The sequence below is a fragment of the Alicyclobacillus sp. CIJ1 genome, from assembly GCF_057538885.1.
This window is the reverse complement of the sequence record NZ_BAAJPH010000060.1, coordinates 1-55,685: the sequence shown is the minus strand read 5'-3', so window position 1 is coordinate 55,685 and position 55,685 is coordinate 1. Positions and strand designations below refer to the sequence as shown.

Sequence of the window (55,685 nt, the reverse complement as noted above, 5' to 3'; positions counted from 1 at the left end):
CCGTCAGCCCGGCTCCGATACGTTTTGCAGCCTCCTGCAGTGTCCGCCACACGGAAAACCGGTCGGCTTCTCCGCGCGCGGAGTAGCCTAGCCACAGGCGCGCTTGTCCGTATCCCGCCTCGGCTAGCGTGCCGACCGGCGCTTCCGCATCGACAACCAGCGCGCGCCGCGCGCGGGAGGAAATCCGCCGAGACGCCCGGACGCCGGCGCTTCCCAACTCCTCACCGACCGAAAATAAGATCTCGATGGGCGGATGCCGCCTGCCGTCCTGCACGACTCGCGCCACCCCCGCCATCACGGCGGCTACGCCCGCTTTGTCGTCCGCGCCGAGCGGCACGTCGTTCCCGCTCTCAATCCATCCGTCGGCTCGCCGCCGCACATCGGGTACCCCGGCCCAACGGGTGTCCAAATGCGCGCACACCAAAACCGGACTAAGCGTCGAATCGCCCGGCGCATGTGCCCAAAGATTGGCGGAAACGGTGTCACCGACGGCGACAGGCTCCCAGTCGACGGACAGGCCAAGGTCCTCCAGCCAAGCGGCGCAAAAGCGGGCCGCGCGTTGCTCGCCCCCCGACGGACTGTCGATGTGCAAAAGTTCCAGAAACAAAGCGAGGGCCGACTGCTCGTCGGCCGCACGCGATCCCGCCCTCACGCGGGTGCCTCCGTCATCACGACCTCGCAGGCAAACACCTCCGAGAAGTGGTTGCGGAGGCGATCTTCCCACGCTTTCATGTCCTGAGGCTCACCCAAGACCGCAGCCACGCTCGTCACACCCCGGTCGCGGATGCCACACGGGACGATGACGTCGAAGTCCTGGAGATGCGTGTTCACGTTCAGGGCGATGCCGTGATACGTGACAAATTCACCTGACGGGCGCTTTTTCACCCGCGCACCCACCGCGCAGATCTTATCATCGCCCACCCACACCCCAGGCAAATCATCGATGCGACGGCCCTCAATGCCGACTTCCGCGAGCGCGCGAATGACGACCTCTTCCAGGTTGCGCACAAATCGAGCCACGTCATTCCCCCATGGGGCTAGATGAAGCACCGGGTACAGCACCCACTGGCCCGGGCCATGGTAGGTGACGTCGCCGCCGCGATCGACCATGCGCACCTCAAACCCCCTGCGGGTGAGAACCTCGACGGGAAGGAGGATGTTGGCGTCGGACCCGTTGCGGCCGATGGTGATGGTGCGCGGGTGCTCGAGCGCGAACACGGTCTGCGTATCGTCTTCGAGGTTCAAGAGCTTGAGCGCCTGACTCACCTGCATGTCCAGTGCGTCGTCATACGGCACGACGCCTAGCGAACGCCAAACGAGCAACGTGGCCAACGAACTCACTCCCCACTCTCAGCGGGCTTCTCTGCTTGGCGCCAAGGCACCTGATCTTTCGCATGATACGAACTGCGAACCATGGGCCCGGACTCCACATGCTTGAAGCCGCGCTTCAATCCTTCTCCGCGCAAGCGCAGGAATTCGGTGGGTGTATAATAGCGCACCACCGGCAGGTGTTTGGCCGTCGGCTGGAGATACTGGCCGATGGTCAGGATGTCGACGTCGACCGCACGCAAATCGTCCATCGTCTCGTAAATCTCCTCAAACGTCTCGCCAAGCCCCACCATGATGCTTGACTTCGTGGGAATATCCGGCGCTATCTCCTTCGAACGCCGGAGCAACTCGAGCGTCCGATCGTACTTCGCTCGTGAGCGCACCGAGTCCGACAACCGGCGCACGGTCTCGATGTTGTGATTCAGCACATCGGGATGTGCGTCGAGCACGGTCGCGAGAGCGTCCCAGTTGCCGTCGAAGTCGGGGATGAGAACCTCCACGCTGCAGGTCGGGACTTTCCGCCGCACCGCCCGAATCGTCTCCGCAAAGACAGAAGCTCCCCCATCGGCGAGATCGTCGCGGGCCACGCTGGTGATGACCACGTGTTCCAGCCCCATTGCGACCACCGCATCCGCTACGCGCTCCGGTTCGCGCAAGTCGAGCTCATTGGGACGGCCGGTGTGCACCGCGCAGAAGCGGCACGCGCGCGTGCAGATGTCGCCGAGGATCATGAACGTGGCCGTGCGCATTTCCCAGCATTCGAACAGGTTCGGGCAATGCGCCTCTTCGCACACGGTGTGGAGCGACTGCGTGCGCATGATGGCTTTGAGCTGCTTATAATTGTCACCCGTTTTCGCGCGAATCTTGAGCCATTCCGGGCGAGCCGTCGTGGTGCCCGTGTCGATCACGCGAACGCTGGCCTCTGGCTTCCCCATCGATCATCATCCCTGTTCACAAGGTCAATTGCCGACATCTATTGTAACGCTCAACCGCTGCCGGAACCACCGTGCTCGTTCCGCTCGTACCGACCGCTCGCTCCGCCGTCCTTGAACACCAGGCGCACGTCCGAGATGGTCATGCCGCGATCCGCCTTCTTGCACATGTCGTACACCGTGAGCGCGGCGACGGATGCGGCCGTGAGCGCCTCCATCTCCACGCCGGTCTGGTGAGCAGTGCGAACCTCTGCGCGCACCCGAAATACCGCCTCCTCCGCTTGAAGCGCATGTTCCTCAATGCGGACGGATACATGATGCAGCGGCACCGGATGGCAGAGCGGAATGAGATCACTCGTGCGCTTTGCCGCCATGATGCCGGCGATCTCGGCTACCTTCATCACGTCGCCTTTGGCAACCGCGTGATGTACAATAGCATCGCGCGTCGCCCGTGACATGCGGATGTGCGCTTCAGCCACGGCCACGCGGGTCGTGATGGGTTTTTCACTGACGTCCACCATATGCGGCCGGCCGTCTGACGAAAAGTGGTGAAACACGTCCTGAGCATTCACGTCCATCGCTCCTTATTCGATTCGAACTGACTGGGGTGAATCCTACATGCGCGTCGACATTCGCCTATTCGCCAATGTAAAGGAGTTGGCCGGACAAGACAAACTTGAGCTGGACGTACCAGACGATGCGACAGTCTCCGATGTTCTGCGCGCCTTGAGGCAAGCCTATCCAGCGCTTCACGATGCGCTCGACCACGTGATGGTCGCTGTCAATTTGGAATTGGCCGATCCGTCGCGTCACGTCCGCCCGACCGACGAGATTGCGCTCATCCCGCCTGTCGGCGGTGGAGAAAGCGAGCATGCGTACGCGCGCCTCACGCGAGAACCCCTCGATGTGAAGAAAGCGGAGGCGCTGTTGTCCGATGCCCGGCACGGAGGTTGCGTGCTGTTCCTCGGGACCGTACGCGGGTGGACAGGCCCTCGGCAAACGGAGCGCATCGAGTACGAGGCGTACGAAGCGATGGTCCAGGTCCAGTTGGAGCAGTTAGTGAGCGAAATCGAACGGGAGTTTGCGGGCGTCAAGGCGCTCGTGTGGCATCGAATCGGCACGCTGTACCCAGAGGATGTCGCGGTCATCTGCGGTGCGGCGCACCCGCATCGCAAGTCGGCCTTTGAGGCCTGTCAGGCGCTCATCGACCGACTCAAAGCTCGGGTGGCCATCTGGAAGAAGGAGTTTTTCGCGGACGGATCGGCCGAATGGCGGCCGAATCCGTAGCGCATGAGCTTTACATAATAGCTGCGCTCCCGTCATAGAGATGAGCCAGAGGCTCAATGGACGAGGAGCGTGCTACGTGTGAACCGCAGCAAACTTTCCCGCCTCATCGCCGAACGGATTGCCGCTATTTCCGCGCTCTTCCTCCTTGCGGCTGGCTTTGTGATCTCGCTGGCATCCGCGGTTGGACAACCCTTCACCGACCGTTTGGCGGAATCGGAGGTCCAGGCACTTGCTTCCATCGAAGTGAACGCCCTCTTCGGAAACGACGGGCCTCCGGCCAACGAACATAGCAAGGCCACCCCGTTTCGCGCCGTGGCCGAGCGCCTGCAGTCGCTGTTCGTCAATCCAGTCGCTATCCTTCGTCACATGCTCCCCCAGGTCGCACCGAGCGACCCAGGCGGGGGACTGCAGACGTCCCTGCTCAACTCCATTGCGGCCATGGCCCAAAGCCGCCACACGCTCGTCATCGGCTGGCTCCCTTCGACGAATCCGACGACCTGCGTCCGGTGGATCCAGGACAATCCCGGCGTCAACGTCGTCAGCCCAACCTGGTTTCATCTCGCCGACGCATCGGGAAACCTGTCCGGAAGCGCGCTGCCGACGGTTGTGCAGTACGCGCAAGAGCGCCACATTCAAGTATGGGCGCTTGTGGACAATCAGTTTTCAGCAACCCTCACGCACGAAGTTTTGGCCAATCCTCGCGCGGTGACCAACCTGATTGACGAAATCGCCTACCAGGCGAGCGCCTATCACCTGAATGGCGTCAACCTCGACTTTGAGAACGTGGCCGCAGCTGACCGCAATCGCTTCACAGACTTTGTAGGCAAGCTCCACGCGCGACTGCACTCGCTTGGCATCGATCTGTCGCTCGATCTCACGCCGGACATTGTACAACTCGACGACTCCGAAGCCTTCTTTCACGCCGCGCTCGCGGACGAAGTGGATCAGGTGGTGCTCATGGCGTATGACGAGCACTGGGCCACCGACCCGGATCCAGGGCCTGTGGCCGACCTCCCGTGGGTCGAGCGCAGTGTCAACGATCTCTTGGACACCGGGGTGCCTGCCAACAAGCTGGTGCTTGGCATTCCACTTTACACGCGGTTCTGGTACGTGAACACGGACGGGAGCGTTCAGAGCGATGCGGTGAGCGCCGGAGCGGTGCAATCCATTCTGAATGAATACCGGCTGCCGCTTGGGACGTGGAACGATTCCCTCGGTCTGATGTTTACCCAATATCCCACGAAGACGGGTTACGCAGAAGTCTGGTATCCCACGTCTCAGACGTACGACGACTGGCTTCAACTCGTAAGCGACGACGGTCTGGCGGGCGTTGCCGTGTGGTCGCTGGCGTGGTCCGACGCCACCTCCTGGGCGTCCACCGTGCACGCACTCCACCTGAACGCATCACCTTGAAACGGGGATGATGACGTGGATCGGACATTGGTCTGGGTCGCTGTCGCGACTGGATTCGGTTACGCACTGGCGTATATGCAGGAACCGGCCGACGCCCTAGAAGCGGCGCGATCGTCCCTCGGGATGCTTGCGCAGTCGCTGCCGTGGATCATCGTCTCCATGTTTCTCGCCGGGCTCGTCAGCCAGTGGCTCGAACCCGAACTGGTGGCGCGATGGCTGGGGCGTGAAGCGGGAATCGTGGGGATTGTCTTCGGTGCCGCGCTGGGGATGCTCGGAACCGGATCCCGCTTTGCGGTGTATCCTCTTGCCGTGAGCCTGCTCGCTGCCGACGCCTCGCCAGGCGCAGTCGTAGCGTTTACCACATCGTGGCAACTGACCTCCCTCGCGCGCCTCCCCGCCGAGTTCCCCTTCTTTGGTATACCGTTTACGCTGGCCCGGTTTGTCATCTCACTCCTCATCTCGGTGGCGGGCGGCGTGCTCTTCGAATGGCTATGGAAGGCCTGGAGTCATTTCCGATGACCGCGTCACTGAACAGGGGAATCCACGCCACCTTCGACGTAGTGACCCTGTTGCCACACGACCTTTTCGATCGTGGCTTGGCCAACATCGGTTTTCGCGAGCAGGTAGAATCCATCGGGAAGCCTATACGACCCGACGTTCCACGCCGCAAACCACGTCTGGTTTTTCCGGATGGGCACGGACGCGATGCGCTGGAGATGCGCGTTCGACTTGAGCGTGTAGTCGCCGTGATACGCCGTGACGATGGCGGCGGGAGCGTAGTACAGATCCACCCGGTGGCCGTTCCAGCCGTGATCGTCCGACCAGATGTGCAGGGTGGACCCGTGGCTCAAGACTTCGAAGTGTGGGTTTCGCATTTGATAATGCGCCAGCTCGACGGTCGTAGGCGCGTCGGCGATAGAAGGCGGAAGCGACTGACCCACGAGCGCCGAAGGATGCACCTCAAATTCGCGCCCACACCCGGCGACGGCGCCTGTCAGCGAAAGGACTGCGAGAAGTGAGGCCGCGGACAACGCGCGACGAGATGGCATGCGAGACTCCCTCCGAGGACTGCAGGCTGATGAGGATAGTTTAGGCCCACTGCGCCTCGGGTATGCGCTCGCCCGTCCGAGCTTATTGCGATAAAGTGGAGCCATGGATCTGAAAATCGTTCGCAACCATAGGGGTCAAATCGTCGCATATGAACTCCAAGTCGACCAGGAAGCTTTCCTCATCCGCGTTCGAGCGGGACGGCCGAGGCAGAAGCGGATTGTGCTCCGCGCCGATGAACGCGGATTTTCCGTCAGCGCTCCACGTTGGGCTCCATGGAATCTTGTGGAGAAGGTCATCCGGCAGAACGTATCTTGGCTGCGAGAGACCCAGGCCAAGACCTTCACCGCGATGCCACAGCTCAAGGTGGGCGACGAGATCCGAATCCTCGGGCAGCCCTACGTGATCCGCACGTGGGCAAAGACGGGCTGCGACATCGATCACGACAACTACATCGTGTGGGTGCCTGAGTACGCGGACGACGTACACGCGCAAGTGTATGCGATGCTCCGCGCACTGGCCCTGAAGCATCTGCCGAGGCGAGCGATAATGTGGGCGGAGAACATGGCGCTTCGACCTTCGCGCATTGGGGTCAAGGCGCAGCGGAGCCGTTGGGGGAGTTGCACGAGCAAGGGGCACATCTACTTGAACTGGCGACTCATCCAGGCGCCTGAAGCCGTAGTAGACTACGTGGTTATCCACGAACTTGCACACCTGGCCCACATGAACCATGGCCCGGAGTTTTGGAAACTCGTAGAGCGCTTTATGCCAAACTGGCAGGCGCAGCGAACGTGGCTGCGCCTGCACGGTTCCGAATTGTTCCGATTGGATCCGGAGGCGAAAGCGTAGCCCCACGCTTCACGCCTGCCCGAGATACTTGGTTGCGAGTGCGACAAGCGCGCGGCATCCGACGACGAGGGCGTTTTCGTCGATATCAAAGCGTGGATGATGGTGCGGATACGCGTCTCGGTCGGAGCGGCGAATGCCCGTGAAGAAAAACGTACCGGGTGCCACCGTTTGATACGCCGAGAAATCTTCGCCGCCCATCGTCGGCTCGGCGTCCGTGACGAGATCGCCGAACTCCTCCTCGAGGGTGGCTCGTACAAAGGCCGTGAGTTCTGGATCGTTTACCACCGGTCGGTAGCCCCGCTCGTAACGAAACTCGTACGACGCGCCCTGCGCTTCCGCGATGCCCTTGATCAAGGCCTCCATCGCCTGTGCGGCCCAGGTGCGGCGTTCTTCGCGGAACGTCCGCACCGTACCGCAGAGCTCCACTTCGTTCGGAATGACGTTGTCCGCGGTCCCGCCGACGAACTTGGTCACGCTCAGCACAAACGGCTCAAACGGGTCCACTCGCCGGCTGGCGAGCTGCTGGAGACTCACGACGATTTGGGCACCGATGGCGATAGGGTCCACCGTGAGATGAGGCTGCGCCGCGTGTCCACCTTGCCCGATAATGCGGATGTGAAACGTATCCGGCGCAGCCATGAGCTCACCTGCGCGCACGCCAATGCGGCAGCTCTCCATACCTTGCCAAAGATGCTGACCGATCACGGCGTCGACGCCGTTCAACACACCGGCATCCACTAACTCCTGAGCGCCACCCGGCGTCAATTCCTCCGCGTGTTGAAAAATGAACCGGATCTCGCCGCGCAGTTGGTCGCGGTGTGCGGCGAGCACCTTGCATGCGCCGAGCAACATGGCAGTGTGTCCGTCGTGACCGCACGCGTGCATCACACCCGGATTCTTCGATGCAAAGGGAAGCCCGGTGTCTTCCTCGATGGGAAGCGCGTCGATGTCCGCGCGTAGCGCGAGGACACGGCCTGGGCGGCCGGTGACCAATCGAGCCACGACACTTGTCTCGGTGGGTCGGCTGATCTCGAACGCCCCCATCTTCGTCAGCTCTCGCTCGATGAACGCCGCTGTCTCCCGCTCTTGAAAACTGAGTTCCGGATGTTCGTGCAAATGTCGGCGCCACGCGACGAGATCGCCGCGAATGGCCTCCACTTCCCGGGCGAGATCCACCATCTCCGGTCCTCTCCTCTCTTAGCCGTGGAGCGTCATCATCCACGTGGTCAGGCCTTCCACGTCGACTTGTTCACCAATGTAAAACGGTCCGAATTCAGCGAAACGAGCGCTCGACTCGTCGAACCGCATCTCGTAGATCAGCTTCTTGAAATGGATGGGATCGTCCGCGTAGAGTGTCACACCCCATTCCCAGTCATCCAGGCCAACGGAACCAGAGATGATCTGTTTGACCTTTCCGGCAAACTGACGGCCAATTTGCCCATGTGCCATCAGATGCTTCCTGCGTTCGCCTTCATCGAGCATGTACCAATTGTCGGGATGCGTGCGGCGCTTGTTCATCGGGTAAAAGCACACGTACCGCATTTCGGGCACGGGAGGTTTCAATCTCAACTGGAGCGCTTCGTCTTGCTCGACGTCGACGCCCGGCTTGGCGAGGTATCCGCCGAGCTCGACCACCGACACATAGGAATACGCTCGGTCCGTGAAATCTGCCAAGCGCGTCGCCTCAAACCTCGCTTTGACATCGTTTAACTCGCCGATGGTGGGCCGCATGTACAAAAACAGCAGATCCGCTTTTGTGCCCGCAATGACGAACTGCCCAAAGCTGCCCAAACGCGCGCGCTGTGCCTCGAGCTCACCCTGGACAAACGCGCCGAAGTCGCGCAACACGGCGGCGGCCGTGTGCGGATCCGTCTTCTTCCACGCCTCGCGCCGGATGACGCGGAAGTCGTGGAGCACGTACCATCCCTCCAGCGTGTGCGGTGCCGGCATCGTGTCACCCTCCCTCTGCCGTAACATTACCACAACGGGCATGAGCGGCCAAAAATCTCGACCGCGGCGGACATGCAGGTCTCGCGTCGCGCATACGATGTTCTAGAGACCTGCTGAGCCAAGGGGTGAGCCGATGCGCAAGTGGAAAGGATGGATGGCATCCACGTCTTGGATACTCGGCGGTTACGGCATCTGGTCCTGTTTGGCGCTCGCGCGGGCCGGTGCCGCCGCGGACATTCCCCAGCTCGAAGCTGCCGGTGCAGCGGAATTGACCGCGGCTTTGGCCTTGATCCTGGCAGGATGCATCGCCGTCTGGACATTGTCGGGCGCCGCAGTTCTGCAGTTCGCCAATGTGCTTTGGACGGCATCGCTGGCTTGGTATTATCAGGACGACATGGCCTGGCTCTGGAGCGGAGCCTGCGCCCTTCTCGGTGTATTGGCCGTGGCAGGCGCAAAGAGAGGCAACAGGCGTTCGCGGCCAGCCGACTTGGTCTAACCGACGCGGTGTTCCATCCGAAGCCGATCCGCAATCATCGCAATGAATTCCGAATTCGTGGGTTTGGTCTTGGCGGCCGAAACCGTGTACCCAAACACGCGGCGAATGGCCTCCATATTGCCGCGGCCCCACGCGACCTCGATGGAGTGGCGAATCGCGCGCTCGACGCGCGAAGGCGTCGTCTTGAATCGCTGCGCAATCTTGGGATACAACACCTTCGTGATGGAACCGAGGATCTCGACGTCCTCATATACGAGGCCTATCGCCTCGCGCAGGTAGTGGTACCCCTTGATGTGCGCGGGTACGCCGATCTCGTGGATGATTTGTGTGATCTGCGCGTCAATGGAGCGACGCGAGGGAGGTGACGGCGCGGACATGGGCGTCGCAACGACCTGAGATGTCGCGGCCACCGGCGCGGGCGCCTCGAACATCACCTGGCGAATGCGCTCGGCCAGCACCGGCATGTCGAACGGCTTCAGGATAAAGTACGACACCCCGAGCTCCGCGGCGCGCCGGGTGACGCTCTCCTGACCAAATGCGGTGAGCATAATGACCTTCGGCGGATGATCCGTGACTTCCGAAAGGCGCTCCAGCGCCCCAAGCCCGTCCAACACGGGCATGATGATGTCGAGAATTAAGACATCCGGCCCCGTTTCGCGCACCAGATGGAGCACCTCCGTGCCGTTGTGCGCGATCCCGCAGACCTCCATATCCGGCTGTCCGGAAATGAATTCGCTCAACAACTCTGCGAATTCATGGTGATCATCGGCTAACAAGATCTTCATGCGTGTTGACACGGCCATACCCCCTCTGCAATCCTCCGGACATACCAATTCGACGTGAAGCCCGAGACTCCTGTCAAAACTATGTAAAAAATTTCGCCTTTATGTCACCTTTTTCGACAAAAAGCGACAAGGGCCACGCGCTCGGTGGCCCTTGTTGGTCACGCCGCTTGCGCTCGCTCGGCAGCAGTCGGCGCAAAGGTGAGTTCGTGCTGATGGGGATGAAGCATCCAGTACGCGTACACGCCATAACCGCGGACGGGATCGGACACGAACACGTGCGTAACGGCGCCCACCAGCCTCCCGTCCTGTACGATGGGGCTCCCGCTCATGCCCTGGACAATGCCGCCGGCGGCCTGAAGAAGCCTTGGATCGACGACGCGGATGATCATGCTCTTGGTCGACGGACTCATTTGTCGAGCCGTATGCTCGATGACCACCTGAAACGCCTCGATCTTCTCGCCGTGGAGCACCGTGTAAAGAACGGCCGGCCCTGGGTGCACCTGTCCCGGCAGTGCCACAGGAATGGGCCCAGGCAGTGGAGACGTGCGCGTCGCGAAGGAGGCGTCCATGCGCCCGAACACGCCGTACGGCGTGTTTTCGTCGATCTCGCCGACCTCCCGGTTCACCCCGCGGAACACGCCCTTTTTCTCGCCGGGCTGCCCGGCTTTGCCGGCCTGAATGCCCAAGATGGCGGCTGGATACACCGAGCCGTGCCCTTGAATCGGCTGACCCGTGTCCGCGTCGGTGACAAGGTGCCCCAACGCTGCGAACCGGCCGGTGGCCGGATCGTAAAAGGTCAGGGTCCCCACGCCGACGGCCTTGTCGCGCACATAGACTCCGAGTTCCGGCACACCGTGCACGTCCCGGATCTCGATTTCACGCAGCTTGTCGCCCCTCGCTACAAGTAGCCGAAATGGCGCGCGCTTGTCCCGAAGTGCCGCCTGCAGGTCCTTTGCCGTGTGCACGGGCACCCCGTCGACCGAAAGAATGACATCGCCCACCTCGATGTGATGCGCCTCGGCGAGGCTAATCCCTTGCGTCGCCCGCCGGTACCCAATCACCATAGGCCCCTCGGAAAGCAAGCGGATGCCCACCGCCTGTCCTCCCACGATGACCCGTTCGGCAGGCTCCACATGAACCCGTGTGCGCCATGGAATGAAGCCGAAGATGCGATCCGTCACGTCGAAATCTCCCGCATCCGCGGTCACTGTGACGGCTCCCGGTGGATCGACCGGCCGGACCCACGCGTGCATGGAGAAGGGATGAAACGACTGGAGGGCTATCTCGTCGTCCGTGGACATTTCGACTGATGTGGGCAGTTCCACCAGCTGGCGAACCGGCGGAATCCAGAGAAGCGCTGTGGCAGCCACGAGGACGGCGACTTTGAGCGCGCGCAGCCAACCCGCCATGGTGCATCCCCCTTCCCGTGAGTAACACCTCGTCTTGCGTGCATCTAAGGTGCCCCCGGCGGGTGGTCGTATGACCGCAAAAAGCTCCCCGAACCGCCGTCACGTGGACTGGCTTCGGAAGCTTTCCAAAAGCGCGCGCGCGTGCATCCGGGCGGTCGCATCGGACAAATCCGAACCGAGAAGCCTGGCGATCTCCTCGATGCGACCACCGTCGTCCAATCGCGTCACACGGGAGATGGCGCGCTCGGCGTCCGATGCTTTGGCGACAAGATAGTGCACGTGTCCCGCGGCGGCTACCTGCGGAGAATGGGTGACACACAGCACCTGTTTCTCTCGCCCGAGTTCGCGCAGCATCTCCGCCACGCGCAGCGCCGCTTCTCCGCTCACGCCCTGATCGATCTCGTCGAAGATCAACGTGTCCGTGCGTTCGAGGTTGGCGATCACGACCTTGACTGCGAGTAGCATGCGCGAAAGCTCGCCACCAGATGCAACTTTCTGTAACGTCATCAGAGGTTGTCCCGGATTTGCGCGAAACAGAAAACGAATCTCGTCCCAGCCATGTTCGCTCGGCGCGTCAACGCGCGGACGCACTTCGATCTCGCATTCCGCATGCGCCATGGAAAGCCGAGCGAGCGAACTGGAAATCGCGGCTCCGAGCGACCTCGCCGCGCGAACCCTCGCCTTGTGAAGGCGCTCCGCGATGTCGCGGTACGCGGCTTCACGGCGCTCCACCTCAGCCTCAAGTTCCGCGATGCGCTCTTCGTGCTTCGACCAAGCGTCGAGTTGGGCTCGCGCGCGTTCCAAGTGGGCGAGCATCTCCTCAGTGGTCGCGCCGTATTTGCGCGACAGCCTACGGATGAGCGCCAGACGCTCCTCAATTTCGTCGAGGCGGGCGGGATCGTGCGCCGCGCGAGACAAGAACCGGTGAAGGGTAAACGACGCTTCCTCCGCGTGAACGCGAGCCGTCTCGAGCAACTTCGCGATCTCCTCCGCCCGATCGCTCGACGAGGCCAGCGCCTCGGCCATGCGTTCCGCTTCTTGAAGCCTCGCAATGGCCCCGGTCTTCCCGTCGTCGAGCAACGCGGCCATCTGCACCAACGACTCGGCGATCTGATGCGCGCGCTTCAGGCGGTCCCGCTCGGCGCGCAATGCGTCCTCTTCACCGGGGCGAAGCCGGGCTTCCTCGAGTTCACGAACCTGGAGCGCATACAGATCCATCTGCTGCGCGCGCTCCCGCTCCGACACCTGAGCCTGGCGCCACTGACGCAACGCGTCCTGCCACGCGCGATAGGCTTCGGCGCAAGAGGCTGCGAGCTCCTCATGCTGACCATAGAGATCGAGCAGGCGGCGCTGATACGACGGCGTCATGAGGGCGATGGATTCGTGCTGATCTTGGAGTTCAACTAACGTATCCCCTAGCTCGCGGAGCATCTGCACCGTGACGGATCGGCCGTTGACACGGTTTTGCGCCCGACCGCTCGAATGAAATGTCCGGGAGACCACGATCTCGCCGCTGTGATCGATGCCCCACGACGAAAGGAGCCGCTCCGCCGACTCGTTCGCCTGGATGTCGAATACCGCTTCAACCACAGCCGGCGAGCCGTCCGGCGGAATGGGGCTCGGAACCCGCCCGCCTAAGATGGCGCGGGTGGCGTCCAGGACGAGCGACTTACCCGCCCCTGTCTCACCCGTTAGGACGTGCAGGCCGCGATCGAGTTGAAGCCGCAATTCGTCAATCAGCACGAAGTGGCGCACGTACAACTCCTGCAGCATGTCCTCGCGCCCCCTCAGGTCGAGGATGGATCTCCGTGAAGCTTGCTTCGCAGTACGCCAAAAAACTCGCGGTCCGGCAATCTCACGAGCGTCGCTTGGAATGGAGCCTTCCGAACCAGTACCTCGTCTCCAGCAAGAAGCCGCATGCCCTCCTGTCCGTCGACTGCAAGCTCCACATCGCCGTGCCGCGCGTGCACGGAGAGCCGCACCCATGAGGACGCGTCGATCACGCACGGCCTCGAAAACAGCGTGTGCGGACATACGGGTGTCAGAACCATCACCTGCAGATGCGGACTTACGATGGGACCGCCGCAGGACAGCGAGTACGCAGTGGATCCGGTGGGCGTCGCGACGATCATGCCGTCGCCCGTGTACGTGTCGACGTAAACATCATCCACGTGGACGTCGAGCGTCACCATGCGCGCAAATGAGCCCTTGCCCACCCCGACGTCGTTGAGCGCCGTGAAGCGCGCAATTTCCTGGAGATCCCGATATACGAACGCCTCGAGCATCAGGCGAGTCTCGAGGTTGTATTCGCCCGCCACGATCCGCTCGAGCGCGATCTCCAGTTGCGAAGGTTCCGACTCCGTCAAAAACCCGAGGTGGCCGATGTTTACACCAAACATCGGGACATGAAAAGGCGACAACTGGCGGGCCACGCCGAGCAACGTGCCGTCTCCACCGAGCACGATGACGAGCTCACACGATTTCAGCTCCGGGTGCGTCTCGACAATCGCGGTGTCGTGATCGATGGGCACATCGACCACGCGAATCCCCGTTCGTTCCAACTGCCGACAAATGTCGGTCCGAACCGAACACGCTGCCTCCTTGTGCACATTGTACAACAGGCCTATTTGGCGCAACGTCCTCCCCCATCCTCAGCCGTGCTTCCACGCGATGAGCGCCACGAGCGCGCCACCAAGCGCCCAAAGAACGCGATGAACCGCTTCTTTGCGCCGGACGTGGCGCGGGCGATTCCACTCGTACACCGCGGTCTGGACGGACTCCTGCATCACATCGATGACGATCACGCCGCTCGCTCCATGCAGCAAGGCGACCAACGCATACCGCTCATGCAACTCCTGTTCGGAGACCGGCTCCGTGCGAACAAAAACAGCATACTCCCGCCCTTCTTTGCGCGCAATGAAGTCTGGGCGTAGAGATCCGGACCATTGGCCGGATGCCATCCGGGTCACGTGGGTGACACCTTCGCTCCCCTTGAGAAGCTCGTAGCCGTTCGCCTCGAGCCATCGCCGCCCCATGGTCTTGAGACCTTCCACGGGAGTCTGTTCGTCCCGACGCCAAAGCGGCGCCGCGAGCGATCTCAGCCAAAGCGCCATCGCCGCCAGGGCGCATACCAGCGCAAGTGAGGAAATCATGCCGTGCCCCCGCTCGGGTCGGTGCCGCTCTTCAGGCGGGCCCATGCGGCCTCGACAACCCGATGGCTCTCCGTCATCCACCGCCTGGTCTCGTCCGGATCCGGGTGCATGCGGAACCAGCCGAGAAACTCGAGGTTGCCATCTCCGCCCGTGATGGGTGAATACGTGAGCCCTCGACAACACCAACCCCTAGACTCGATACTCTTCAGGATGTCCAGGAGCACGGCCCGATGAACCTCCGGATCGCGCACGATGCCGCCTTTGCCGACCCGTTCCCGCCCGGCCTCGAACTGGGGCTTGATCAGCGAAACGATGTCGGCGTCAGGGAGGCATACCTCGGACAACTTGGGGAACAACAGGCGAATGGAAATGAAGGACACGTCCATCACGGCCAGATCCGGACGAGGGTCGAATTGTGCCGCGTCGACGTAGCGAAAGTTGGTGCGCTCCATCACGCGCACTCGTTCGTCCTGGCGCAGCCGCCACGCGAGCTGACCGTAGCCCACGTCGACCGCGTAGACCAACCGGGCACCCCGCTGCAACAGGCAGTCGGTGAACCCGCCCGTCGACGCACCGACGTCGATGGCGATGCGACCGTTCACCTCGATGCCGAAGGTATCGAGCGCGCCCTCCAGTTTCAACCCACCGCGCGACGCGTATTCTCGGTTGGGCCGCTCCACCTCGACGTGCGCGCTGTCCGCGACCTTGAAGCCCGGCTTGTCGGCGCGCACGCCGTCCACGCGCACAAGCCCAGCCATGATGGCTCGCCTCGCAGCTTCGCGGCTCGCATACAGCCCCCTCGCCACCAACAGGAGATCCAGCCTCGTCTTGTTCATCGCTCCCGCCCCCGATCCCGGCGCCGAGTTCTCCGCCTACGCGACGGATCTCGCCGGCCGAAGAGCATGGCGAACGATTCCCACACGCGGGCGGCGAACAGGATGATGGGCGTCGGGGAGTGAATGGCGATGGTCTTTCCGATGGCCTTGCCTCCCACGGTGAGCGAGGTGATGACCGCGGTGATGCCAATGCGAAGCGCCTCCGGGGCCCATCCGTGCGCCTGAATCGCCTGGATGACCTGCACGCTCACCGCCAGCGCGCCGGCGCCACTCAGGACGCCGGCGATGTCGCCGATGACGTCGCTGCACACGCTCGACACCTTCTCCGCGTTGCGCACGATGACAATGGCACGGCGAGCGCCAAACACCCGCTCCGCCGCCATGGCGTGAAACGGGGTCTCCCGCGCCGCCGCGGCCGCCATGCCGAGCATATCGAACAGCGCACCCACCAGGACGATCACGACGACAATGGACGCACCCACGTACCAGCGCGCCGCATTGAGAAAAATCGTCGAGGTATCGAAAACCGCACTGATGGGCAAGGTCAGTGCGGCAATGGTCAGCGCAAAGGCGTAATTTGCAGTTTTCGAAGTCGTCTTTCTCACGCGCGCTCCCTCGGCGCGCCGCAGGACTGCGGCGGCGCCACTCCTGTATGTATCGATGCCCGGGTGGCAACTCCCTGAGTAAACGCTGTGGCTTAGGTCCAGTAGGTTTTCCCAGGCGCTCACCGAGACGTCGCCGTCCCGGCGGTTTCCCTTTCAGAGCGCCTTGGCCGCGTCGCCGACAGCCAGACTGGATTACCACTTAGTCCACACTATAATCCTCAGGGAGCCTCGCCTCGTGGCGAACAGTCTAGGCGTTTTCCGCGACAACCGCTCCCGCGCCCTAGCCTCTTTTGCAGTACGGATTTCACCCAGCACCGGTGGTCGCGCCGTGGCCGCGGCCGACCACCTGAATTCCTGGGATCCTTCAGTACCACTCAAGGCAGGCTACGCTGCACACAGATTGCCTCCGCATGCAGGTTCATCCCCCAAGCCATAGCAAAAACCAACGTTCTGGCTACGAACTTGGGCCTCCGCGAAGGCTGGGTCGCGTCCCGCATGCCATTGCGGGCTGCCCAACCTTCTTAACTCCCAGCATGAGCCCAGGGCTGGGCGCCCCAAGCCCACACCAGGAACTTCATCGATGTGCCCTTTGACGGATTTTTAGCCCCGTCTTCAGGCGCGGACGGTTGACTAGAATACTGCGCCACCCGCAGGGACGTTTCGTCGGAGTCCATCCGTCGTCATTATACCACAGAGCCCGCGGCCTCCGCAGAGGGAGACGCTGGCGCCCCGTCCATCCCAGTGCGAGCGGCCGTCAACGATCCCGTTCGACGATGAGCGCCTGAAGCGCTCGTAGCGGTTCCGACCGCACCCCGACCTCCGCCAACGCTTGCTCGCCGCGGCGAATGACGTCCCGCGCCATCTGGCGCGTCTTCTCCACGCCGACGAAGCGCGGATAGGTCAGCTTGCCCTCCTCGGCGTCCTTTCCAGCCGTTTTGCCGAGTTGCGCAGTCGACGCCGTCACGTCCAGCACGTCGTCGATCATCTGGAAGGCTAGGCCAAGGCACTCGCCGTAACACGAAAGCGACTGGCGCACCTGTTCGTCGAGATCCACGAAATACCCGCCGATCTCGACACACGCCTGAATCAGTCGAGCCGTCTTGTGGAGATGAATGAATTCAACATCCTGAAGTGTCCCTTGGCCACCCGTCCGTTCAATGTCGACGGCCTGTCCGCCGACCATGCCGTCGACGCCAGCCCGCGACGCCAGCGTGCGGATCATCGCCAACTGTCGCTCGGCAGGAACGCCCTCCAAGGGACGGGCCAACAAATGAAACGCCTCGGTCAACAGCGCGTCCCCAGCCAAAAGGGCCATGGCTTCGCCAAACACCACGTGATTCGTCGGCTGCCCCCGCCGAAGATCATCGTCGTCCATACACGGAAGATCATCATGAATCAGGGAATAACAGTGAATGAGCTCAACCGCGGCAGCCGCGGGGACGACCCGATCCCGTGGCACGCCAAACGTCTCGGCCGTCGCCATGACGAGCGCCGGTCTCAGCCGCTTGCCGTCGGCCATCAGGCTGTAGTTCATCGCTTCTTTCAGACGAGCGTGAAGGCCCGTCGGTTGAAACAGGCGCGCGAGAAAAGCGTTGACCGCTTCCTTGCACGCCTCGAGATACGTCTGCAACGCGTTCACCTCCGGATTCGCCAGCGCCGGTCACGGCGATGCCGATTCGTCCGCCAAGTCCTGACCGAGCTTTTCGAGCTGAAATTCCGCCTTGTCGAGCTGCTCCCGGCAAAACTTCACGAGCCGCATCGACTCCTCGTACGCCCGGATCGATGCGTCGAGAGGCAGATCCCCCGCCTCGAGCTGGCGCACGATTTCCTCCAGCCTCCGCATGGCTTGTTCAAAGGTCCAATCGGAGCTGTTCCACTCGGCCGCCCGCGTCTCCTCCACGGCCCTTCACCTCCGCTTCCACGGTGCCGTCGTGCATTCGAATTCCAATGCGCTTGCCTGGGGTGAGCGATTGGGCCGAGGTGAGCACAGATCGCCCATCCTCGTCAAGAATCACGCCGTATCCGCGCCGTAACACGGCCAACGGATTCAGTGCCTCGAGCCTGCCAATGACGCCCTCGAGTTTCCGGCTCTGCACGAGCAGCTGGCGTTCGGTAAGCGAACGCACCTGGTGCTCGAGGCGCATGAGGTCTCGCCTGCGGCCCTGAATCGCCCCGCCCAGCGGCACGCGCTGAAGCCTTCGCTCCAGATCGGCCAGCGCTCGACGGCGCAACCCAATGGGTCGGCGCTGGGCCTCACGCACGCGCGTTTCCATGTAGTCGACGAGCTGGCGTCTCACCGCAATGATCCGCGTCGGGTCCCGAAGCGCGGGCCTCCCCGCCAGATCCAACAGACGCTCTCGGCCCCAACTGACCTTGACCAACGCTGCCTTCCGCGCCCTGGCCGACGCCTGCTCCAAGTACGCCCGGAGCTCGGCTTGGTGCGGACACACGAGCTCTGCAGCCGCCGTGGGCGTCGCGGCTCGGACGTCCGCCGCGAAATCGCACAAGGTCACGTCGGTCTCGTGCCCGACAGCTGAGACCACGGGCACGGGCGATCGCGCCACAGCCCGCACCACCATCTCCTCGTTGAACGGCCAAAGCTCCTCCAATGAGCCGCCGCCACGCCCTACAATGATCACGTCCACCCTCGGCTCGAGCGCGTACAAAACCTCGAGCGCGCGTACAATCGTGGGCGCCGCATCAGGGCCCTGCACCTGCGCCGGCGCGAGGATGACCCGAGCGAGCGGATACCGTCGTTCGATGGTCGTGCAAATATCTCGAATCACCGCGCCCGTGGGACTGGTAACGACCCCCACGCGCAGTGGAAACCGAGGGAGAGGCCGCTTCCGCTCCGGAGCAAACAACCCCTCTTGGGCGAGCCGCTGTCGAAGCTGTTCGTAGCGGACGTACAGGGCGCCCAATCCATCGGGCTCAAGATCCTCTACATAGAGCTGATACTGGCCATCCCGCTCGAAGACGCCCACGGAGCCGAATGCGATCACCCGCATCCCATCTTCAGGCTGGAATTGGAGACGGCGGTTCCGGCTGCTGAACATGACCGCTCGGATCCGGCTCGTCTCGTCCTTGAGCGTAAAATACATGTGGCCACTTGGGTGGTGTTTGAAATTCGAGATCTCCCCGACCACGCGACACTGGATGAGTCTCGGATCCGACTCCAAACGCTCCTTGATGCGCCGATTGAGTTCGGTGACAGTGAGCACCGCTTCCGCCTCGGCCGCCGGTCGCGTCAGCGCGTTCATCCTCGTTCTCCTCCTCGCCGCATGGCGCATAGATCGACAGCGTTCTGAGCCACCATCGCAACCGTCATGGGACCCACGCCGCCCGGAACCGGTGTGAACCACGAGGCGCGCTCCCAAACACCGGGATCGACATCCCCTCGTAGGCCGTCCGCGGTGTACGTGAGCCCCACGTCGATCACGACCGCGCCCGGTTGGACCTCCTCTGCCCGAACGAGCCCCGGTGCGCCTGCCGCGCTCACGACGATGTCCGCCTGCCGCGTCCACAGCGCCACGGACCGCGTCTGCCGATGACATTGTACCACGGTCGCGCCGTGCGCCATGAACCACTGGGCAATGGGCCATCCCACCAGCGGACTGCGGCCAATCACGCACGCTACCTTGCCGCGCACGCCAATCTTGTGCTGAAGCAGAAGTTCCCCGACGCCCCGCGCCGTGCAAGGCCAAACGCGAGGGTGGCCATATGCCATCCGACCCAGGTTCTCGGGATGAAGCCCGTCCACGTCCTTCTCTGGGTGTACATGCCTCAGGATCTCCCTCTCGTCCCACCCTGCCGGAAGCGGAAGTTGGACCAAGATGGCGTCCACCTCGTCGTCCTCGTTCAAGCGCTCAATCGCCGAACGCAGGGCCTCGGGTCCCTCGGCCGTTTGGAACGTGCGGATTTCGGCGATAAGCCCCGCTTCACGTGCGAAGCGAGCCTTTCGCCGCACGTGCCCGAGCGATACCTCGTCCGCCTCGGAGACCAGCATGACGAGCTTCGGCAAGACGCCGCGCGACGCGAACTCTTCAACGCGCCGCCGGAGCTCTTCCTGTACTCGCTCAGCCGCTCGTTTCCCGTCCAACCGCTGCGCCATCCTACCCCATGCCTCCATCCACAAGACAGAAAGCGACAGGCTGTCCGCTCCGCGGAGCCGAACAGCCTGTCCGCCATCCTCAATGACCCAGGTTCGTCATGCTCGTGCTGTGACCCGGGAACAGCTTCGCTTTCGGGTCGATGTAGGTCTTTGCGTTGTTGACCGCTGTCGGCGCTTCGCCGAAGCCCGTCGCGATAAGCTTCAGCTTGCCCGGATAGGTGACGACATCTCCCGCCGCATACACACCCGGAATGTTAGTTTCCATCTTGGAATTGACGACAATGTCGTTCTTCTCAATCTCAAGTCCCCACTCCTTGATGGGGCCAAGCGAAGCGTGAAACCCGAGCCCGCTCACGATGGCGTCGACTTCGAGCTCTTCCTGTTGCTTGGTCTGGTTGTTGACGATCACGGCCTTTTCGACCCAATTTCCCCCTTGCACATCCACCAACTCATAGAACGTCTTCACGTGCACGCGGGACTCGAACAGTTTCCGGACGCTGTCCTCATGCGCTCTGAAGCCGTCTCGGCGATGGATGAGCGTGACCGACTCAGCGACCTCCTCGAGCATCAGCGCATAGTCCACAGCCGTGTCACCGCCGCCGATGACGAGCACCCGCTTGCCGCGATAGTGGTCGATCTTGTCAATGTAATAAGCCACCCCACGGCCTTCGAAGTGCTTGGCGGACTCCGCCGGAAGCGGCCTCGGCGTGAAGGCGCCGATGCCCGCGCAGATGATCACCGCCTTGCCCACGTGCACCGACTGATTGGTATGCAGTTCAAACAGCCCATCTTCGCGCTTGACGAGCCGCTCGACGGACTCGTTCAAATGGACACCCGGCTTGAACGTCATCGCCTGCTCGATCAGCTGATCGACGAGATCGCGCGCGCGAATTTTCGGAAATCCAGCGACGTCGTAAATGTACTTTTCGGGGTACAGCATGGCAAGTTGTCCGCCCAATTGCGGTAAACTATCAATAATTTTACAAGAACAATTGCGCAATCCCGCGTAAAACGCCGCGAAAAGGCCGGTCGGGCCACCCCCGATGATCAACATATCTGTGACATTCTCTTGAACCTGTACGTTCTCCGACAACGCAGAACCTCCTTTGTTCACGACACTACGGGCCCCATTATAGCAAGATAGGTCCGAAAAGACTATCAATGCCCATGTGCTTTGTCGACAATTTTCTATTCGAGATTTTTGCAGAAGGAATCAGGGCGCGCGCTCGCGCCAGTATCCGATAGTCGCCACGCCGAGCGCGTTGTCCCTCGCGAACTCCGATGGAGCAAAGGCCACGCGGATCCCGGGCACGCGCCGCTCCAGGCGCGAACGAAGGGCGGACTGGATAAACTGATTCGACGCTACGCCGCCCGCGATGAGGACGTGGCGGGTGGTTCCCGTATGTCGAATGGCATATTCAACAGCTTTCGCGACCGAGCGCGCGATGCACATCTCGACAGCACGCGCCACCTCGTGGGCCGGCGCACCGGCCTGCACAGCGCGCAGCGCCGCCGTGAGCGGCCCCGAAAAGCTCATGCTCGCGCCGCGAACCGGCGATTTCAGCACCAATTCACCCGGGGAGGTACCGCACCGCCGCGCGAGCTGTTCGAGGTGTGGCCCGGCGGGAAAAGGGAGCCCCAGCGCGACACCGACGCGATCGACCAACTGCCCGGGATGTAGGTCCAGCGCCTCTCCGAGGCGGGTGATGGCGTACCCGGACGGTGTGCGGCGCGCGAGGACGACGTCACACGTGCCGCCCGACATATGGACGGCGACAAATGGGGCGCCAGGCATGGGCGCGAAGTACTCCGCGGCGGCGAGATGGCCTTCCTGATGCGAAGTCCGCGTGAGCGGAATGCCGAGGCTTTGGGCCAGCGACGCGGCCACCGCGAGCCCACTTTGAAACACCGGCATGTACGAGGACGCCCACGGCCTTGGCCGCACGGAGACAGCGACGCGGCGCCACGCGGGCCGGATGCCCTCTGCCATCAGCTGATCCAACAGTTCGGCCATCACCGTGGGGAAGTTCTGCACATGCTGAAACGCGGCCTCGCTCTGGCGCAGGCCGCGTTCTCCGGGCGGCACGCGCAGCGGTCTCCGAGCCTCGGCTACCATCCGCCCATGGACGGCGTCCACTGCGCACACAGAAGTCGTATAGTTGCTCGTATCCACGCCTAGCACGAGAGGTGTTTCACGCGCCATCTTCGACGCCCTCCCGCGCCGGTTCGGCCGCGCTTGCTGTCCGCTTCTCCTGCCCCGCATCGCAGATATCCGCACGTCGCCGGTCCGCCACGGCGGGCAAAAGCTTGGCGAGCACGCCGTTCACGAACCGACCGGATTGCTCCGTCGCGAACGTTTTGGCAATCTCCACGGCCTCATCGATGGCGCTGGCAATGGGCAGTTCCGGTTCGAACAGCAATTCGTACGTGGCGAGGCGCAAAACGTTCCGCTCGACGCGCCCGAGGCGCTCGGGCGACCAGCGCTCCATGTGCCGGGCGAGCAACTCGTCAATCTCGTTCAGATGCCGACGCGTGCCATCGACGAGTTCCTCGATGTACGAGACGTCTTCCCCGGGAGCCAGGCCGCGTTCGGCCAATACGGAGGCTATCGCTTCCGCAGAGCCGAGATCGCCCTGGACATCGAGCACGCACAGCGCCTGCAGCGCGCACTCCCTTGCTTCATGTCGGGTCAATCGGCTTCACTCCGTCTATCGATCTGTCAACAGGCGTTCCAGGATGCGGCGCCAGGATTGATTTTCCTCCCAGACGCGCCCTCCAGCGTATCCAACGGCGGCGAGCACAAAGAGGAGCAGGACACGCCAGAACCCGAAGATCATCCACAGGATCCAAAACAAGATCCCGGCGGCAACTCCATGATATCTTCGCGGACGGCTCCGAAACCAAAACCACGCTCTCTCGAGGCCGTTCATGCGCCACTCCACGCCTTGCCGACGTGCCCGTTCGGGGCAATTTCCGTGACGTGAACGATGACGCGTTCCACTTTGACGCCGGCCGTCCGCTCGACGTACTCCTTCACCGCCGCTTGGGCTTCACGGCTGAGCGCGGCAATGTCGATGTCGGGCAACACCTGCATCCGGCAGGCGATGAGAATGCCGTCGTGTCCCTGTCGCACGCGGGAGTCGAACGACTCGGCGCCTTTCAACTGGGAACCCCGGCGGTTCGCCAGCTGACGCAAGGTCTCATACGAGATGCGAATTTGCCCGTGATCGCCCGCCAGCAGGACGGACTCGGTAGGACCGCCCGCGCCGCGGCGGCGGGAGCGGTAGAAGAGGAAGCGAATGGACAACAGCGCGCTAACCACGCCCACCACGAGGCACACGACGTTCCACGGCTCAACCGTGACTTCACTCGCAGCCCACGTGACCGAGATGACGCCCGCGCCGAGCAACGCGAGAAGCACGCCCAGCACGAGCCCCACGAGCGACAACAGGAACAAGAGGAATCGATCGCCGAAATTCATCCAATCCCTCCTGTCGAGCGCTCCTCCCCAGGGAGCGCCGCTCCAATCTGATCCGCATCTTGTGCGCGCTCCACTTCCGTCTGGAAGGCCACGCCCACCACGTGGACATGCACGGCGTTGACGCGCAGGCCCGTCATCGACTCGACGGACGATTTCACGTGCTCCTGGATCTGGTACCCGACCTCCGGAATGCTCACGCCGAACCGGAGTTGCACCCAGACGTCGATGGTGCACGAGCGCGCCGCCTCGTCATACTGAACCTTGACGCCTCTCGCCATATTTTTTCTTCCTGTGATGGACTCGGTGATGCCTCCGGCCAGCGAGCCGCTGGTGCCGATCACGCCGTCTACCTCGTTCGTCGCCACACCTGCGATGATCTGCACGACTTCATCCGAAATGTGCACCGAACCGCGCTCAGTCAACTCGTACTCCATGTCGGCCATCTCCATCTTCCTCCCCAGCCCTTGTCGGGCTCCGCGTGAGAATGGAACGGAATGCTAACGTTCTTCGTCTAGAGTATTGGATTTTCCTCCAAAAATCGAGTCGATACGTCACCCTTTCGAAAACGCTCGTTCTGGAGGAGCGCCATATGAAAGGGAATGGTCGTCTGGATCCCTTCGATCTCATACTCGCTGAGCGCAGACAACATCCGGGCGATGGCCTGATCGCGCGTCGGCGCCCACACAATGAGCTTAGCCACCATGGAGTCGTAGTACGGCGGGATGGTGTAGCCCGGATAGCAGGCGGAATCCACGCGCACACCTGGGCCGGACGGCGCCAAATACGAGCGGATGGTCCCCGGCGAAGGCGCGAACTGGCGGTACGGGTCCTCCGCGTTGATGCGGCACTCGATGGCGTGGCCTCGCAACACGATGTCCTCCTGCTTGACCGAGAGAGGTTCCCCTGCTGCCGCCAGGATCATCTCGCGGACGAGATCGACACCGGTCACCCATTCGGTCACAGGGTGTTCGACCTGAATACGCGTGTTCATCTCCATGAAGTAGAAATCGCCATCCGGCGTGTAGATAAACTCCACGGTGCCGGCGCCCACGTAGTCCACCGCCTGAGCCGCCCGCACCGCCGCGGCTCCCATCTCCTGCCGCTTCTCTTCCGTCATGACGGGACATGGCGACTCTTCGACAAGCTTCTGAAGGCGGCGCTGTACAGAACAGTCGCGTTCTCCTAGGTGAATCACATTGCCGTGTCGGTCCGCGAGGATCTGAATCTCCACGTGGCGCATCCGCTCAATGTACTTTTCGATGTAGATGCCCGGATTGCCGAACGACGCCTCGGCTTCCCTGCGGGCTTGGTCGTACGCCTTCCGGAGTTCCGCCTCGTCCCGCACCACTCGAATACCGCGGCCGCCGCCTCCCGCGGTGGCCTTGATGATCAGGGGGTAACCGATGGCGTTCGCGATGGCGAGGGCCTCGTCCAAGGACTCGACGAGACCTTCGCTCCCCGGAACCGTCGGCACACCAGCCCTGCGCATGGTCATCTTCGCTGTCGACTTATCGCCCATGAGCTCAATGGCCCGCGGGCTCGGCCCGATGAACGTGATTCCGCATGCCTCGCACGCTTCCGCAAAGTCGCTGTTCTCGGAAAGGAATCCGTATCCCGGATGCACCGCGTCGACCCCACACAGCGTCGCCACCGACATCACGCTGGGGATGTTGAGATAGCTCATCTTGGCGGGCGCTGGCCCAATGCAATACGCCTCGTCCGCCATTCGCACATGCAGCGCATCGCGATCCGCCGTCGAATAGACGGCCACCGTCTCAATCCCCAGTTCGCGGCATGCGCGGATCACGCGGACCGCGATCTCGCCGCGATTCGCGACCAACACGCGCTTAAACATCCACGGCTCTCCTTCACCCAGTCAGTTTTCGAACGGACACCCCGTCAGGTGCGGCGCACCTTGAATAGAGGCTGACCATACTCCACCAACTGTCCGTTTTCCGCCAAGATCTCGACGATCTCGCCCGAGACCTCGGCCTCGATCTCGTTCATCAGCTTCATCGCTTCAATGATGCACACGACCGTCTTCGGCCCGACTTGCGAGCCGACGTCCACGAAGGGAGGCGCATCCGGCGCCGGCGCCCGATAGAATGTGCCCACCATCGGCGACGTGATGACGTGCAGCGCCGGGTCCTCCGCCGCGGGAGCCGCGCTCCCCGATGGCTGCGCAGCGGATGGCGCGGGTGCGGCCTGAGCGGCAGGCATCGTCACCTGCGGCACCGTGTACGAGACCATCTCGGCCCGCTTCGCCAATCTCACCTTCCCGTCCTCGAACTCGAGTTCCAACTCGGTCAGCGTGCTGTCGTCCAGCAAGCGAATCAGCTCACGAATTTCTTCCATCGTCAGCAACCCATCGTCTCTCCCCGATCCGGATCTCCAAATCCATCTGACAAGGTCTTCACGAGTATACCACAGGGACGCCTACCGTTCTAGGGAATGGAAGAACGTAGAAGAGGCTGCCCCCGCGCCATCGCATACCGATGGCATCCGGGCCAGCCCCCTCGTGGCGTGGCAATGGAAAGAATTTTGGGGCAGCCCCTGCAGCGTCTGCGCGCCTGGGGCAGCCCCCACCACCGCTTGGGTTTAAGCGTGCGGTTTGACGGAAATGTTGAAGATCGACGTATCCAGCTGCTGACTCACGATGTTCATGATCTTCACGGCGTCGGCCTTCGAGAGATGATTCGTCTCGACATACACCGTGAACGTGGTCTGGTTCTTGTCCGGCGCGATGACAGCGTTTTTGTATCCCTCCGCGATCACGGCCTGCGTCGCTTGCTGCAAGCTGTTGTACAGCGCTTCTTCCTCGCCCAGTTGCTTTTGTGCCTCGGCGATCTGCGCCTGAGAGGCGTTGTTGTTTGCAATGATTGCCTGGTCGTTCGAGATTCTCTGGCTGATCTCGTTGTTCACGGAAGCCTGGAGCGCGTTGTACCAATTGTCCGCACTGGACACGCTCGACCCGGTGGTCGTCTGCGTTTGATTTGAGACCTGCGTCGCATTGGTGGGACTGGTCGTCACCGTGGGCGTCGTCGCGTTCGACGGGTTCGTGGATGTGGTGCTGGTCTGATTGTTCATCGTGTAGTAGCCAATCAGCATGAGGCTCAGCACCATCATCGTGGACAACCACACCGTCTGCCGTTTCACCATCGCATGCATCCTCCTAATCTCCGTCTAGTCACCCTTTTGAGGTTCGACAGTAATCTTATATGCGGGCACGTCCAACACATTCGTAATCGCGTCCACGATTTCTGTTTTCGCTTGGACAAAGTTTTCTGCATCCACCGTGACCAACACGCCCAGGACGCCGACGCCGCTCGAGCCCCCGCTGGCCAGTTGTCCGCTTTGCGCGAGGGTCACGAGCACCGACACGGCGTTCACCCCCGGGAGTTTTTCCAACATCGACTGCAACTCGTTTTCGTAGTAGGATGCGACGGACACCAGCCCCTGCGGCCCCTCGTCGCCGCCTGTGGCGTTCCACGGCCAGGTCGAGCCCATGCCGCTGGTGTTGGCCGGCGCCCCTGAACTGACGGGCTGCGATCGCGCCGCGGGCCATAACCAACTGAACGCCAACAACACCACGCCGAGCGCTCCCAAGGCGACAAGCGCGCGCTGCTTCAGGAGAAGGTTCCAATTCATCGAGGCGCGTCTCCCTCGTCCACCACCGCGACCTGGTTCAGCCCGATGTCGAGTTGAGACGCGATGATCTGCCGGATCTCCGTCGCATCCGCCAGGCCCGTTGGCCGGATCCACACAGTAACTTCCATCTGATCGGTGCTCGTGGGGTGTTCGACGGTCACCTTGACCACCTCCGAACGGACGGGTTCTGGCAGAGACGCCTCGGCCCATTCCGCGAGATACGTGGCGGCGTCCTGATCCTCCGCCTGATGAAGAGCTTGCGCGTAATCTTGGGCAGCCCGGCTTTCTGCCTGTGCCGGGGCCGTGGTGCCGGTGTTTCCAAACAGCATGTCAGAGGCTCGGTTGGCTGCACTGTCTGCCCATCCTCCTCGAAGCGCCGGCAGGATAGGGCTCAACAACGCCACCAAGAGCGCCACCCCCACCACCATCCGGACATAGCGCACAAGCCTGCCGGACGGCAGCATCATCTCCGCGATTCCGCCCATGAACGCAATCGCCACCACCTGCCTCAGCCACTCTCCCAACCCGCTCACGCTGTGATCACCGCCAGGTTGGCCGCTGCAAGCAGGATGCAGATGGCGAAGAAGAACATGAGCGCCACCGTGGCTACCGAGGCAAACACGAGCAGTATGGTCTTCCCAAGCGCCCCGAGGCAGGCGATGATGGGCGTTTCGCCCACCGGCTGCATCACGGCCGCTCCCGCCGAATACATCGCCGAGACCGCGAGGATTTTCAGCGCCGGAAACGCCGCGATGAGCGCGATCACGACAAGACCGGCGATCCCGACCGCGTTTTTGACGAGAAGCGAGGCGCCAAGCACGGTTTCAGCGGCGTCGGAGATGGCCTTGCCCACCACGGGCACAAACGTCCCGACGCCAAACTTCATCGTCCGAAGCGCCAGGCCATCCGCAATTCCACGCCCTGTCCCCTGCACCGCGGTCACGCCCACAAACACCACGAGGGCAAAGCTCAAGACGGCGAGTCCAGCTGTCCGCGCTAGGGATGCCAGCCGTGTCAGCGGATACCGTGGGGCCATCGACGACGCAAGCTCCAAAACGGCCGCTAAAAACACCAGTGGAAAGACGACGAGGAACACGACATTCGAGACGAAATGCACACAAAAGATGAGCATGGGCTGAAAAAACGCCGCCGACGCGAACGATCCCGACCCCGCAAGCAGCGCGATGGACACCGGCATGGTGGCCAGCATGAAGTGATTCATGGACTCGATGGCCTGTCGCGCCGATCCGAACGTTTCCAGGAGCGACCGCGTGACGAGGGCCGCAAGCACGAATGACACGACCATTTGGGCCACTTCGCCCACGGACTCTTCGGCAAAGGACGCCTGCATCATTCGGAGCAGTGCCGCGGCCACAGAAAGAATGAGAATGCCTCCGAAGAGGCCGAGATCGTCGGCGACTTCCTGAAAAAAGTAGTGCATCAAGCCGGACACCATCCCATGAAAGGACGGACCGCCGTGCTCAAGCACTGACTGGATGAGTGACGGACCTTTGGTCTTCGGAAGAAATCCCCCGTATTGGGATTCGAGTTGGTGCCAATAGGCGTCAATGGCGTGCGTGTCGACGTGATCGAGCTCGCTCTGCGCCGTGTTTTGGAGGATTTGTTCGGCGGACTGTTCGGAAAACTGGGTCACCGATCCGTTCGCCGAATCGCCCCGCGCGCAAATAGGGAGCGCGACGAGGCTCACCACGGATGTGAACAGCGCAATGATCTGGCGCCATCGGTTCCTCACAAGCCTCGCCCCTTCACGGAATCATCCGAACGATCACGTCGAGCACGTCCTTGAAGATGGGCAACGCCAAAAGCACAATCCCGATTTTTCCGGCGAGCTCGATCCGCCCGCCGAGCGCAGACTCGCCAGCGTCGCGGGCGATGTCCGCCGCGAACTCCACGACGTACGCGATACCGAGGATGCGGATGAGCGTCTGGAGAAACATGTGGTTCATGTGCGCCGCCGTCGTCAATTGCTGAAACGTGTCCAGCGCGCCCGAGATGGATCGCACCAACAACAGGAGAATCAGGACGCCCGCGAACAAGCTCACCAGCGTCGCGAAGGACGGCATTTGAGGTCGCAGAAGCGCTGCGAGCACCGTGGCGGTCAGGCCGATGCCGATGATTTGGACCATGTGCACGGGCGTCACCTACTGCAGCAGAAAGACGCTGGTGATTTCGTGATACAGGTGATCGACGTACCCAATCACAATCACGAACACGGCCACCAAGCCTGCCAGGGTGGCCCAGTGCGCGAAATCCTCTTTGCCACTCTGCTTCAATACGGTGTGAAAGATGGCGGCGATAAAGCCTACGGCGAAAATGCGAAACAGATCCCGAATCTCGGGCGACATCACGCATCCCCTCTTTTCGCGCACATTGCCTCGTGCCCGCTCACAGGAGCAGTAGGACGATGAACACCCCGGCCAACACACCCAGGTACGTCCACAGCCGCGCGCCCTGGTTCGCTTCGTCCTGCGCCGCCTGAATCGCTGCTTCCAGATCTGCGCGCGCCGCGAGAAAGGGCTGTTGCAGATGGTCGCGATCGGCTACGGCGATGGAGCGCAACAAGCGAAGGAACGGCTCCGCGTCCACATCCCGCAGGGTTCCGCTCGTCGCCGAGGCAAGCGAGACGTTCTGGAGCGCGATGTCGGGGGAGTCGGCGGGACGGCTGAGTACATTCGCCATGTCCACGAGCCAAGCTCCGCACCACCCTCCGAGCCGCGTGCCGACCGCGCGCAACGCCTGCGGAATGGGCGTCGCATGGTATTCGACTTCGCTCTGAAGCTCGATGAGCGCCTGAAGCAACTGCCTGAGCGCCTTCGGCCGATCCCGGTAGCCCTGAGCCACGCGAAATCCGATGAGCGTAGAGGCGAATAGCACCAACAAAGCGCCCACCAGCTTCATCTTTCCGCGGCGCCCCCGCAGCGAAGCGGTCGCCCCTCTGCGTCCAGGACCGCCTCGACGGTGCCCGGTCCATGGCGGCGGCTCAACACGATGTACCGGTCGAAGGCGCGCGCGGAGAACAATCTTTCCATCCACGGCCTGCGGCGCCACGCGTCGAGCGAAGCGGCGTGCGCGGTCGCCACCACCGCGACGCCTGCGAGCGACGCCTCCATCACTGCCTCCGCATCCTCCATTCGGCCGATTTCGTCCGTGACCACGACGTGCGGAGACAGGCTCCGAATCGCCATCATCATGCCCTCCGCTTTCGGGCACCCGTCGAGGACGTCCGCGCGGGGGCCGAGATCGAATTGCGGGATGCCGTCGACGCTGCCCGCAATCTCCGAGCGCTCGTCGATCACGGCGACCTTCAAGCCGGGATTGCCAGGCGCGAAGTCGCCGTAGCTGAACCGGCGGGCCACATCGCGTACGAGCGTCGTCTTGCCGCACTGCGGCGGCGATACGATGAGCGACGACAGTGGACGGCGTGAGACGCGATCGTACAAGAAAGGCAGTACGGACGCCGCCGCGCCCGGGTGATCGCGCGAAATGCGAACGTTGAGCGAAGTGACGTGGCGAAAGGCGCGCACATGCCCCGCTTCCACCACGGCGCGGCCCGCAATGCCCACCCGGTGTCCGCCCGGCAAGGTGACGTATCCGTGCCGCATGTCTTCCTCCACGGCGTAACGAGAAAACTGCGTCAGGCGCTGCACAACCTGCGCCAATTCGTCCGCCGAAACGCGCACACCGCGATGCGGTGACTGCGTGAGTTCGCCATCTTCTGCCAAAAAGGCGAGGCGCTGACGCAGGCACAGTTCGAGCGGCTGCCCGGCGCGCAGACGAATCTCCTCAAGTTCATCGAGCAAGTCGTCCCTCAAGCTTTGGAGCGACCGCGCCGACTCGCCGGGCAACACGGCGAGCACTTGCTCCAGGACCGATCTCGGATTCGAATGCGCCACGGACACACCGGCCACCCCCTGCCCTAGTCCATGTATATGGACGGGCGTGCGCCTGTATGCGAATGGCCGGTTTGTCGGAACCCCGCGTGAAGGGATTGCATTGAATGAGGAGAAGAGCGAGGAGGGTCGATGGTGGATCTGTCTCTGATCGTCCGATGGATCGTCGTCTTCCTGGTGATCTTTCTACTTTTGATGGTGCTCGTGTTCAGCCTCATGCGAAAGAAGGCATGAAAAGGCCCGTGCGGGAGGCGAATCCCACCTGCCGCACGGGCTTTTTCACCGCGCCCTTTGGACTCACGCGCGCGACACGTATTCGCCGGAACGCGTGTCGATCACGACTTTGTCGCCCACGTTGATAAAGAACGGCACCTGCAGCGTGTACCCGGTCTCCACGGTCGCGGACTTGCTGCCGCCCGTCGCCGTGTCACCGCGGATACCTGGCTCGGTATCGATGACCTCGAGCTCCACGGTATTGGGCAGATCAATGCCGATGATCTCGCCCTGGTACTGAACGATAAAACAGTTCATGTTCTCCTTCAGGAAGTTCAGTTCGTACTCCAGCTGAGCGCGCGGAATGTTGATCTGCTCGTACGTTTCCGTGTCCATGAACGTGTAATTCTCGCCGTCGTTGTACAAGTACTGCATCTCGCGCGTCTCAATCCGCGCCCGTGGCACCTTCTCCCCCGCGCGGAACGTCGTCTCTCGAATGGCGCCGGTCTTCACGTTCTTCAACTTCGTCCGCACGAATGCCGAGCCCTTGCCCGGTTTCACGTGCATGAACTCGATCACGCGCCAGACCGATCCATCGTACTCAATGGTCGTCCCGTTGCGAAAGTCGTTGCTTGAAATCATGCGTCAAGCCCTCCAACTTTGTCATCTCACGGCTTCGGCTGGCAGAGAGCGAGCGTCGCCAACCGGTAGCCCTCGAGGCCAAGCCCCACAATCTGGCCCGTGACGACGTCACTCAGGACCAGTTGGTGCCGAAACGGCTCGCGGCGGTGCACATTGGAAATGTGTACCTCAACCGTAGGCCGATCGATATCTTCCAGACAATCGCGCAGCGCGTAACTGTAGTGCCCGAACGCCCCTGGATTGATGATGATGCCGTGCGCTCCAGGCCCGTACTGCTGCAAGAAGTCGATGAGATCGCCTTCGTGGTTCGACTGTCGGTCGATCACGTCAAAGCCGAACGGGAGGGCCGTGCTTCGGACCAGCTCCACCACGTCCGCCAGCGTGCGCTGGCCGTACACCTCCGGTTTTCGCACGCCCAAGCGATTGAGGTTCGGCCCATGAACGAGCAGAATATAGCGATCCGCCACAGCGCGCCCCCCTTGTCCCAACCGTTCCAGCCAGAAAACCGCTCCCATTGTAACACAGCCACGCAAAGCCTTGCTATACTGGTCGTGAAGGAGGCCGCAGGATGGAAATCTGGCTCGTTCGCCACGGAGAGACGGACTGGAACGTCGAAGGGCGGGTTCAGGGATGGACCGACGTGCCGCTCAACGAGGTCGGCAAGCGACAGGCCGACCGGTTGGCCGCCTGGCTCCGGAACGTCCACATCGACCACATCTATTCAAGCGATCTCGAGCGGGCGCTCGACACCGCGCGGCGCGTGAGCCGCACCACCGGCGCGCCCATCACGGTGCGGCCGTGCCTGCGCGAGCATTATTTCGGCCAAGCCGAGGGCTTGCTCCGCAGTGAGAGTTTGCGGCGTTTCCCGAACGGGGCGCCGGATCGAGAGCCGCCCGATCACGCCACCGAACGCGTGGTGCAATGCCTCAAGGACATTGCGCGCGCGCATCCGCACGGGCGCGTGCTCGTGGCCACCCACGGGGGCGTCGTGCGCTCTATCCTTCGGTGGATGGGCATCGACTTTCGTACCATCGATAACACGAGCATCACGCGGATCTCTGTCATTGGCGATGCGTTTCACGCGCTCGGCGTCAATGAGACCCCTCATCTGGCCGACCTCTCCGCACTGCGTCAGTCCAACGGATGACGCAGCCGTGGCTGCCGCGCCGCCTTGACCTCGTCCAGCCTTCCCACAATCGTTCGATGCGGAGCCGTGCGCACGACCTCTGGTTCATGCTCGGCTTCGCGAGCGATTTCGCGCATGATCTCGACAAACCGATCCAGCGTCTCCTTGCTCTCCGACTCCGTCGGCTCGATCATCATGCCCTCCTCGACGATGAGCGGGAAGTAGATGGTCGGCGGATGCACGCCGAAGTCGATGAGGCGCTTCGCCATGTCGAGCGTGCGGACGCCGAGGGCCTTTTGCCTCTTGCCTGAAATGACAAACTCGTGCTTACACGGCCCTTCATAGGGCGCCTCGAAATGCGGTTTCAACTGCTGTAACAAATAGTTGGCGTTCAGCACGGCCGCCTCCGACACCTGCTTCAACCCTTCGGCGCCGAGTGTGCGAATGTAGGCGTAAGCGCGCACCAGCACGCCGAAATTGCCGAAGAATCCCTTCACCTTGCCGATGGACTTCGGCCGATCCCAGTTCCACGCGTACTGATGGCCTCGCTTCTCCAGGACAGGCGCCGGAAGGTAGGGCTCCAGAAACGCCTTCACCCCCACCGGGCCGGCTCCCGGTCCTCCGCCTCCGTGCGGCGTGGAGAAGGTCTTGTGAAGATTGAGATGAACCACGTCAAAGCCCATGTCTCCGGGCCGCGCGTAGCCCAAGATGGCGTTCATGTTGGCGCCGTCGTAATACAGAAGGCCACCAGCATCGTGCACGATGCGCGCGATCTCGACGATATCGCGCTCGAATAGCCCGAGCGTGTTCGGATTGGTCAACATGAGCGCGGCCGTGCGCTCGCTCACCGCCTGGCGCAGCGCCTCCAGGTCTACGCGACCATCGGGCCGAGACGGAAGGGTGACGGCGCGCAGCCCCGCCATGCTCACGCTGGCTGGATTCGTGCCATGCGCGGAGTCCGGAACAATCACCTGATCGCGAGAGGTCTCGCCGCGATCGACGTGGTACTTGCGGATCATCATGAGCCCCGTCCACTCGCCGTGCGCCCCGGCAGCCGGTTGCAGGCTGACCGCATCCATGCCCGTGATCACCGCGAGGTGTTCGCTCAGTTCGTATAGCAGGGCGAGCGCACCCTGCACGAGCTCCTCCGGCATGAGCGGATGAAGCCGGGCAAAGCCATCCAGCCGGCTCCAACGCTCGTTCCGCTTTGGATTGTATTTCATGGTGCACGACCCGAGCGGATAGAAGCCGCTATCCACACCGTGATTCTTCTGAGACAGCGCCGTGTAGTGCCGCACCACATCGACCTCGCTCACCTCGGGCAAGCGGGCCGGCTCCCGGCGCACATACGGCTCAATCTCAGCCAAATCTGCCTCTGGCACGTCGAGTTCCGGCAGCTCAAATGCTCGTCTCCCCGGGCGGCTTAGCTCAAAGATCAGCGGCTCGAGGCCTTCCCGCTGAATCGTCATTGCGCGAGCACCTCCTTGATGGCGGCGACAGCCCCGTCCATGTCTGCGCGGGTTCGCATTTCGGTGACCGCGATCAACACGCCTCCTTCGAGCGAGCCATCGTCCCTCGCGAGGTCATAGCCGAACAGATAGCCGCGATCGAGCATCGCGCGCTGCACCTCGGAGACGGGACGAGATACGCGAATCGCGAACTCGTTGAAGAAGGGCGCGTCAAACAGCGGCTCCACCCCGGGGACCTCGAGCAACCGGGCGCGGAAATAGTGGGCCTTGTGGTAATTCTGGCGAGCGAGTTCCTGCAGTCCTTCCTTCCCCATGTAGGCCAGGAAGACCGTGGCCGCGATGGCGCAGAGGGACTGGTTTGTGCAGATGTTTGAGGTTGCCTTTTCCCGGCGAATGTGCTGCTCACGCGCCTGGAGCGTGAGTACAAATCCGCGCCGCCCCTCGGCATCGGTCGTCTCGCCAACCAGGCGCCCCGGTATCCTTCGCATGAGGAACTCCTGGACGGCCATCACGCCGAGATACGGTCCTCCGTAGGACAGACTGATGCCAAGCGGCTGACCCTCCGCGACGACAATATCCGCCCCCATCGCGCCGGGCGCCTCGAGGAGTCCGAGCGCAATGGGGTACGTCTGTACCACGAGGAGCGCTCCCCGGGCGTGTGCGATCTCGGCAATCGCGCGCAGATCCTCGATGGCGCCGAAAAAGTTCGGATACTGCACGCAGACACACGCTGTCTCCCCGTCAACCGACGCCTCGAGCGACTCCATGTCCACGCGGCCGTCGCGGTGCGGAACCTCTTGAAGCCGGATGGTCTGGCCGTTGGCATAGGTCTGAAGCACCCTGCGAGCTTCAGGATGCAGCGTCGCGGACACCACGACCCTTTCCCGCCGGGTGTGCTGACACGCGACGAGTGCCGCCTCGGCGAGGGCAGTCACGCCGTCGTACATGCTCGCATTGGCGACGTCCGTTCCCGTCAGTTCCGCGATCATCGTCTGGTATTCGAAGATGGTCTGGAGCAAGCCCTGACTCATCTCAGGTTGGTACGGCGTGTAGGACGTGTAGAATTCGGATCTGGAGACGATGGCATCCACGACGCTCGGTTGGTAGTGCTCGTAGGCACCTGCCCCGAGGAAAGACACGAGTTGGCCCAGGTGCCGATTTTGCGCCGCAAGCCGCTCCATGTGCTTGCCGAGTTCAAGTTCAGGCATGGGCCTGGGCAGGTCGAGCGCGGAGGTCAGCCGAATGGAAGGCGGGATATCACTGAACAACTCCTCGACGCGCTCAATGCCGAGCGTCCGCAACATCTCCTCTCGGTCCTCGTCCGTGTGCGGGAGATAACCGAAACGCGACAACGATGATCACTCCTCCTTGGCGGATGACGAGCTCACCTTCGGGCGCCGATAAAACGGAGTCGGCACCACCCGCGCAACATGCCTTTTTCCACGGATCTCGACCTCGAGCGTCTCGCCGACGACCGCAGCGGACGCGTTCACCAGCGCGAGCCCGATGGGGCGTTCGAGCGTGGGCGACAACGTCCCGGATGTAATCTCGCCAACCCTCTGCTCCCCTCGGAATACCGCATAACCTGTGCGAGGAATGGCGCGATCCGCCATCTCCACCCCCACGAGCCGCCGGCTCGGCCCCGCTTCCGCCTGCGACAGGAGCGCTTCGCGGCCGATGAAGTCGCCCTTGTCGAATTTGACAAACGGCGCAAGCGAAGCTTCAAGAGGCGTGACGTCCCGCCGAAGCTCCTGGCCATACAGCGGCAGACACGCTTCCAGTCGAAGGGTGTCACGCGCTCCGAGACCACATGGTGTGACGCCCAGCGAGTAAAGCGCCTCAAACAACTTGCGAGCCGTCTCACCATCGGTATACAACTCAAAGCCATCTTCGCCCGTATAACCTGTGCGTGAGACCATGATCTCTCCTTCTTGAAAACGAGCGCTCGTAAACGAAAAGGGACGCAAAGAACCGACCGAGAGCCCCAACGATTCGAGGCGACTCGCTGCATGCGGTCCCTGAACGGCAAGAAGCGCCACGTCATCCGACCGGTCCGTCACCGTCACGTCGGCCCCGTCGACGTGGCTCCTGATCCACGCTACATCCGCGTCCCGGTTGGCGGCATTCACGACGAGCCAGAAGCGGTTGTCTTCCAGGCGATACACCAACAGATCATCGAGGGTACCGCCGCGTTGGTCGGTCATGAGCGTGTACAGCGCCCGACCTGGCCTCAGTCGAGCCAGATCATTCGTCAAAAGGTGCTGTAAGAACGAAAAACTATCAGGCCCGGACACCTCGATCTCGCCCATGTGGGATACGTCAAACATCCCGACATCCGTGCGAACCGCGCGGTGCTCGTCCCGGATGCTTGTGTATTGCACGGGCATCTCCCACCCGTGAAACTCCACCATGCGAGCCCCGAAGCGCAGGTGGAGATCATAAAGCGGCGTTCGCTTTTCCAATATCGCCACCGTCCTTGGGCGCAAGAATCGATATCACCTGTCACATACTACATGACTGCAGCGAGCAGAACAAGACGAGGAGGGGGTCGACGTGCGAGAACTCGCGAACAAGTCCTTGAACGCCGGAGATCGCCCGTGGTCGTTTTCCATCAGTGGGTTGGATGTGGAAGCGGAACTCGAGGCGCTCCTCCACCTGGGGCGAGGAAGCCAAGACGCCGATTGGGAACTCTTTCGCCTCGGCGCGCTGGCGCGTCAGGCTTGGCTTGCACCCGCCTTGGACCAACTCCTCGCGCTCGAACACGTGCAGTTCACACCGCTTGCGCATCAAGTGGAAACTGCTCTCCGGGTCGTGCGCGATCTGCGCGGAAGGGCCATCCTTGCGGATGAGGTGGGACTCGGTAAAACGATTGAAGCAGGGCTCATTCTCAAGGAATATCTGGTGCGAGGGCTTGTCCGAAGGGCCCTCGTCCTCGTGCCAGCGTCTCTTGTCTCGCAGTGGACCAAGGAGTTGAACCAGAAATTTCGCATCGACGCGATTCCCCAGCGCGACGAATGGACGTGGGAGGCGGAGGGCGTCGTTGTCGCCTCCATCGACACGGCCAAACGGCCGCCCCACGCCGATCGGGTTCGAGCCCAATGGTGGGACATGATCATCGTCGACGAAGCGCACAAGCTGAAAAACCCGAGCACGAAGAACTGGCAACTGCTGAATCAGCTCCAACACAAATACATGCTCCTGCTGACGGCCACGCCCATCCAGAATCAGCTGAAGGAGTTGCACACGTTGGTCACCCTGCTCAAACCTGGAGAGCTCGGCAATCCCGCGGAATTCGCAGAGCGGTTCGTCGCGAGTCCCCGAACGCCCAAAGACCCTGCGGCCTTGCGTCAGACCATCAGCCGGGTCATGATCCGAAACCGCCGAGAGGACGGACTGCTCGATCTGCCCAAGCGTCACGTGCGCGTGGTTGCTGTCGAATTGACGCCAGAGGAACGCGCGTTTTACGAAGCCGTTCAGGCGTTTCTAAGGAGCGAATATGAGCGTTCGCAAACAGCCCGCACGTCCATTCTCCCGCTCATCACGCTGCAGCGCGAGATCTGCAGTTCCTCGTACGCGGCGCTTCTGTCGCTGGAGAAGATGTTGAAGAAGACGCGCGATCCCGATCGCGCTCGCCGCCTGCAGGCGCTGATCGACCAAGGAACCTCTATCCCGTCGTACGCCAAGGTGGAAGCAGTGCTCAAGATACTAGAAGATGGACCAGAAAAGATGATCATCTTTACGGAATACCGAGCGTCCCAAGATTTCCTCATGTACACACTGAAGAAACACGGGATCAGCGCGGTACCGTTTCGCGGCGGCTTCCGCCGAGGAAAGAAAGACTGGATGCGGGAACTGTTCTCGAAGAAGATCCGCGTGCTGGTCGCCACCGAATCCGGCGGAGAAGGAATTAACCTTCAATTTTGTAGCCACATGATTAATTATGACCTCCCCTGGAATCCAATGCGGCTTGAACAGCGCATCGGTCGCATCCATCGTCTCGGCCAAACGCACGCGTGCCACATCGCGAACCTCGTGACGAAGGACACCATCGAAGAACACATCATGGAAATCCTTCAGGAAAAGGTGCGCATGTTTGAGGCCGTGATCGGACGGCTGGATGACATTGTAAGCGATATCCGACTGGATCTTTGGGAGAAGCGCATCTTCGAGGCGGCCATGACAAGCCGCGACGACGAGGAATTCGTCACCCAACTCAAGTCCATCCAGGTGGAAGATCTCATGATCCCCAAAGGAGGTGCGCGTCGCCGTTGAACGCCGAGACCCAAGCGCCGCTGCGAACCCCTGAACAAAGGCTGTCGTTCTGTGATCGGTACTTCACATCCGTCGGGGCTCGTACGCTCCTCGCTCGTCCCATGTACCGGGAGTACGAGCTTCCGGTCGACGTGGACAAAGAACTCATCGAGCGGCCCTTCTATTGGATGTGGGTGGAAGCCACGCATCAGTCGATCGAGCCGACGGTGCTGCGGTTGGCATTCGATGCCGAGGCGCAGGCGCGAGAAGAGGCCCGTCTGAACGCAGAACAGCCCCCTTCGCCGTTCCCCTGGAGCGTGAAGCCGCGCGTCGATCGCATCGACTTCGGCAGTCCTCTGTTCGACAGAATTCTGCTCAGTGCCGCTCGACGCGGCCGGATCGCCTGCGTGCGAGAGGGGGACGCGAGAGGCGAACTCGTGCCCTGGATGATGGTCAACGGCGTCTTTGCCTACACGGCAGACCTCAACCGGGAAGAATGGTTCTCCTACGCCGCATGTTTGGACAACTTGCAAGTCGTCGACCGGTTTTACGAACGCATTCAACACCGGGACCTATCCGGTGTCCCTGCGTCGGAGCTTCTCCGCCACTGTCGCCACACGGTCTACGACGCATGGCGCGTTCTTCAGCGCGCGCTCACCGATCACGTAGCCGCGCAGGACGACGCTTGGGCCAAGGAAGCGATGGCTCGTCTCCATGGCGACCTCGCCCAGCTGTCCGCCTACTACGAGAGCTTGTTGGATGAGCTCACGGAGGAAGAACGCGCCTCGGCCTTGGCAGAAAGGGATCGGAAGCAGGCTGCGCTGATCGAAAAAAGCGCGCCGCGGGTCGAATGTCGCATTCATCAGGTGGCCCTCGTCGGCCTGCGCGTCCAGCAAGCACGACCACCTCGCACTTGACGAGTCAGACCAGGGTGCGGAGATTGCGCTGGCGCGCATCCGGTCCGTCCATTTTCACGAGAATGCACATGCTCATCACGCGCGATCGCAGCGGCGCCACTGTGTCAAGGAGATCATCCACTCCGCGCCGATACGCGTCAGGAGGACTAAAATTGCTGGTAAACCACGTCGACAGTTTGTGATGAAACCGGTAATTGATGATTCGAAACAGCTTCTCCATGCTAAACTCGTTCGCTCGCTCCTGCGCAAATTCATCGATCCCGAGAACAGGCACCGTGGAAAGCGTTTCGAGAAACGGCTCCAGATCTTCCCCCGCCGCGATGACGTGCCGCATATGATCGAACAGGGAATCCGACCGAACGACCAGAGACGGAACGCCGCGCCGCTGGAGCTCGCGAAACACCGCGAACATGAGATGCGTCTTTCCCACGCCCGGGGGACCGAACAAGTACAGCCCAGCCCGCGGTGCCTCCTGCGGGCTCCAGCTACGAGCGAATTCCTGGGCATATCTCAACACCTTCGGATATTTCCTCGCCTGCTCCTCGGGGAAGTTCTCAAAACGAAACTCGTCGCCAAGCTCCGTTACGCCCGCCAACTGTGCATAGCGGCGCACGCGCTCTTTGACCACATACTCCTGGAACGGCGTACACCGGCGAACGCGAGTCGCGAGCCCGCGCGTACTGACTTCCAGGACTTGCTCAAAGCCACGCATGTCACCCGCCTTGCCACACCGCTCAAACCCTGTGCATCGCTCGCAGATCCTCTTCTGCCGCAAATACTCGTAAAGCAGCGCACTGTGGCGCAAAATCGTCTCTTCGGCAAGCGAGGCCTGCTGAAGCTCCGGAATCTCCCGTAGAAAGTACGAAGCATCGTAGCGATCAGCCGACACGTGTGAATGCTGGAGGATGCCTCCGATATGTTGCACGTGGCTTTCGCCCCTTCAGGTCGATTTCAGGCCACTGGAAATTTCTTCAGCGATAGCTTCAGGGGATTTCCCGTCGACGTCGACAATCTGCGAAGCGACTTCATCGTAAAACGCCGCGCGTTCTCTCATCAGGCGCGCGATCCGGTCTTCGAGCGGATGTCCTCGCAACAGGGGGCGGTGTTCGGCCTGCCCTCGCAAACGCTCTGCGAGAGTCGCCGGTCGCGCACGGAGATAGGCGACGTGGAAATGGCTGCGCAAAAGGCGACGGTTGGCTTGTACGGTAACGACGCCCCCTCCAGGGGCGACCACCAAGTGAGACTGGCGAGCGCAGCGCGCCAAACACGCGGATTCAAGCGAGCGGAACGCCCGCTCGCCATCCTGCTCAAAAATCTCCGCGATGGTTCTGCCGACCATCTTCTGAATCTCAAGGTCGAGATCGACGAAGTCAACGCCAAGACGGCGCGCAAGGACAGGACCCACGGTCGACTTCCCGCACCCCATGAATCCCACTAACGCGATACGCAAGGTTCTCATCACTCCATCATGACCGAGGGCCGTTATCTTGCCACGATACCACGTCGCGCGCGCTCGTGTCGTACACAAAGGACATTGTATCCGAGACAGTCCCCTCTGTCACTCGGATCGAAACGCTGACCTGCCTACCTGATGTCGAAGTCGTCAGAACCGCTAGATGATTCGCCACGCGAACCTGGAGGAACGCAGGCAAGTGTCCTCCTTGGGATAACGCGTCCTCGACCGGTCGCGCAAGCGAGAATGCAACCGCCCGACACTGGAGAAAAGTCAGATTTCTCGCTTCGGAACGGAGAGCGAGCGAACCCGTCACCATGGTCGCGGCAGCGATCAGCGCTAGACCAGAAGTGCAAGCCAAAACGTACCATATCACAAACCCCGAGTCTTGGTTGGACGCGTAGTGATACCTCATCGCGACGCCTCACCCCCCATTTCCAACGTCCCACGACAGGCTCTGACCATCTAGCGTTTGGACAGATATGGTGAGTAACCATCCCGTGGAAGCAGACTTCTGCGAGGCCGTGAAGGCCCGGACATCGGTGGCAATCACAGCCGTCCCGCCTCCTGCCTTGACACGGACGAGTTGGTGATTCGCATTCAAATAGTAGGTATAGAGAACCCCACTCAGTTCCCGAAGTACGAGGCTTGCGCCAAAGGCACTCGCGCTCGAGGACGCATGAACATCTGCCAAGGTGACGCGGCGCACACTGTCCAAAACCGCCCAATCCTCCGCAACCTGACTGACGCGGCCTGCACCTCTCAGGACAGCGATAGCTGTCATCGAACAGGTGAGAAGGACAAGTGAGGCTATGGAAATTGAAACCATGGCTTCAAGAAGCGAAAATCCCCCGTGTACATGTCGGGATGACGATTGTTTGAACGGCACTTTCGCCGATATCCAGCGTGACCATTTGGTCCTGACATGCCGCAGCCTGTGCATCCGGCACCTGTGTACAGTGAACTGCATACACGCGACCGGCTTCCTGCACACTCTGTGGAATCGAACTACCATGCATCACATCCTCCATCACGCGTACCTCTGCCGCTTCGACCTGTTGCATCGAGACAACCTTTTCCAAAACCAGGTACGCGTGAGTCTGAGACAGCCAAATCGCTGGAATCAGCATGACCAGAATCAGCGCAGCAAACAGGTTCTCCCACAGCGTCACGCAGTCCATCCCCCCATCTGCCACCCGGTTCCCATATACAGGTGCAAGTCGTCTTCGCGGTGCCCATCGGTTAGTCGGATGACACCGGCCACCTGCGCATTGCCGAGGTTGTCGTACGAAATGACGTGCGCCGGCAACTGAAGGTACCCATCCACATAGTTCACACCGAGCGCGAAAGCGTCCGACTCGAGCGTCTGAGTCCCCTGAAGAAGCCGATATCCTGTGTCGTAAGGGTCCAGCCACACCTCTGTGAAGGTGTCACTTGTGGATGCCAGATTTTGCATGGCACGCATCTGAGCCAATAAGGTGGATGCCGTGGCCCGAAGTGCCATGCCCCGTTCCAACGAAACCAGCGATCCCGTCAGCATCACGACAGAAACAGCGTAAAGGGAGAGAACCACCATGACCTCAAGCAGCGAAAATCCACCCTGGTCTTGTCGATGAACAGGTCGGCAACCAACACGCCCCATCCGGTCACATCCCTCCGGGGGAGAGGCACGTAACGGCAATGTTATTGGCGTCCGAGTCCTGGATGACGTAATTGCCAGACAATGCATCGTTGGACAGCAAACCGTCAGAAACGAGTACTTGAATTTGCTGAACGGAATTTCCAGTTGGCAATTGCCCATGGATCAATTGATATTCGGCCAACGCTGCGGAAATTGTGCGCACATTGCCCGCGCACGCCGTGTTTTGAGCTCGACCCGACGCCCGCAATAATTGCGGGGTGATCATCACAATCAGAATGCCAATGATCACGACCGCGATCATGATCTCAATCAGGCTGAACCCTGTGGTTTTTCCTCCCGAGCGGGAAGCTCCCCTGTGCGGAATCCGTTGCATACCATCACACCTCCTCGAAGCTAAGACAGGCGCGCGATGGCTTGATACATCGGCACCATAAGGCTGTACACCATCACGCCAACCACGAGGCCCATCACAGCCACGGCAACGGGCTCTGCGATTTGTGCGATGGACTCCAATCGATGAACGACATCCCATTGCATGAGACGCTGCCCTTCTCGCAGCCGATCCGCTACTTCGCCCGTGATTTCTCCGATCTCGACCAGTGTCAAAAAGAGGGGATCGAGCACGTGTCCAATCGACGCGAAGGCTTCACAGAGCGAGGCACCCTGCCGAAGTCGGTCGTGTACCACCCTCATCTGGCGACCAAGTCCGCCACGCCGGCCGGCAATCCACGCGACAGCATCCCACGCCCCAATGCCGGCCTCGAGTTGCGAGGCAAGTTGATCCGCTAGGCGCTCCGTGCGCATTCTGCGAATGAGCCGATCAAACGGCGGGCGGATGGGCGCGGAGGGCCAACGGTTCTTGATCAAGAGGCTAACAGCAACCATGACAAGCGCTGCGGTGAAGATCAACAAACTTGCGCCCGAGAGGGTCGTCGGCGTCCAACCTCGGTGCGCTGCCGCTCCTGGAGTCAGCGCGGCAAGTTTCTGGAGCGTAGGAAGAATCGCGATCATCATGAACCCAAAGAGCCCATACGTCCCGCATAAGAGAATGAGCGGATAGGCCAATTGCTTCACAAGCGCCCGACGCCATCGCACACGTTCCATCATGCGCGATGCAACGCGCTGCATCCCCTCGGCAAATGCCCCGGCTCGTTCGGCCGCGGCAAGGCTCACCCAATCCATTTCTCGAACCCACTCCGCGAATGCTTGCACCAAGGGCTGACCGCGTTCTACTTGTTCGAGGACCGCTTCTGATAGAGCCACGCCCACATACGCGCTGCTCGAACGAAGCGTCGAAGCGGCCAAACGAACGTCGACCCCCGCCTGGAGCATGCTCGAAAATTCCATCATCCACAAGGCGATCTCGCGCTCCACGCGGGGCAAGCGTGCCAATCGCACGAGCGCGCGACGCAAACGAATTCTAGTGCGCCGACGCAAAGCCTTTCCCCACCCTCGATTTGCTTGGCACTCGGCCGGATATCGCCTGAGTTCCGTTCTGATGATGAAACAGCCGATCCACGCCCAGGACACGATAGGTACGGCCGCCGTGCCCCGCAGACTCAACAAACACAACTCCGCTCAAGACTTCTTCCAAGATGGACACCGGAACCCCCAAGTCGAGAAACCGCGATACCACACCCATCGGTCTGCGCGCGTGAACCGTCGCGATGACGAGCCTCCCTGTCATCGCCGCCCGACACGCTGCCGCCGCAGAGTCCTCATCGCGGACTTCACCGATGAAGATGACGTCGGGATCCTGCCGAACCATAGCTCGAAGCGCCGAATCAAACGTGAGACCATGTTTTTCTTGGATTTCGACCTGGCGACATCCCGGCACTCGAACTTCCACAGGGTCCTCAATGGTAAAAACGATTCGCCCCTGATGGAGCAAGTGTTCTAGCATCGCATAAGCTGTGGTAGTTTTCCCGGCTCCCGTGCGACCTGCGAGCGCGATCAACCCGCTATCACGTTGCAACCAGCCGCGAATGCGGGACAGCGATTCCTGCGAGAGACCGAGGCCCTCCAGCAGGTTCGCTGAAAGCCCCGGATGAAAGAAGCGCAAAACGAGAGATTCTCCTCCAAAGATAGGAACACAAGACGCGCGAATGTGTGCCATCTTCCCGTCTGCTATCCATTGAAAGCTACCTTCCTGCGGCAGGTGTCGGACCGTGACGTCCATACGTGCTAGCGCTTTGAGACGACGTACAGTCTCCTCTACGAACGCGATTCCACTCATAAACGGCATCATCTTCCCGCCTAGGCGAAACGAGACCTCTAAACGTCCGTTCATCAGATAGAGATGAACGTCGCTCGCGCATGCGCGAATCGCTGCGCTCAGAACTGCATCGACGACCTGAACCGCTGCAAATCGCTCCATGCATTCTCACGCTCCCTTCGCCCAAAGAATTCGCGAAGCGAGCGCGCCTTCCTGTTTTCTGGAATTTATCTTTCTGATGATTTTGTAAATCGAACGGGGAGTCTTATGAGGACCGCTGGTGAGGGGATTCACGCCACTCATACTGAGCGATGGCCACTCGTTCACCCAACGGCGCGAGCAGAAGAAGCCGTCTTGAGGTCCAGCGAAGGACGTGATCGCGACGACTTGGCCACAGTTGCCCTCCAGGATGACTGTGATACGTGGCCCAAATCTCGATGTTGTGGCGATGTAGACTCGTAAGAATGTCGATCCACACGCTCGGCTCGACCGCGAACCCCATGGCGCTTGCCACAATGGGCAGCGCCACGGCCCACGGCCGCCCTCGCGCGATCACAATGAGGCCAGCGCATTCCGCTGGAAGGGATTGCCGAACGTGGGTCTCCAAGAATGGCCGCAGTTCCTCCGGAAAGGACAGGGAAACATTAGTCCACAAAGTCGAACACCATATCCCCGATGCGGATCACATCGCCGTCTTTCGCACCGTGGGCACGCAAAGCGTCGTCCACGCCGCGCGCCTGCATGATGCGCTGGAATCGTTTTACTGCATCGTACTGATCGAAGTTCGTCATCTTCACAAGTTTTTCTATCTCAGGATGTTCAACAACAAATACGCCGTCTTCTTTTCGAATTTTGAGCGGTTCCTCATCGGGTAGGCGATAGACTTTGCGCGCCGCTTCGTCTGTGGACGAGGTTTCTGCCGACGTGGGCACCGGTGTGGCCTGCACCAGCTGATACAGTCGTTCGGCGAACGGCTCAATTCCTTGGTGCGTAGCACCCGATAGCGGAAACACCTCAAGCTCAGGATAGGCAGCCCGAAAACGGGCCAAATTTTCAGTTGCGTGGGGCAAATCCATCTTGTTGGCCGCCACGACCCGAGGCCTGTCCGCAAGTTCCGCCCGGTATTTTGCAAGCTCGTCCTCAATGATGCGGTAATCTTCGACGGGATCGCGTCCGTCTACCGCTGCCATGTCGATCACGTGGACCAACACCCTTGTTCGTTCGATGTGCCGCAGAAACTGATGGCCGAGTCCGCGTCCCTCATGTGCGCCTTCGATGAGCCCGGGCAAATCGGCCATCACGAACGAACGGCCGTCCCCCAGTTCTACCACGCCGAGCTCAGGATGAAGTGTGGTAAACGGGTACGCACCAACCTTGGGTTCAGCGCGCGTCATCGCGCGAAGCAACGTGGATTTGCCCACGGAGGGATATCCAACGAGCCCGACGTCGGCCAACACGCGCAGTTCGAGTTCAATGACGCGCTCTTCTCCAGGCTCTCCCTTCTCAGCCATTTCGGGAGCTTTGCGAACGGAATTGGCGAAATGCGCGTTCCCACGCCCTCCGCGGCCGCCTCTCGCCACCACGAGCCGGTCTCCCGGACGAACCAGGTCTCCCAGAAACTCCCCTGTATCGCGATCGCGCACAACGGTCCCTGGGGGAACCTTGATCACGAGATCCTCGCCATCCGCTCCGTGGCGATTCGAGGGACCTCCGGGTTCGCCGGACTTCGCCTTAAAGTGGCGTTGGTACCGAAAGTCGATGAGCGTGCGCAGCCCCTCATCCACCACCAGGACCACATCGCCGCCTCGGCCTCCGTCGCCCCCCGCCGGCCCTCCTTTCGGGACATATTTTTCACGACGCCACGACACAATGCCGTTGCCGCCGTTCCCGCCTTTCACGTAAATGACCGCGTGATCGACGAACACGTCATCACCCCCTTGCAAAGTGAATCCTCACATAACGTGCTTCCCAATCTGCGACCTCAAGATCGCGAGCGTCCCACGCGACCCAGAGTGCGTTCGAGCTCACTCTGAGCTTCATCCGGAGCGATCTCCCTCCAAGTGCCAGACGCTCCTCGAGCTCGGTCAAGAACGAGATCCATTGTTCAACAGTGTCGCCGTCAGGCGCCTCCTCGACAAGGATATCGTCCACGACCACGTGAGGACATGCCGCAAGCGTCCACACCACGGGTTCCGCGCTTGAGCCAACCGCTTGCTGGACGCGACCGAGCGATTGCAACCATTCGGCCAGTCGATCCATGGCCGCTATCGCGCGATCGGCGCGATTCATCTGAATGAGCGCCCGAATGATTTGGAGCTGGTTCAACACATCGTGCCGATGCCGCCGAAACGATTCTAGACCGGTCGCGTGCTCCAAGCTATGAGACACGGACCACCCTCCTCCAACAGAAAAGAGGCAATCTGAAGCGCTATTGCGCACAGACTGCCTCGCCGCAGACTTTCGTCACTTGCCGACGACTTCCGCCTCGGTGGCGACAGGATAGACGCTCACGCGCTTCTTCCCCTTGCCAAACCGCTCGAAGCGCACCTGCCCTGTGATTTTCGCGAACAGCGTGTCGTCCTTTCCAATGCCGACGTTGCGGCCGGGATGGATCTTGGTGCCGCGCTGCCGCACGAGGATGCTGCCAGCGTGCACGACCTTGCCGTCGGATTCCTTGACACCCAGTCGCTTGGAGATGCTATCGCGGCCGTTCCGCGTGGAGGAAGCGCCCTTCTTGTGCGCAAAACGCTGCAAATCAAGTCGCAACATCATGGATCATCCTTTCCGTCGCTCTTCTATCGCATGCGGAGCTGTGGTGGCATGCGGATCAGCGCGCACGAACGTGTCGAATGCGCACATGGTCCGGGTACTGCTCCGCGACCTGTTCGATCCCGAACAGCATGCTGTCGAACAACAACTTTGCGCGTGAATTCAGCGCCGGAGGAAAGCGACACGACAATTCATCGCCTCGATCTCGCACCTCGAGGGGCGTATCCGCAAACCGCTCCGCCGAGTTGATGAAATTGTACACCAACACGCTGACGGCCGCACAGACGATGTCGCGCCCCGCCTCCGCGTAACCCGCGTGACCGCGAACGCGAAAGCCCTCCAGCCCTTCACTGCGCAGGAGGACGTCCAGCTCGATCATGCGAGCTGAATGGACTCCACCGTGATCTTGGTGTACGGCTGACGATGACCCTGCTTTTTGTGGTAATTCTTCTTGGGCTTGTACTTGAACACGATGATCTTTTCGCCTCGGCCGTGTTCCACGACCTTCGCGACGACCTTCGCCCCTTGAAGATAAGGCGAGCCCACCTGGACCTGGCCTTCGTTCTGAACGAGAAGGACCTTGTCCAAGACGATTTCCGATCCGACCTCACCCTCGAGCTTCTCCACGACGAGGGTGTCGCCCTGGCTCACCTTGTACTGCTTCCCACCAGTCTCCACAATCGCGTACATCCGACAACGCTCCTTCACTCAGACTCGCTGCTCCGGCAGGCTGCAAGGCGCGCAGCCTTTGAAAGCCGGCGGCATGCGGTTACAGTGATGCACTCGAAACATTGTATCACAACTTTGAAACATCCACAACGCCAGGATTCGACAGTTCGCCCACCGGTGTATCCCACTTTCCGGCAAACACTGCCTCGGCAATCTCCCATTCCTCGACGATATCGACGACCCGGTCTTCATCGTCGAGCACGTAGACCATATGGACGCGATCCGGTGCAAACTGTCGAACCACATGCCGAATCGGCGTGTCCATCCGTGCCACGAGCGAACGCGCACGTGCGACCGGTTCGGACCGCCTGCGCTTGGCGTCCAGAAAGCGAACGAGGTCCACGCGCAGGTCTCTCAGGCCTTGCGACGCCGAGACGGCGAGGAAGAGACCTAGGACAAGCGCGCCAAGGTGCGGCCTTCCCGCAAAGAATGCGATCACGCCGAGGACCATCAACAACGCCGCGATCACAAAGCCCATTCGATATGCTCCTTCCGTCGCGCGCGCGTACCCCACGCTGCGGCTTCGGCTCGACCGCCACAGCCGCCCGCCGTCCAAGGGAAGGCAAGGAAGCAGATTGAACACAGCGAGCCACAGATTCAGCGTCACCCAGGCGCGGTACGATTCGGACGACGAAACGCCGCTCGCTGCAAGCGTGAGACCTAGCCATCCCAGTCCGAGGTTGACCACAGGTCCGGCGATGGCGACCAACGCTTCATGGCGAGGGACACACCCCAGATCGCCGTTTGCGAGCTTCACGACGCCTCCAAACGGCAAAAGCTGAATTACCGCCACTTTGTAGCCCAGCGCGCGCGCCACCGCTGCATGCCCCAACTCATGCAGGAGGACGCACAGAAACAGGATGGCCACTTGCAGGGCCATGTGTGCGACACAGGCTGCCAACGCCGACAACACAAAGAGCGGGTGAATGCTCACCCGCACCCCTTGGCGCACAGTCCTCGCCCGGCCAGACGTCATGCGCTTCCTCCTGCAAAGGAGATCCATCGCTGTGGATTCTCAAATTTTCCGTCTTTCTCGAGCGAAAAATGAAACACAGGATGAGTGGGGTGGCTCGGCAAGGTCCCAATCTCCTGCCCGGCGAGGACGACATCGTCCGGGTGCACCGCGACGGAACCCAAGCCGCCGTACAGCGCGATCCCGTCCATGCCGTGATCGATCTTCACCAAATACGTGTGACCCGTCTCATACACGCCGAGAACGGTACCAGGGGCCGCTGCCTGCACCGGATCGCCAGCGTCTCCCTGCACCCAGACTTCCGGATGATTGGGGCCGTAGCCCTGGATCACGCGGCCGAAGACAGGCGCCCGCATGCCCGCAGCCTGAACCACGCCCAGCGAAATGGGACGGACACGAAGCGACGCCAACAGGCGATCCAGCACAGGTTGCACGCGATAGGTGTAGTCCGCATCGAACGCATCGATGGCATGGGCGGCGATGGGCGAAGGAATTCGGGGATCGTGTTCCAGCGCGTAGCCCGCGGCTACGAGCACCAGCGCGCCGAAGAGCTGCCACGTCAATCGAGGCGCACGGCGCACCTGGCTCGGGTTGCTGGCCCCATGAGGCTGGAACCCGCGCGCCGATCTCGAAGATCGCAATCGCACAGGACGAAGCCAAGTTGCGCTCTCGACCTGCCGAATCCCGCCGTCGTCGTCCGCAGACCCGTAGGGGGAAAGCGGCGACTCCGGCCAGTCTTCGCCGCCCGCGTCGCCCATGGTCCAACGATTGGGGGCTTGGCGGGAACCGACCTCCATACCGTTCGAATCGTCCGCCCCTGAAGGCTCCTGTCGTTTCCACGGCCAGGCTCCGAAGTTTCGCGGCATACCCGTCCTCCTCTCACTACAACATCTGTACGCGATGAGGAGGACAGGTATGCGCATGGCTTGTTACCGACCGCCCACCCACTTGCGGAAGCGACCCCAAAGTCCCGATTTTTCCTCGAGGTGCATGAGCGGCACGGATTCGCCGAGGATTCGCCTCGCGATGTTGCGATATGCCGTTGCGGCCGGGACGGCGGTGTCCAATACGACGGGTTCCCCGCGGTTGCTGTTTCGGATGACCCGTTCGTCATCTGGAATCACGCCGAGCAAATCGCAACCCAAGACCTGCACGATCTCGTCGATATCCAACATGTCTCCGCGTTTCACCATGTCTGGCCGGATGCGATTGACGATAAGCCTCGGCTCCCCGACCTTATCCCGTTCCAGCAGCCCGAGCACGCGGTCTGCGTCCCGTACCGCTGTGTGTTCGGGCGTCGTGACGACGATAGCCATATCAGCCGGCGCCACAGCCACTCGAAAGCCTTCCTCGATGCCTGCGGGACAGTCGATCATCACGAAATCGAACGACTGCTTGAGTTCATTCACCAACTCAACCATTTTTTCCACAGAGAGCGCGCGCTTGTCCTTCGTTTGCGCGGCCGGGAGCAAGACGAGGTGTTCAAATCGTTTGTCGCGGATGAGCGCCTGTTCGAGCCGACAGTCGCCGTTGGCCACATCGACGATGTCGTAGATGATCCGGTTCTCCAGTCCCATCACGACGTCAAGGTTCCTCAGCCCGATATCGGCGTCTACCATACACACCTTTTTCCCAAGAAGGGCGAGCGCTGTCGATACATTGGCCGTCGTTGTAGTCTTGCCCACCCCGCCTTTGCCGGATGTCATCACAATGGCGGTGCCCACTCGCTTCACCTCCGCTCTTCACGGCCGGAACGTTTTCGGAGCTTGTGCCATGGGAGAAAGTATTTCATTTCCGCTACGCGCATCTCCCGGCCTTCCAAATAGGCGTACTCCATGGTCGCGCGCATCTGAGGCGCACGACTGACCACATCCGCGATGCGGATTTGCATGGGAGCAAACTCCGCGGCCGCGACAATGGCCGTTTCATCGCCGCCCACGCCCGCATGCGCAATGCCCAGAAGGCGGCCGAACACGTAGATGTCGCCCGTCGCCTCCACCACGGCGCTCGGGTTCACGTCTCCGATGATGACGACATCCCCGTCAAAAGACAGGGGTTGCCCCGATCTCACTAAGCCGTGATAGATGTGTTGCGCGCGCGCGTCGTGGTAACGGCGCGATGCGTCCCGCGCCTCCGGAGTGCTGCCCCAAGCCCTCACCAGGAAGTTGTCTCGCTTCCGAAACACGTCGAGAATGCGCCAGGTCTCCTGGGGGGTCAAGGTTCGCTTGCCGTAATCGACATAGACGTCCACAGTGGGGCCTTCGAACAGCTTCCCGGTTTCACCCGTGATGAGGGTCTCGAGATACGCGCAGACGCGTTCCACGTCCGCTCGCTCGTCCAACAGGAACGTGAGACCTTCGCGCGTGCCCTTCACCGTCACGGGCGGCCTATGATCCATCAGCGGCTCACTCTCTAAAATCAACGGCTGTTCCCTCCAGGATGGCGCGATCGCCCAACAGGCAATATTCGCCCTGAAATCGCCGATTTCCTTCCCATCAACGAAATCAGCGAGTTCAGGGCGAATCCGTAGTGTGCAAAGCATCATATCGGCGCCGCCGAGGGCGGGTAAACCACGCGCTGTACAACGGATACAAGGCGAGCGCAACGACACCGTTGACCATCATCGCCTGGAGCGACGCAGACATCGCGAACTGGATGGAGTCACTTGTCAATTCAAACAAGCGCATGAAACCGTAGGTCAACCACGAATGCACGAAACTGAGACCCATCGTGGTCAGGAAAGCGATAGCAAGATTCTTCTGCATGAACTGGCTGAAGACCGCGGCCGCGATATAGGCGGTCAACCCGTACGCGAATGCGTTGAGTCCGATGAACGGGCCATAGCAGACATCCTGGATGAGGCCAATCGCAATCCCGAAGACCATCGCCAAATTCGCGCCACGGAACAGCGCGAGGAGGACGAGAATCACCAGCACGAAGTCCGGATGAATGGCGTCCATCGGCGGAATCTCGAACAGCGTAGCCTGGAGAATCAGGCCGACCCACAGGGTCACGAATGCGATGGCGGCCTTCACGGTGAACTCCCCTGTTCCCGCACCACGAATACGTCCTGTAGAAAGTCCATCGGAGCTGCCGGCTGGACAATCGCAGATTTCGCGGTGTTGTGCGCGCCGTAAACCACTTTCGTGATGGTGCCAATCACCAGCCCCCGGGGGAAAACGTCGCCGAGCCCCGATGTCACAACTTCATCGCCCACGAGCTGAGAGGATGGCAATTGGATGATCTGGCCGAGGAAGTCCAGGTTGAGCTCACCGGGGTTTGTGGTGGACCCGGTGACCACGCCGAAGGGCTGCATGTGGCTCGCCTCGACGAGCGCCGAGACGCCATCTCCCAGCTCTGTGTCGGTGATGAGCACCACCCTGGCGCTGTGCGCGCTAACCGTGTCAACGCGCCCCACGAGACTCCCGTCCGGCGCCACCACGGCCATGTTTGGTTGCACGCCGTCCGCGCTGCCCACGTCGATGGTGAGCGCCGAATTCCACTCCGATGGCTCGCGTCCCACCACAACAGCCGGAATCTCATGCAGCTGGTTGACCGTGCGGCGATAAAAGTGGAGCATGGTCTCCAAGCGCTGATTCTCGGCCTGAGCATCCGCGAGTTCGGCGCGCAAGGCTTGGTAATTCTCCATCTCCTGTTTCAGCGCGGCATTCTCTTCGTACATTTGACGGAGGTTCGACAGACCGGCAAAAAACCCCGTCAGCTTGCTCACCGGGCGATACACGATTCCGGACACGGCGCTCTGGATGTCCATCAACACGCGCTCTGGAAAGGTCGCGCGGCGTCCCGTCTGCGACAACGTCAGTCCCGCGATAATCATGAGGACGATGAGGCTGCCGAGGATCAGGAACAGCCGGCGACTCGTCAAATATCGGGACACGGGTATCCCTCTTCTCCATCACCTTACGCTCGGCCTTGGGCCCGCCGCATCGCGGCCGAGCGTTTGCGGTACACGTCATAATTGTCCAGCGCCTTCCCCGTACCGATGGCCACGCAATCCAGCGGGTTCTCCGCGACGAGGACGGGCATGCCCGTTTCCCGGGCCAGCCGCTTGTCGAGGTTGCGAAGTAACGCTCCGCCGCCCGTGAGGACGATGCCGCGGTCCATAATATCGGCAGCCAACTCCGGCGGCGACTTCTCCAGCGTCACTTTCACCGCGTCCACGATGGCGAGCACCGTATCGGACAGCGCTTCGCTGATTTCTTTCGACGTGATCGTCACGTTTCGAGGCAAGCCGGTCAGCAGATCCCGGCCGCGAATTTCCATCGAACGTTCCTCGTCGAGATCATCGGCTGCCCCAATCTGAATCTTGAGGTCCTCGGCGGTTCGCTCGCCAATCATCAAATTGTAAGTCTTCTTCACGTACTGGATAATGGCCTCGTCCATCTCGTCGCCCGCCACGCGAATGGACTTGGACGTCACAATGCCGCCGAGCGAGATGATTGCGACCTCCGTCGTGCCGCCACCGATATCCACCACCATCGAGCCGGTCGGTTCGCCGACCGGCAGCCCGGCGCCGATGGCTGCAGCCATCGGCTCCTCAATGACCTGCGCGTCCTTGGCGCCCGCCTCAAGCGCCGCATCTTCGACCGCGCGCCGCTCTACTGCGGTGATGCCGGAAGGAACGCTGATCATCACCCGGGGCTTCCCGGACCAAGACGACTTCGTCTTCATCGCCTGACGGATGAAATGGCGCAACATGGCCGACGTGGTCTGAAAGTCGGCGATCACGCCGTCCTTCATGGGGCGGACCGCGACGATGTTGCCCGGCGTGCGACCGATCATCTGCTTCGCCTCGGCGCCTACGGCCTCAATGCTGCCGGTATCGGTGCGGATGGCGACCACTGAAGGCTCGCGGACCACAATGCCTTTGCCCTTCACGTAGACCAGCGTGTTCGCCGTACCCAAATCAACACCCATATCCCTTACGGAAAACATGGAACCGTGACTCCTCTCATGAAGTAGAATCCAAATACCCTTCCGCGCGCAAACTGACAAATCGCCCGTCGCCAATCACGATGTGGTCCAGCACCTCGATGCCGAGCACCCGTCCCGCCTCGACGAGACGCTTTGTGACCGCAATATCTTCAGGGCTAGGAGATGGGTCGCCACTGGGGTGGTTATGTATGCACAAGATGCTCGAAGCGCTGATGCGGATCGCGCGGCGAAAGATCTCGCGCGGATGTACGATAGAAGCATCCAGGCTGCCCACGGACGACGTATCTTCAGCGAGGACTCGATGCTTCGTGTCCAAAAGAAGAGTTACAAAATGTTCCTTTTTAAGATACCTCAGTCGGTCCATGACATACTTTGCGGCGTCTTCGGCGGTGCGGATTTGCCGTTTTTCGCCAGGCGGCTTTCGGGCCACACGGCGCCCCAACTCGACCGCCGCCGCGATCTGCACGGCCTTGGCAGGCCCGATGCCGGGGACGCTGAGCAATTCCGCCACCTCGAGATCCGCAAGCCTGTCGAGATCGCCCAGATGTCGACAAAGCGACTGTGCAATCTCGTACACGTTCTGTTTCCCGTTGCCCGACTGCATGATGCAGGCCAAAAGCTCGTCCACGCGCAGTGCGCTCGGTCCGAGACGCATCAGGCGCTCGCGTGGGCCATCTTCCAATTCCGAAGCAACGCACACATCCCAGTCCACGTTCATCCCACCTCGTCTCCTTGGATGACCTGAGCATACGGAAACGAGCGGATGGGAACAAACGGATGCAGGAAAAACGATGATACGGAAGTTGAAGACCCAAAAAAAGGGTCCGGTGCGTCCGGACGGATCGAAAGCGCTACGAAACCTGCAACGGATCGCGGGACTCATCGGTTCACACCGCGAGCATACCGCGACGGTACTATTGTGAACATGTTCGACACTGTTCGTCAATGGCTCATTTTGCGGCCTACCGTATCATCTGGTGTCATTGAGTGCTATCTAGTCTTGATAGACAAGGGTTTTGGGTCGTCTCAGACCTCCTTCGTATCATCCAGTGCTAACGAGTAGATTTGCAACGGGATTAGCACGGCATA

General features: G+C 61.4%; 69 protein-coding genes and 1 other annotated feature (1 of these 70 running past the window's edge). Of the genes, 8 read left to right on the top strand and 61 right to left on the bottom strand.

Going from position 1 to position 55,685, the window contains the following annotated elements; translation table 11 throughout:
- The 4 genes in view from AC27E8_RS00860 to moaC are tightly spaced (at most 50 nt apart) and all read right to left on the bottom strand, a layout consistent with a single transcriptional unit that may run on beyond the window.
- On the bottom strand, positions 1–652 hold the 5' portion of the coding sequence (locus tag AC27E8_RS00860) for a M20/M25/M40 family metallo-hydrolase (RefSeq protein WP_487097837.1). The gene continues 416 nt to the left of window position 1, outside the view; 652 of the gene's 1,068 nt are visible here — the first part of the coding sequence; it begins with the start codon at positions 650–652; its stop codon lies off the left edge, out of view.
- A complete protein-coding gene (gene lipB / locus AC27E8_RS00855) occupies positions 649–1,341 on the bottom strand; it encodes a lipoyl(octanoyl) transferase LipB (RefSeq protein WP_487111317.1) in 693 nt (230 codons plus the stop codon). Before lipB ends, AC27E8_RS00860 begins: the two co-directional genes overlap by 4 nt.
- Positions 1,338–2,264 carry a lipoyl synthase gene (gene lipA / locus AC27E8_RS00850; RefSeq protein ID WP_487097840.1) on the bottom strand — a complete coding sequence of 309 codons (927 nt, stop codon included), beginning with the start codon at positions 2,262–2,264 and terminating at the stop codon, positions 1,338–1,340. The genes lipB and lipA overlap by 4 nt, the downstream gene beginning before the upstream one ends.
- Before the next feature lie 50 nt (positions 2,265–2,314).
- Positions 2,315–2,833, bottom strand: a complete 519-nt coding sequence (moaC, locus tag AC27E8_RS00845) for a cyclic pyranopterin monophosphate synthase MoaC (protein ID WP_487097842.1) — start codon at positions 2,831–2,833, stop codon at positions 2,315–2,317.
- A 46-nt stretch (positions 2,834–2,879) separates the two neighbouring features.
- Between moaC and moaD the strand changes: the two genes are divergently transcribed.
- From moaD to AC27E8_RS00830, 3 genes are all read left to right on the top strand, one after another.
- On the top strand, positions 2,880–3,548 hold the full coding sequence (gene moaD, locus AC27E8_RS00840; protein ID WP_487097843.1) for a molybdopterin converting factor subunit 1: 669 nt from the start codon (positions 2,880–2,882) through the stop codon (positions 3,546–3,548).
- A gap of 78 nt (positions 3,549–3,626) precedes the next feature.
- On the top strand, positions 3,627–4,961 hold the full coding sequence (locus AC27E8_RS00835) for a glycosyl hydrolase family 18 protein (RefSeq protein WP_487097845.1): 1,335 nt from the start codon (positions 3,627–3,629) through the stop codon (positions 4,959–4,961).
- Positions 4,962–4,976: 15 nt separating this feature from the next.
- Positions 4,977–5,480: a permease gene (locus AC27E8_RS00830; protein WP_487097846.1), complete on the top strand. Its 504-nt coding sequence runs from the start codon at positions 4,977–4,979 to the stop codon at positions 5,478–5,480.
- 5 nt (positions 5,481–5,485) lie between these two features.
- On the opposite strand, the gene AC27E8_RS00825 is transcribed toward AC27E8_RS00830, so the two are convergent.
- A complete protein-coding gene (locus AC27E8_RS00825; RefSeq protein WP_487097848.1) occupies positions 5,486–6,010 on the bottom strand; it encodes a hypothetical protein in 525 nt (174 codons plus the stop codon).
- Positions 6,011–6,113: 103 nt separating this feature from the next.
- Here AC27E8_RS00825 and AC27E8_RS00820 point away from each other — a divergent pair, with 103 nt between their 5' ends.
- Positions 6,114–6,857, top strand: coding sequence for a M48 family metallopeptidase (locus AC27E8_RS00820; protein ID WP_487097850.1), 744 nt, complete (start codon positions 6,114–6,116; stop codon positions 6,855–6,857).
- Positions 6,858–6,866: 9 nt separating this feature from the next.
- Here AC27E8_RS00820 and AC27E8_RS00815 read toward each other — a convergent pair whose 3' ends face one another.
- Complete coding sequence (locus tag AC27E8_RS00815; RefSeq protein ID WP_487097851.1) at positions 6,867–8,036, bottom strand: M20 family metallopeptidase; 1,170 nt, start codon at positions 8,034–8,036, stop codon at positions 6,867–6,869.
- Positions 8,037–8,054: 18 nt separating this feature from the next.
- Positions 8,055–8,807: a hydrogen peroxide-dependent heme synthase gene (gene hemQ / locus AC27E8_RS00810; RefSeq protein WP_487097853.1), complete on the bottom strand. Its 753-nt coding sequence runs from the start codon at positions 8,805–8,807 to the stop codon at positions 8,055–8,057.
- A 133-nt stretch (positions 8,808–8,940) separates the two neighbouring features.
- Here hemQ and AC27E8_RS00805 point away from each other — a divergent pair, with 133 nt between their 5' ends.
- Positions 8,941–9,303, top strand: coding sequence for a hypothetical protein (locus AC27E8_RS00805; protein ID WP_487097855.1), 363 nt, complete (start codon positions 8,941–8,943; stop codon positions 9,301–9,303).
- Here the strand turns inward: AC27E8_RS00805 and spo0A are convergent.
- The 29 genes from spo0A to aroQ form a co-directional block, all read right to left on the bottom strand.
- The gene (gene spo0A, locus AC27E8_RS00800) at positions 9,300–10,106 is read right to left on the bottom strand and encodes a sporulation transcription factor Spo0A (protein ID WP_487111316.1); all 807 of its coding nucleotides are present in this window, start codon (positions 10,104–10,106) and stop codon (positions 9,300–9,302) included. The genes AC27E8_RS00805 and spo0A overlap by 4 nt on opposite strands.
- Positions 10,107–10,246: 140 nt before the next feature.
- A complete protein-coding gene (spoIVB, locus tag AC27E8_RS00795; protein ID WP_487097857.1) occupies positions 10,247–11,497 on the bottom strand; it encodes a SpoIVB peptidase in 1,251 nt (416 codons plus the stop codon).
- Positions 11,498–11,596: 99 nt separating this feature from the next.
- Entirely contained in the window at positions 11,597–13,270 is a 1,674-nt protein-coding gene (gene recN / locus AC27E8_RS00790) for a DNA repair protein RecN (protein WP_487097859.1), read from the bottom strand.
- Positions 13,271–13,284: 14 nt separating this feature from the next.
- Complete coding sequence (locus tag AC27E8_RS00785; RefSeq protein WP_041695189.1) at positions 13,285–14,133, bottom strand: NAD(+)/NADH kinase; 849 nt, start codon at positions 14,131–14,133, stop codon at positions 13,285–13,287.
- A gap of 15 nt (positions 14,134–14,148) precedes the next feature.
- Positions 14,149–14,649 (bottom strand): hypothetical protein, encoded by a 501-nt coding sequence (locus AC27E8_RS00780; protein WP_487097861.1) that lies wholly within the window; start codon positions 14,647–14,649, stop codon positions 14,149–14,151.
- Positions 14,646–15,485: a TlyA family RNA methyltransferase gene (locus AC27E8_RS00775; protein WP_487097863.1), complete on the bottom strand. Its 840-nt coding sequence runs from the start codon at positions 15,483–15,485 to the stop codon at positions 14,646–14,648. The genes AC27E8_RS00780 and AC27E8_RS00775 overlap by 4 nt, the downstream gene beginning before the upstream one ends.
- Positions 15,482–16,090 carry a hypothetical protein gene (locus AC27E8_RS00770; RefSeq protein ID WP_487097864.1) on the bottom strand — a complete coding sequence of 203 codons (609 nt, stop codon included), beginning with the start codon at positions 16,088–16,090 and terminating at the stop codon, positions 15,482–15,484. The genes AC27E8_RS00775 and AC27E8_RS00770 overlap by 4 nt, the downstream gene beginning before the upstream one ends.
- Before the next feature lie 754 nt (positions 16,091–16,844).
- Positions 16,845–17,729: a polyprenyl synthetase family protein gene (locus AC27E8_RS00765; RefSeq protein ID WP_487097866.1), complete on the bottom strand. Its 885-nt coding sequence runs from the start codon at positions 17,727–17,729 to the stop codon at positions 16,845–16,847.
- 21 nt (positions 17,730–17,750) lie between these two features.
- Positions 17,751–17,990, bottom strand: coding sequence for an exodeoxyribonuclease VII small subunit (gene xseB, locus AC27E8_RS00760; RefSeq protein WP_487097868.1), 240 nt, complete (start codon positions 17,988–17,990; stop codon positions 17,751–17,753).
- Positions 17,941–19,350, bottom strand: coding sequence for an exodeoxyribonuclease VII large subunit (xseA, locus tag AC27E8_RS00755; RefSeq protein ID WP_487097870.1), 1,410 nt, complete (start codon positions 19,348–19,350; stop codon positions 17,941–17,943). Before xseA ends, xseB begins: the two co-directional genes overlap by 50 nt.
- Positions 19,347–20,201, bottom strand: a complete 855-nt coding sequence (locus tag AC27E8_RS00750; protein WP_487097872.1) for a bifunctional 5,10-methylenetetrahydrofolate dehydrogenase/5,10-methenyltetrahydrofolate cyclohydrolase — start codon at positions 20,199–20,201, stop codon at positions 19,347–19,349. Before AC27E8_RS00750 ends, xseA begins: the two co-directional genes overlap by 4 nt.
- 79 nt (positions 20,202–20,280) lie before the next feature.
- Positions 20,281–21,294 (bottom strand): NAD(P)/FAD-dependent oxidoreductase, encoded by a 1,014-nt coding sequence (locus AC27E8_RS00745; protein ID WP_041695191.1) that lies wholly within the window; start codon positions 21,292–21,294, stop codon positions 20,281–20,283.
- A gap of 120 nt (positions 21,295–21,414) precedes the next feature.
- Positions 21,415–22,404, bottom strand: coding sequence for a Kae1-like domain-containing protein (locus tag AC27E8_RS00740; protein ID WP_487097873.1), 990 nt, complete (start codon positions 22,402–22,404; stop codon positions 21,415–21,417).
- A complete protein-coding gene (gene nusB, locus AC27E8_RS00735; RefSeq protein ID WP_487097875.1) occupies positions 22,394–22,894 on the bottom strand; it encodes a transcription antitermination factor NusB in 501 nt (166 codons plus the stop codon). The genes AC27E8_RS00740 and nusB overlap by 11 nt, the downstream gene beginning before the upstream one ends.
- A gap of 15 nt (positions 22,895–22,909) precedes the next feature.
- Positions 22,910–23,131, bottom strand: coding sequence for a DUF2273 domain-containing protein (locus tag AC27E8_RS00730; RefSeq protein ID WP_014464475.1), 222 nt, complete (start codon positions 23,129–23,131; stop codon positions 22,910–22,912).
- Positions 23,128–23,682 carry an alkaline shock response membrane anchor protein AmaP gene (gene amaP / locus AC27E8_RS00725; protein WP_487097876.1) on the bottom strand — a complete coding sequence of 185 codons (555 nt, stop codon included), beginning with the start codon at positions 23,680–23,682 and terminating at the stop codon, positions 23,128–23,130. The genes AC27E8_RS00730 and amaP overlap by 4 nt, the downstream gene beginning before the upstream one ends.
- On the bottom strand, positions 23,679–24,125 hold the full coding sequence (locus tag AC27E8_RS00720; RefSeq protein WP_487097877.1) for an Asp23/Gls24 family envelope stress response protein: 447 nt from the start codon (positions 24,123–24,125) through the stop codon (positions 23,679–23,681). Before AC27E8_RS00720 ends, amaP begins: the two co-directional genes overlap by 4 nt.
- 68 nt (positions 24,126–24,193) lie before the next feature.
- Complete coding sequence (gene accC, locus AC27E8_RS00715) at positions 24,194–25,537, bottom strand: acetyl-CoA carboxylase biotin carboxylase subunit (protein ID WP_487097878.1); 1,344 nt, start codon at positions 25,535–25,537, stop codon at positions 24,194–24,196.
- 44 nt (positions 25,538–25,581) lie between these two features.
- Positions 25,582–26,046, bottom strand: a complete 465-nt coding sequence (gene accB, locus AC27E8_RS00710; protein WP_487097880.1) for an acetyl-CoA carboxylase biotin carboxyl carrier protein — start codon at positions 26,044–26,046, stop codon at positions 25,582–25,584.
- Between the two features lie 234 nt (positions 26,047–26,280).
- Positions 26,281–26,841: a SpoIIIAH-like family protein gene (locus AC27E8_RS00705; protein WP_041695194.1), complete on the bottom strand. Its 561-nt coding sequence runs from the start codon at positions 26,839–26,841 to the stop codon at positions 26,281–26,283.
- Between the two features lie 24 nt (positions 26,842–26,865).
- Positions 26,866–27,330 carry a hypothetical protein gene (locus tag AC27E8_RS00700; RefSeq protein ID WP_487097882.1) on the bottom strand — a complete coding sequence of 155 codons (465 nt, stop codon included), beginning with the start codon at positions 27,328–27,330 and terminating at the stop codon, positions 26,866–26,868.
- Entirely contained in the window at positions 27,327–27,863 is a 537-nt protein-coding gene (locus tag AC27E8_RS00695) for a stage III sporulation protein AF (protein WP_487097883.1), read from the bottom strand. Before AC27E8_RS00695 ends, AC27E8_RS00700 begins: the two co-directional genes overlap by 4 nt.
- Positions 27,860–29,083: a stage III sporulation protein AE gene (gene spoIIIAE, locus AC27E8_RS00690; RefSeq protein ID WP_487097884.1), complete on the bottom strand. Its 1,224-nt coding sequence runs from the start codon at positions 29,081–29,083 to the stop codon at positions 27,860–27,862. Before spoIIIAE ends, AC27E8_RS00695 begins: the two co-directional genes overlap by 4 nt.
- Positions 29,084–29,096: 13 nt before the next feature.
- On the bottom strand, positions 29,097–29,477 hold the full coding sequence (gene spoIIIAD / locus AC27E8_RS00685; protein WP_487097926.1) for a stage III sporulation protein AD: 381 nt from the start codon (positions 29,475–29,477) through the stop codon (positions 29,097–29,099).
- 15 nt (positions 29,478–29,492) lie between these two features.
- Positions 29,493–29,696 (bottom strand): stage III sporulation protein AC, encoded by a 204-nt coding sequence (spoIIIAC, locus tag AC27E8_RS00680; RefSeq protein ID WP_012811095.1) that lies wholly within the window; start codon positions 29,694–29,696, stop codon positions 29,493–29,495.
- A gap of 40 nt (positions 29,697–29,736) precedes the next feature.
- Positions 29,737–30,249, bottom strand: a complete 513-nt coding sequence (locus tag AC27E8_RS00675) for a stage III sporulation protein AB (protein WP_487097885.1) — start codon at positions 30,247–30,249, stop codon at positions 29,737–29,739.
- Positions 30,246–31,250: a stage III sporulation protein AA gene (gene spoIIIAA, locus AC27E8_RS00670; protein WP_487097886.1), complete on the bottom strand. Its 1,005-nt coding sequence runs from the start codon at positions 31,248–31,250 to the stop codon at positions 30,246–30,248. Before spoIIIAA ends, AC27E8_RS00675 begins: the two co-directional genes overlap by 4 nt.
- A 288-nt stretch (positions 31,251–31,538) precedes the next feature.
- Positions 31,539–32,096: an elongation factor P gene (efp, locus tag AC27E8_RS00665; RefSeq protein WP_012811098.1), complete on the bottom strand. Its 558-nt coding sequence runs from the start codon at positions 32,094–32,096 to the stop codon at positions 31,539–31,541.
- Positions 32,097–32,122: 26 nt separating this feature from the next.
- On the bottom strand, positions 32,123–32,563 hold the full coding sequence (gene aroQ, locus AC27E8_RS00660; protein ID WP_041695196.1) for a type II 3-dehydroquinate dehydratase: 441 nt from the start codon (positions 32,561–32,563) through the stop codon (positions 32,123–32,125).
- Positions 32,564–32,664: 101 nt separating this feature from the next.
- On the opposite strand from aroQ, the gene AC27E8_RS00655 reads away from it, so the two are divergent.
- Positions 32,665–33,243 (top strand): histidine phosphatase family protein, encoded by a 579-nt coding sequence (locus AC27E8_RS00655; RefSeq protein WP_014464489.1) that lies wholly within the window; start codon positions 32,665–32,667, stop codon positions 33,241–33,243.
- Here AC27E8_RS00655 and gcvPB read toward each other — a convergent pair.
- The 3 genes from gcvPB to gcvT are packed head-to-tail and all read right to left on the bottom strand — an operon-like array spanning position 33,228 to position 37,153.
- On the bottom strand, positions 33,228–34,691 hold the full coding sequence (gene gcvPB, locus AC27E8_RS00650; RefSeq protein ID WP_487097887.1) for an aminomethyl-transferring glycine dehydrogenase subunit GcvPB: 1,464 nt from the start codon (positions 34,689–34,691) through the stop codon (positions 33,228–33,230). The two genes, AC27E8_RS00655 and gcvPB, sit on opposite strands and share 16 nt — an antisense overlap.
- Entirely contained in the window at positions 34,688–36,043 is a 1,356-nt protein-coding gene (gene gcvPA, locus AC27E8_RS00645; RefSeq protein ID WP_487097888.1) for an aminomethyl-transferring glycine dehydrogenase subunit GcvPA, read from the bottom strand. Before gcvPA ends, gcvPB begins: the two co-directional genes overlap by 4 nt.
- A gap of 6 nt (positions 36,044–36,049) precedes the next feature.
- Entirely contained in the window at positions 36,050–37,153 is a 1,104-nt protein-coding gene (gene gcvT, locus AC27E8_RS00640; protein ID WP_487097890.1) for a glycine cleavage system aminomethyltransferase GcvT, read from the bottom strand.
- A 91-nt stretch (positions 37,154–37,244) separates the two neighbouring features.
- Between gcvT and AC27E8_RS00635 the strand changes: the two genes are divergently transcribed.
- Positions 37,245–38,963, top strand: coding sequence for a DEAD/DEAH box helicase (locus AC27E8_RS00635; protein ID WP_487097892.1), 1,719 nt, complete (start codon positions 37,245–37,247; stop codon positions 38,961–38,963).
- Complete coding sequence (locus tag AC27E8_RS00630) at positions 38,960–39,859, top strand: YqhG family protein (RefSeq protein ID WP_487097893.1); 900 nt, start codon at positions 38,960–38,962, stop codon at positions 39,857–39,859. The genes AC27E8_RS00635 and AC27E8_RS00630 overlap by 4 nt, the downstream gene beginning before the upstream one ends.
- 4 nt (positions 39,860–39,863) lie before the next feature.
- Here AC27E8_RS00630 and zapE read toward each other — a convergent pair whose 3' ends face one another.
- From zapE to radC, 22 genes are all read right to left on the bottom strand, one after another.
- Positions 39,864–40,784 (bottom strand): AFG1/ZapE family ATPase, encoded by a 921-nt coding sequence (zapE, locus tag AC27E8_RS00625; RefSeq protein WP_487097894.1) that lies wholly within the window; start codon positions 40,782–40,784, stop codon positions 39,864–39,866.
- Between the two features lie 15 nt (positions 40,785–40,799).
- The gene (locus AC27E8_RS00620) at positions 40,800–41,285 is read right to left on the bottom strand and encodes a shikimate kinase (RefSeq protein WP_487111319.1); all 486 of its coding nucleotides are present in this window, start codon (positions 41,283–41,285) and stop codon (positions 40,800–40,802) included.
- 451 nt (positions 41,286–41,736) lie between these two features.
- Positions 41,737–42,141 carry a hypothetical protein gene (locus AC27E8_RS00615; RefSeq protein ID WP_487111318.1) on the bottom strand — a complete coding sequence of 135 codons (405 nt, stop codon included), beginning with the start codon at positions 42,139–42,141 and terminating at the stop codon, positions 41,737–41,739.
- A gap of 4 nt (positions 42,142–42,145) precedes the next feature.
- On the bottom strand, positions 42,146–42,493 hold the full coding sequence (locus AC27E8_RS00610; protein ID WP_487097897.1) for a hypothetical protein: 348 nt from the start codon (positions 42,491–42,493) through the stop codon (positions 42,146–42,148).
- Entirely contained in the window at positions 42,481–42,954 is a 474-nt protein-coding gene (locus AC27E8_RS00605; RefSeq protein ID WP_487097899.1) for a pilus assembly FimT family protein, read from the bottom strand. Before AC27E8_RS00605 ends, AC27E8_RS00610 begins: the two co-directional genes overlap by 13 nt.
- 4 nt (positions 42,955–42,958) lie before the next feature.
- Positions 42,959–43,327, bottom strand: a complete 369-nt coding sequence (locus AC27E8_RS00600) for a competence type IV pilus major pilin ComGC (RefSeq protein ID WP_487097901.1) — start codon at positions 43,325–43,327, stop codon at positions 42,959–42,961.
- Between the two features lie 20 nt (positions 43,328–43,347).
- Positions 43,348–44,328 (bottom strand): type II secretion system F family protein, encoded by a 981-nt coding sequence (locus AC27E8_RS00595; protein WP_487097928.1) that lies wholly within the window; start codon positions 44,326–44,328, stop codon positions 43,348–43,350.
- A 46-nt stretch (positions 44,329–44,374) separates the two neighbouring features.
- The gene (locus tag AC27E8_RS00590; protein WP_487097902.1) at positions 44,375–45,331 is read right to left on the bottom strand and encodes an ATPase, T2SS/T4P/T4SS family; all 957 of its coding nucleotides are present in this window, start codon (positions 45,329–45,331) and stop codon (positions 44,375–44,377) included.
- Positions 45,332–45,434: 103 nt separating this feature from the next.
- Positions 45,435–45,776, bottom strand: a complete 342-nt coding sequence (locus tag AC27E8_RS00585) for a M67 family metallopeptidase (RefSeq protein ID WP_487097903.1) — start codon at positions 45,774–45,776, stop codon at positions 45,435–45,437.
- Between the two features lie 37 nt (positions 45,777–45,813).
- Positions 45,814–47,094: a GTPase ObgE gene (obgE, locus tag AC27E8_RS00580; protein WP_487097905.1), complete on the bottom strand. Its 1,281-nt coding sequence runs from the start codon at positions 47,092–47,094 to the stop codon at positions 45,814–45,816.
- Positions 47,095–47,098: 4 nt separating this feature from the next.
- A complete protein-coding gene (locus AC27E8_RS00575) occupies positions 47,099–47,557 on the bottom strand; it encodes a Spo0B domain-containing protein (RefSeq protein WP_487097907.1) in 459 nt (152 codons plus the stop codon).
- A 75-nt stretch (positions 47,558–47,632) separates the two neighbouring features.
- Positions 47,633–47,938: a 50S ribosomal protein L27 gene (gene rpmA, locus AC27E8_RS00570; protein WP_487097909.1), complete on the bottom strand. Its 306-nt coding sequence runs from the start codon at positions 47,936–47,938 to the stop codon at positions 47,633–47,635.
- A 58-nt stretch (positions 47,939–47,996) separates the two neighbouring features.
- The gene (locus AC27E8_RS00565; protein ID WP_487097910.1) at positions 47,997–48,317 is read right to left on the bottom strand and encodes a ribosomal-processing cysteine protease Prp; all 321 of its coding nucleotides are present in this window, start codon (positions 48,315–48,317) and stop codon (positions 47,997–47,999) included.
- On the bottom strand, positions 48,314–48,628 hold the full coding sequence (gene rplU / locus AC27E8_RS00560) for a 50S ribosomal protein L21 (protein WP_487097911.1): 315 nt from the start codon (positions 48,626–48,628) through the stop codon (positions 48,314–48,316). Before rplU ends, AC27E8_RS00565 begins: the two co-directional genes overlap by 4 nt.
- A 10-nt stretch (positions 48,629–48,638) precedes the next feature.
- Positions 48,639–48,719, bottom strand: a sequence feature (ribosomal protein L21 leader region).
- Between the two features lie 15 nt (positions 48,720–48,734).
- Positions 48,735–49,643, bottom strand: a complete 909-nt coding sequence (locus AC27E8_RS00555; RefSeq protein ID WP_487097913.1) for a site-2 protease family protein — start codon at positions 49,641–49,643, stop codon at positions 48,735–48,737.
- Positions 49,640–50,506: a murein hydrolase activator EnvC family protein gene (locus AC27E8_RS00550; RefSeq protein ID WP_487097915.1), complete on the bottom strand. Its 867-nt coding sequence runs from the start codon at positions 50,504–50,506 to the stop codon at positions 49,640–49,642. The genes AC27E8_RS00555 and AC27E8_RS00550 overlap by 4 nt, the downstream gene beginning before the upstream one ends.
- A gap of 63 nt (positions 50,507–50,569) precedes the next feature.
- Complete coding sequence (gene minD, locus AC27E8_RS00545) at positions 50,570–51,364, bottom strand: septum site-determining protein MinD (RefSeq protein WP_487097917.1); 795 nt, start codon at positions 51,362–51,364, stop codon at positions 50,570–50,572.
- 5 nt (positions 51,365–51,369) lie between these two features.
- A complete protein-coding gene (locus AC27E8_RS00540) occupies positions 51,370–52,062 on the bottom strand; it encodes a septum site-determining protein MinC (protein WP_041695255.1) in 693 nt (230 codons plus the stop codon).
- Between the two features lie 91 nt (positions 52,063–52,153).
- Positions 52,154–52,675 (bottom strand): rod shape-determining protein MreD, encoded by a 522-nt coding sequence (mreD, locus tag AC27E8_RS00535; RefSeq protein ID WP_014464684.1) that lies wholly within the window; start codon positions 52,673–52,675, stop codon positions 52,154–52,156.
- Positions 52,672–53,538 carry a rod shape-determining protein MreC gene (gene mreC, locus AC27E8_RS00530; protein WP_041695256.1) on the bottom strand — a complete coding sequence of 289 codons (867 nt, stop codon included), beginning with the start codon at positions 53,536–53,538 and terminating at the stop codon, positions 52,672–52,674. The genes mreD and mreC overlap by 4 nt, the downstream gene beginning before the upstream one ends.
- A gap of 23 nt (positions 53,539–53,561) precedes the next feature.
- A complete protein-coding gene (locus AC27E8_RS00525) occupies positions 53,562–54,596 on the bottom strand; it encodes a rod shape-determining protein (protein ID WP_008340921.1) in 1,035 nt (344 codons plus the stop codon).
- A gap of 16 nt (positions 54,597–54,612) precedes the next feature.
- Entirely contained in the window at positions 54,613–55,314 is a 702-nt protein-coding gene (gene radC, locus AC27E8_RS00520; RefSeq protein WP_367305577.1) for a RadC family protein, read from the bottom strand.
- Between the last annotated feature and the right edge of the window lie 371 nt (positions 55,315–55,685).

Bases quoted from the DNA above. Each gene is read 5' to 3' on its own strand.
- lipA (WP_487097840.1), bottom strand. From the start codon at position 2,264: ATGGGGAAGCCAGAGGCCAGCGTTCGCGTGATCGACACGGGCACCACG.
- moaD (WP_487097843.1), top strand. From the start codon at position 2,880: ATGCGCGTCGACATTCGCCTATTCGCCAATGTAAAGGAGTTGGCCGGA.
- AC27E8_RS00825 (WP_487097848.1), bottom strand. From the start codon at position 6,010: ATGCCATCTCGTCGCGCGTTGTCCGCGGCCTCACTTCTCGCAGTCCTT.
- AC27E8_RS00820 (WP_487097850.1), top strand. From the start codon at position 6,114: ATGGATCTGAAAATCGTTCGCAACCATAGGGGTCAAATCGTCGCATAT.
- AC27E8_RS00815 (WP_487097851.1), bottom strand. From the start codon at position 8,036: ATGGTGGATCTCGCCCGGGAAGTGGAGGCCATTCGCGGCGATCTCGTC.
- hemQ (WP_487097853.1), bottom strand. From the start codon at position 8,807: ATGCCGGCACCGCACACGCTGGAGGGATGGTACGTGCTCCACGACTTC.
- AC27E8_RS00805 (WP_487097855.1), top strand. From the start codon at position 8,941: ATGCGCAAGTGGAAAGGATGGATGGCATCCACGTCTTGGATACTCGGC.
- spo0A (WP_487111316.1), bottom strand. From the start codon at position 10,106: ATGGCCGTGTCAACACGCATGAAGATCTTGTTAGCCGATGATCACCAT.
- spoIVB (WP_487097857.1), bottom strand. From the start codon at position 11,497: ATGGCGGGTTGGCTGCGCGCGCTCAAAGTCGCCGTCCTCGTGGCTGCC.
- recN (WP_487097859.1), bottom strand. From the start codon at position 13,270: ATGCTGCAGGAGTTGTACGTGCGCCACTTCGTGCTGATTGACGAATTG.
- AC27E8_RS00780 (WP_487097861.1), bottom strand. From the start codon at position 14,649: ATGATTTCCTCACTTGCGCTGGTATGCGCCCTGGCGGCGATGGCGCTT.
- AC27E8_RS00775 (WP_487097863.1), bottom strand. From the start codon at position 15,485: ATGAACAAGACGAGGCTGGATCTCCTGTTGGTGGCGAGGGGGCTGTAT.
- xseA (WP_487097870.1), bottom strand. From the start codon at position 19,350: ATGAACGCGCTGACGCGACCGGCGGCCGAGGCGGAAGCGGTGCTCACT.
- AC27E8_RS00750 (WP_487097872.1), bottom strand. From the start codon at position 20,201: ATGGCGCAGCGGTTGGACGGGAAACGAGCGGCTGAGCGAGTACAGGAA.
- AC27E8_RS00740 (WP_487097873.1), bottom strand. From the start codon at position 22,404: ATGGCGCGTGAAACACCTCTCGTGCTAGGCGTGGATACGAGCAACTAT.
- AC27E8_RS00730 (WP_014464475.1), bottom strand. From the start codon at position 23,131: ATGAACGGCCTCGAGAGAGCGTGGTTTTGGTTTCGGAGCCGTCCGCGA.
- amaP (WP_487097876.1), bottom strand. From the start codon at position 23,682: ATGAATTTCGGCGATCGATTCCTCTTGTTCCTGTTGTCGCTCGTGGGG.
- AC27E8_RS00720 (WP_487097877.1), bottom strand. From the start codon at position 24,125: ATGGCCGACATGGAGTACGAGTTGACTGAGCGCGGTTCGGTGCACATT.
- accC (WP_487097878.1), bottom strand. From the start codon at position 25,537: ATGTTTAAGCGCGTGTTGGTCGCGAATCGCGGCGAGATCGCGGTCCGC.
- AC27E8_RS00705 (WP_041695194.1), bottom strand. From the start codon at position 26,841: ATGGTGAAACGGCAGACGGTGTGGTTGTCCACGATGATGGTGCTGAGC.
- AC27E8_RS00700 (WP_487097882.1), bottom strand. From the start codon at position 27,330: ATGAATTGGAACCTTCTCCTGAAGCAGCGCGCGCTTGTCGCCTTGGGA.
- spoIIIAD (WP_487097926.1), bottom strand. From the start codon at position 29,477: ATGGTCCAAATCATCGGCATCGGCCTGACCGCCACGGTGCTCGCAGCG.
- spoIIIAC (WP_012811095.1), bottom strand. From the start codon at position 29,696: ATGTCGCCCGAGATTCGGGATCTGTTTCGCATTTTCGCCGTAGGCTTT.
- AC27E8_RS00675 (WP_487097885.1), bottom strand. From the start codon at position 30,249: ATGAAGCTGGTGGGCGCTTTGTTGGTGCTATTCGCCTCTACGCTCATC.
- efp (WP_012811098.1), bottom strand. From the start codon at position 32,096: ATGATTTCAAGCAACGACTTTCGCAACGGGACGACCATTGAGTACGAT.
- AC27E8_RS00655 (WP_014464489.1), top strand. From the start codon at position 32,665: ATGGAAATCTGGCTCGTTCGCCACGGAGAGACGGACTGGAACGTCGAA.
- gcvPB (WP_487097887.1), bottom strand. From the start codon at position 34,691: ATGACGATTCAGCGGGAAGGCCTCGAGCCGCTGATCTTTGAGCTAAGC.
- AC27E8_RS00620 (WP_487111319.1), bottom strand. From the start codon at position 41,285: ATGGGGTGCGGGAAGTCGACCGTGGGTCCTGTCCTTGCGCGCCGTCTT.
- AC27E8_RS00615 (WP_487111318.1), bottom strand. From the start codon at position 42,141: ATGGTTTCAATTTCCATAGCCTCACTTGTCCTTCTCACCTGTTCGATG.
- AC27E8_RS00610 (WP_487097897.1), bottom strand. From the start codon at position 42,493: ATGGACTGCGTGACGCTGTGGGAGAACCTGTTTGCTGCGCTGATTCTG.
- AC27E8_RS00605 (WP_487097899.1), bottom strand. From the start codon at position 42,954: ATGGGGCGTGTTGGTTGCCGACCTGTTCATCGACAAGACCAGGGTGGA.
- AC27E8_RS00600 (WP_487097901.1), bottom strand. From the start codon at position 43,327: ATGCAACGGATTCCGCACAGGGGAGCTTCCCGCTCGGGAGGAAAAACC.
- AC27E8_RS00590 (WP_487097902.1), bottom strand. From the start codon at position 45,331: ATGGAGCGATTTGCAGCGGTTCAGGTCGTCGATGCAGTTCTGAGCGCA.
- rpmA (WP_487097909.1), bottom strand. From the start codon at position 47,938: ATGTTGCGACTTGATTTGCAGCGTTTTGCGCACAAGAAGGGCGCTTCC.
- AC27E8_RS00565 (WP_487097910.1), bottom strand. From the start codon at position 48,317: ATGATCGAGCTGGACGTCCTCCTGCGCAGTGAAGGGCTGGAGGGCTTT.
- rplU (WP_487097911.1), bottom strand. From the start codon at position 48,628: ATGTACGCGATTGTGGAGACTGGTGGGAAGCAGTACAAGGTGAGCCAG.
- AC27E8_RS00555 (WP_487097913.1), bottom strand. From the start codon at position 49,643: ATGACGTCTGGCCGGGCGAGGACTGTGCGCCAAGGGGTGCGGGTGAGC.
- AC27E8_RS00550 (WP_487097915.1), bottom strand. From the start codon at position 50,506: ATGCCGCGAAACTTCGGAGCCTGGCCGTGGAAACGACAGGAGCCTTCA.
- AC27E8_RS00525 (WP_008340921.1), bottom strand. From the start codon at position 54,596: ATGTTTTCCGTAAGGGATATGGGTGTTGATTTGGGTACGGCGAACACG.
- radC (WP_367305577.1), bottom strand. From the start codon at position 55,314: ATGAACGTGGACTGGGATGTGTGCGTTGCTTCGGAATTGGAAGATGGC.